42 protein-coding genes and 1 other RNA gene (2 of these 43 running past the window's edge) are annotated in these 57,671 nt (G+C 52.9%); 19 read left to right on the forward strand and 24 right to left on the reverse strand.

What is annotated here, in order from left to right; translation table 11 throughout:
• Positions 1–527 carry the 3' portion of a response regulator gene (locus ACTUJZ_RS11240; RefSeq protein WP_463636408.1) on the forward strand. It extends 856 nt beyond the left edge of the window, so 527 of the gene's 1,383 nt are visible here — the last part of the coding sequence; the start codon falls outside the window, past its left edge; it ends in the stop codon at positions 525–527.
• 55 nt (positions 528–582) lie between these two features.
• On the opposite strand, the gene ACTUJZ_RS11245 is transcribed toward ACTUJZ_RS11240, so the two are convergent.
• Complete coding sequence (locus tag ACTUJZ_RS11245; protein WP_463636409.1) at positions 583–2,637, reverse strand: hybrid sensor histidine kinase/response regulator; 2,055 nt, start codon at positions 2,635–2,637, stop codon at positions 583–585.
• A 254-nt stretch (positions 2,638–2,891) separates the two neighbouring features.
• Here ACTUJZ_RS11245 and ACTUJZ_RS11250 point away from each other — a divergent pair, with 254 nt between their 5' ends.
• The 7 genes from ACTUJZ_RS11250 to ACTUJZ_RS11280 all read left to right on the forward strand — a co-directional run bounded on the left by ACTUJZ_RS11250 (position 2,892) and on the right by ACTUJZ_RS11280 (position 12,694).
• On the forward strand, positions 2,892–3,506 hold the full coding sequence (locus tag ACTUJZ_RS11250; protein WP_463636410.1) for a Yip1 family protein: 615 nt from the start codon (positions 2,892–2,894) through the stop codon (positions 3,504–3,506).
• A gap of 150 nt (positions 3,507–3,656) precedes the next feature.
• Positions 3,657–4,208, forward strand: coding sequence for a redoxin domain-containing protein (locus tag ACTUJZ_RS11255; protein ID WP_463636411.1), 552 nt, complete (start codon positions 3,657–3,659; stop codon positions 4,206–4,208).
• A 112-nt stretch (positions 4,209–4,320) separates the two neighbouring features.
• Positions 4,321–7,101: a UvrD-helicase domain-containing protein gene (locus ACTUJZ_RS11260; protein WP_463636412.1), complete on the forward strand. Its 2,781-nt coding sequence runs from the start codon at positions 4,321–4,323 to the stop codon at positions 7,099–7,101.
• Positions 7,102–7,198: 97 nt separating this feature from the next.
• Complete coding sequence (locus ACTUJZ_RS11265; protein WP_463636413.1) at positions 7,199–7,858, forward strand: ABC transporter ATP-binding protein; 660 nt, start codon at positions 7,199–7,201, stop codon at positions 7,856–7,858.
• Positions 7,859–7,896: 38 nt separating this feature from the next.
• A complete protein-coding gene (locus ACTUJZ_RS11270; RefSeq protein WP_463636414.1) occupies positions 7,897–10,458 on the forward strand; it encodes an FtsX-like permease family protein in 2,562 nt (853 codons plus the stop codon).
• Positions 10,455–11,522, forward strand: coding sequence for a lipocalin-like domain-containing protein (locus ACTUJZ_RS11275; RefSeq protein WP_463636415.1), 1,068 nt, complete (start codon positions 10,455–10,457; stop codon positions 11,520–11,522). The genes ACTUJZ_RS11270 and ACTUJZ_RS11275 overlap by 4 nt, the downstream gene beginning before the upstream one ends.
• A gap of 200 nt (positions 11,523–11,722) precedes the next feature.
• Positions 11,723–12,694 carry a transposase gene (locus ACTUJZ_RS11280; RefSeq protein ID WP_463636416.1) on the forward strand — a complete coding sequence of 324 codons (972 nt, stop codon included), beginning with the start codon at positions 11,723–11,725 and terminating at the stop codon, positions 12,692–12,694.
• Here the strand turns inward: ACTUJZ_RS11280 and glsB are convergent.
• The 5 genes from glsB to ACTUJZ_RS11305 all read right to left on the reverse strand — a co-directional run bounded on the left by glsB (position 12,654) and on the right by ACTUJZ_RS11305 (position 18,528).
• On the reverse strand, positions 12,654–13,562 hold the full coding sequence (gene glsB / locus ACTUJZ_RS11285; protein WP_463636575.1) for a glutaminase B: 909 nt from the start codon (positions 13,560–13,562) through the stop codon (positions 12,654–12,656). The two genes, ACTUJZ_RS11280 and glsB, sit on opposite strands and share 41 nt — an antisense overlap.
• Before the next feature lie 276 nt (positions 13,563–13,838).
• Positions 13,839–15,146: a short-chain fatty acid transporter gene (locus ACTUJZ_RS11290; RefSeq protein WP_463636417.1), complete on the reverse strand. Its 1,308-nt coding sequence runs from the start codon at positions 15,144–15,146 to the stop codon at positions 13,839–13,841.
• 750 nt (positions 15,147–15,896) lie between these two features.
• Positions 15,897–16,298 (reverse strand): response regulator transcription factor, encoded by a 402-nt coding sequence (locus ACTUJZ_RS11295; protein ID WP_463636576.1) that lies wholly within the window; start codon positions 16,296–16,298, stop codon positions 15,897–15,899.
• Between the two features lie 154 nt (positions 16,299–16,452).
• On the reverse strand, positions 16,453–17,388 hold the full coding sequence (locus tag ACTUJZ_RS11300; RefSeq protein WP_463636418.1) for a universal stress protein: 936 nt from the start codon (positions 17,386–17,388) through the stop codon (positions 16,453–16,455).
• A 459-nt stretch (positions 17,389–17,847) separates the two neighbouring features.
• Positions 17,848–18,528 (reverse strand): NirD/YgiW/YdeI family stress tolerance protein, encoded by a 681-nt coding sequence (locus ACTUJZ_RS11305; protein ID WP_463636419.1) that lies wholly within the window; start codon positions 18,526–18,528, stop codon positions 17,848–17,850.
• Between the two features lie 439 nt (positions 18,529–18,967).
• On the opposite strand from ACTUJZ_RS11305, the gene ACTUJZ_RS11310 reads away from it, so the two are divergent.
• The 3 genes from ACTUJZ_RS11310 (at position 18,968) to ACTUJZ_RS11320 (ending at position 22,975) form a co-directional block, all read left to right on the forward strand.
• Positions 18,968–21,100 carry a methyl-accepting chemotaxis protein gene (locus ACTUJZ_RS11310; protein WP_463636420.1) on the forward strand — a complete coding sequence of 711 codons (2,133 nt, stop codon included), beginning with the start codon at positions 18,968–18,970 and terminating at the stop codon, positions 21,098–21,100.
• A gap of 103 nt (positions 21,101–21,203) precedes the next feature.
• Positions 21,204–21,557 carry a Fis family transcriptional regulator gene (locus ACTUJZ_RS11315; protein WP_463636421.1) on the forward strand — a complete coding sequence of 118 codons (354 nt, stop codon included), beginning with the start codon at positions 21,204–21,206 and terminating at the stop codon, positions 21,555–21,557.
• A gap of 98 nt (positions 21,558–21,655) precedes the next feature.
• A complete protein-coding gene (locus ACTUJZ_RS11320; protein ID WP_463636422.1) occupies positions 21,656–22,975 on the forward strand; it encodes a hypothetical protein in 1,320 nt (439 codons plus the stop codon).
• Positions 22,976–23,049: 74 nt separating this feature from the next.
• Here ACTUJZ_RS11320 and ACTUJZ_RS11325 read toward each other — a convergent pair whose 3' ends face one another.
• The 3 genes from ACTUJZ_RS11325 to ACTUJZ_RS11335 form a co-directional block, all read right to left on the reverse strand.
• The gene (locus tag ACTUJZ_RS11325; protein WP_463636423.1) at positions 23,050–25,650 is read right to left on the reverse strand and encodes an ExeM/NucH family extracellular endonuclease; all 2,601 of its coding nucleotides are present in this window, start codon (positions 25,648–25,650) and stop codon (positions 23,050–23,052) included.
• A gap of 225 nt (positions 25,651–25,875) precedes the next feature.
• A complete protein-coding gene (locus ACTUJZ_RS11330) occupies positions 25,876–27,486 on the reverse strand; it encodes a methyl-accepting chemotaxis protein (RefSeq protein ID WP_463636424.1) in 1,611 nt (536 codons plus the stop codon).
• Between the two features lie 931 nt (positions 27,487–28,417).
• Entirely contained in the window at positions 28,418–29,545 is a 1,128-nt protein-coding gene (locus tag ACTUJZ_RS11335; RefSeq protein ID WP_463636425.1) for a PQQ-dependent sugar dehydrogenase, read from the reverse strand.
• Between the two features lie 351 nt (positions 29,546–29,896).
• On the opposite strand from ACTUJZ_RS11335, the gene ACTUJZ_RS11340 reads away from it, so the two are divergent.
• Entirely contained in the window at positions 29,897–30,547 is a 651-nt protein-coding gene (locus tag ACTUJZ_RS11340) for a DUF1707 SHOCT-like domain-containing protein (RefSeq protein ID WP_463636426.1), read from the forward strand.
• A 263-nt stretch (positions 30,548–30,810) separates the two neighbouring features.
• On the opposite strand, the gene ACTUJZ_RS11345 is transcribed toward ACTUJZ_RS11340, so the two are convergent.
• From ACTUJZ_RS11345 to gcvT, 4 genes are all read right to left on the reverse strand, one after another.
• A complete protein-coding gene (locus ACTUJZ_RS11345; RefSeq protein ID WP_463636427.1) occupies positions 30,811–31,572 on the reverse strand; it encodes an RES family NAD+ phosphorylase in 762 nt (253 codons plus the stop codon).
• A gap of 481 nt (positions 31,573–32,053) precedes the next feature.
• Positions 32,054–34,951 carry an aminomethyl-transferring glycine dehydrogenase gene (gene gcvP, locus ACTUJZ_RS11350; RefSeq protein WP_463636428.1) on the reverse strand — a complete coding sequence of 966 codons (2,898 nt, stop codon included), beginning with the start codon at positions 34,949–34,951 and terminating at the stop codon, positions 32,054–32,056.
• A 91-nt stretch (positions 34,952–35,042) separates the two neighbouring features.
• Entirely contained in the window at positions 35,043–35,432 is a 390-nt protein-coding gene (gcvH, locus tag ACTUJZ_RS11355; protein WP_463636429.1) for a glycine cleavage system protein GcvH, read from the reverse strand.
• Positions 35,433–35,456: 24 nt separating this feature from the next.
• Positions 35,457–36,536: a glycine cleavage system aminomethyltransferase GcvT gene (gcvT, locus tag ACTUJZ_RS11360; RefSeq protein WP_463636430.1), complete on the reverse strand. Its 1,080-nt coding sequence runs from the start codon at positions 36,534–36,536 to the stop codon at positions 35,457–35,459.
• A gap of 139 nt (positions 36,537–36,675) precedes the next feature.
• On the opposite strand from gcvT, the gene ACTUJZ_RS11365 reads away from it, so the two are divergent.
• Positions 36,676–37,530 (forward strand): LysR family transcriptional regulator, encoded by an 855-nt coding sequence (locus tag ACTUJZ_RS11365; RefSeq protein WP_463636431.1) that lies wholly within the window; start codon positions 36,676–36,678, stop codon positions 37,528–37,530.
• On the opposite strand, the gene ACTUJZ_RS11370 is transcribed toward ACTUJZ_RS11365, so the two are convergent.
• The 5 genes from ACTUJZ_RS11370 to ACTUJZ_RS11390 all read right to left on the reverse strand — a co-directional run bounded on the left by ACTUJZ_RS11370 (position 37,531) and on the right by ACTUJZ_RS11390 (position 43,157).
• On the reverse strand, positions 37,531–38,832 hold the full coding sequence (locus tag ACTUJZ_RS11370; protein ID WP_463636432.1) for a M24 family metallopeptidase: 1,302 nt from the start codon (positions 38,830–38,832) through the stop codon (positions 37,531–37,533).
• A gap of 68 nt (positions 38,833–38,900) precedes the next feature.
• Complete coding sequence (locus tag ACTUJZ_RS11375; protein WP_463636433.1) at positions 38,901–40,073, reverse strand: FAD-dependent monooxygenase; 1,173 nt, start codon at positions 40,071–40,073, stop codon at positions 38,901–38,903.
• Between the two features lie 2 nt (positions 40,074–40,075).
• A complete protein-coding gene (gene ubiH, locus ACTUJZ_RS11380; protein WP_463636434.1) occupies positions 40,076–41,272 on the reverse strand; it encodes a 2-octaprenyl-6-methoxyphenyl hydroxylase in 1,197 nt (398 codons plus the stop codon).
• Between the two features lie 7 nt (positions 41,273–41,279).
• The gene (pepP, locus tag ACTUJZ_RS11385) at positions 41,280–42,587 is read right to left on the reverse strand and encodes a Xaa-Pro aminopeptidase (protein ID WP_463636435.1); all 1,308 of its coding nucleotides are present in this window, start codon (positions 42,585–42,587) and stop codon (positions 41,280–41,282) included.
• Positions 42,588–42,590: 3 nt separating this feature from the next.
• The gene (locus ACTUJZ_RS11390) at positions 42,591–43,157 is read right to left on the reverse strand and encodes a UPF0149 family protein (RefSeq protein ID WP_463636436.1); all 567 of its coding nucleotides are present in this window, start codon (positions 43,155–43,157) and stop codon (positions 42,591–42,593) included.
• A gap of 362 nt (positions 43,158–43,519) precedes the next feature.
• Here ACTUJZ_RS11390 and ssrS point away from each other — a divergent pair.
• The 6 genes from ssrS (at position 43,520) to serA (ending at position 50,208) form a co-directional block, all read left to right on the forward strand.
• A non-coding RNA gene (gene ssrS / locus ACTUJZ_RS11395) (6S RNA) lies at positions 43,520–43,703 on the forward strand.
• Between the two features lie 22 nt (positions 43,704–43,725).
• Positions 43,726–44,619 carry a ribokinase gene (locus ACTUJZ_RS11400; protein WP_463636437.1) on the forward strand — a complete coding sequence of 298 codons (894 nt, stop codon included), beginning with the start codon at positions 43,726–43,728 and terminating at the stop codon, positions 44,617–44,619.
• A 17-nt stretch (positions 44,620–44,636) separates the two neighbouring features.
• Positions 44,637–45,578: a nucleoside hydrolase gene (locus ACTUJZ_RS11405; RefSeq protein WP_463636438.1), complete on the forward strand. Its 942-nt coding sequence runs from the start codon at positions 44,637–44,639 to the stop codon at positions 45,576–45,578.
• 1,950 nt (positions 45,579–47,528) lie between these two features.
• Entirely contained in the window at positions 47,529–48,122 is a 594-nt protein-coding gene (locus ACTUJZ_RS11410; protein WP_463636439.1) for a 5-formyltetrahydrofolate cyclo-ligase, read from the forward strand.
• Between the two features lie 55 nt (positions 48,123–48,177).
• Positions 48,178–48,834 carry a ribose-5-phosphate isomerase RpiA gene (gene rpiA / locus ACTUJZ_RS11415; RefSeq protein ID WP_463636440.1) on the forward strand — a complete coding sequence of 219 codons (657 nt, stop codon included), beginning with the start codon at positions 48,178–48,180 and terminating at the stop codon, positions 48,832–48,834.
• A 144-nt stretch (positions 48,835–48,978) separates the two neighbouring features.
• Positions 48,979–50,208, forward strand: coding sequence for a phosphoglycerate dehydrogenase (serA, locus tag ACTUJZ_RS11420; protein ID WP_463636441.1), 1,230 nt, complete (start codon positions 48,979–48,981; stop codon positions 50,206–50,208).
• A gap of 68 nt (positions 50,209–50,276) precedes the next feature.
• Here serA and ACTUJZ_RS11425 read toward each other — a convergent pair whose 3' ends face one another.
• The 6 genes from ACTUJZ_RS11425 to ACTUJZ_RS11450 all read right to left on the reverse strand — a co-directional run.
• Positions 50,277–51,023, reverse strand: coding sequence for a DUF481 domain-containing protein (locus ACTUJZ_RS11425; protein WP_463636442.1), 747 nt, complete (start codon positions 51,021–51,023; stop codon positions 50,277–50,279).
• 76 nt (positions 51,024–51,099) lie between these two features.
• Positions 51,100–51,915, reverse strand: coding sequence for a DUF481 domain-containing protein (locus ACTUJZ_RS11430; RefSeq protein WP_463636443.1), 816 nt, complete (start codon positions 51,913–51,915; stop codon positions 51,100–51,102).
• A 54-nt stretch (positions 51,916–51,969) separates the two neighbouring features.
• Positions 51,970–52,794 carry an HDOD domain-containing protein gene (locus ACTUJZ_RS11435; protein ID WP_463636444.1) on the reverse strand — a complete coding sequence of 275 codons (825 nt, stop codon included), beginning with the start codon at positions 52,792–52,794 and terminating at the stop codon, positions 51,970–51,972.
• Positions 52,795–52,854: 60 nt separating this feature from the next.
• Entirely contained in the window at positions 52,855–53,136 is a 282-nt protein-coding gene (locus ACTUJZ_RS11440; RefSeq protein ID WP_463636445.1) for a DUF1289 domain-containing protein, read from the reverse strand.
• 1,350 nt (positions 53,137–54,486) lie between these two features.
• The gene (locus ACTUJZ_RS11445; RefSeq protein WP_463636446.1) at positions 54,487–57,627 is read right to left on the reverse strand and encodes an efflux RND transporter permease subunit; all 3,141 of its coding nucleotides are present in this window, start codon (positions 57,625–57,627) and stop codon (positions 54,487–54,489) included.
• Positions 57,627–57,671: the 3' portion of an efflux RND transporter periplasmic adaptor subunit gene (locus tag ACTUJZ_RS11450; protein WP_463636447.1), read on the reverse strand. Its footprint extends 1,212 nt past the window's final position; only the last 45 of its 1,257 coding nucleotides appear in the window; its start codon lies off the right edge, out of view — the gene reads right to left on this strand; it ends in the stop codon at positions 57,627–57,629. The genes ACTUJZ_RS11445 and ACTUJZ_RS11450 overlap by 1 nt, the downstream gene beginning before the upstream one ends.

The following is a 57,671-nucleotide window of genomic DNA, read 5'->3' on the forward strand; positions in this document are numbered from 1 at the left end:
TGCCCAACCGGCTGATCCTGTGCGAACATCTGCATAAACTAAGTTGCCAGGCCACCCCGGCACAACAGCTTGCCGGAATACTGACCATCAACATAGAGAAGTTTGCCTTTGTCATCGACATGCTTGGCCAGGCGCAGGCCACCGTGGTCATTTGTCAGCTGGCCAGGCGGCTTGAAGCACAGTGTCATCAGCATCTGCAGTTATATCAGGTGGGCAATGATGAGTTTGTGATGGTGTTTACGCAGATGACGAACCAGCAGGCCTTGAACGCGTTAGCCCGGCTGCTTAACCAATTGATGCAACACCCGGTAATGGTCGGTGATGAAATCTACTCATTAAGCTGCAGCATCGGTATCAGTGTGTTTGGCAACGACGCCCACAGTGTGCCCGAGCTGTTGCAGCACGCCCAAAGCGCTATGCATCAAGCTAAAGCACAGGGGCGACACAGACTGTGTGCGGTTGATAAGATGCAGGGCGATAGTCTGGCATCAGACCAGGCAAACACACAGCCCTCTGCCGATGCATAACCCATTGCCCGCTGGTGTAAGGCAAGTCAGCGCGTTTGCGTTATTGGTCATTGCACTACTGGCTGTTACGAAGTGGCGCTGCGCTGATTTTCGGATAAGCCACTTCCTGTAATACAGAACGCAGGCCATCCAGCTTGACCGGCTTGGTGATAAATGCATCCATTCCGGCTTTAAGGCAGGCCGCCCGGTTAGCTTCAGAGGTATCGGCGGTCATGGCCACCACAAACACTTTACCGTTGCCTTTATCGGATTCACGGATCACCTCGGTGGCCTGAATGCCGCCCATGACCGGCATCTCGCAATCCATAAAGATAAGCGTATAGGGTTCGTTGGCTGCCCGCTCCACACATGCAATGGCTTCGACTCCATTGACAGCATAATCCGCCGATATTTGCAGTTGGGAGAGCAAGGATTCCATCACCAACCGGTTGATTTCATTATCGTCTACCACCAGCAGTTTCAGATGCTCAAAGCTGGCGTTTTTTGGCCCGACATACTGCTCGGTAGATTCTACCTGCTCATCTTCATTGACGATAAGTGGCATCTCTACATAGATCCGCGTGCCCTTACCTTCTTCACTACTAACCTTAATGCTGCCGTTTAGGGCATCACACAACTCTTTGACGATGGCAAAGCCCAGCCCAGAGCCGCCATAGCGGGCCGCCACCCCGGCTCCGCCTTGTTTGAAAGGCTGGTACAGGCTCTCCAGGGTTGAGGTATTCATGCCGATACCGGTATCGGTGATGGTGACCCCTAAGCGCTGACCGTCGGGTTTATTTTTAAGCCGCGCGGTCAGTGTGACCTCGCCATGCTCGGTAAATTTAATCGCATTGTTAAGCAGATTTGAGTAAATCTGGGTTAGCCGGCCGGCGTCGCCGATGGCGCGTACCTGCTGAGCGACAGCCACATCGAATTCCAGATGCACCCCTTTATTGTTGGCCAGGGGAGAGTACAAATGATATAGGTCATTAAATACATGGTAGGGAGTGAAGGCTACTGCCTCAAATTCCAGCTGGCCGGATTCCACCTTAGAATAATCCAGCACATCATTGACCAGTCGCACCAGCAAGTCGGCGCTACGCAGTGCAATGTCCACGCGGCTTTCAATAATATCCGGGTTAGATTCGCCGACCAAAGTTTGCAACATGCCGGCGATACCATTGATGGGAGTGCGCAGTTCATGACTTATTTTACCGATCATGGCACTGCGGGCCTGCAATAATCGCTCGGCCTCCTGGCGCTTACTAATCAGCGCCTGGCGCATTTTCATTTGCGCATCAATATCCTGAAATGCACCAAACATTCGTACACAACGGCCATTTTTCAATTCTGCGCGGCCCTGGGTAGCTACCCATTTGATGTTGCCGGTGTAGGTGCGCAAACGCACTTCTTCACTCCAACAGGCACCGGCCGCCATAGCCTGGGCTACCGCATTAGCAATGCGGTCACGGTCCTCACCTTCGGCATAAAATTCAATGGCAGTGGCTAAATCCGGTTCATAATCATCTGGTACTTCATGAATCTTGCGCACCTGATCACTCCAGTAGATAGTGTTTTCCACCACATCCACTTCCCAGCAGCCAATCTGGGCCAACTGCTCCATCTCTTGTTGCAATTCGATGCGCTGATTTAGATGTTGGCGGTCCAGCCGGCGGGACATTTCCACCCCGATCCACTGGGCAAACAGGGTGATAAAGTCAATTTCTTCACCCGTAAATGGCACCGCTTTGGGCAACGCTGAGGTGAAATTCAGGGTGCCATACAGTTTGCCCTGCACCACAATGCGCGCGCCAATGTAGCTTTCCAGCTTGAAATTCTGATAACAAGGATGACCAGCAATGCGGCTTTGACCGGCATGGGAAAAAGCCAGCGCGTCACCGGCCTGCAGAGTATGCCAGCAATAGGTGTTGCCCAGCTCGAACTGTAGCCCAGGCACCAGATCCGGATTGTCTGATACCACATACTCGACGGTGTACTGATCACCCTGGATATGGCTAATGATGGCGTGGTCCTGCTCAAAGTGGGTCAACCCCAGCTCAAGCAGAGCATGAATTTTTTGCTCAAAACTTAGCGCTTCATTCGATGTCAGCTCATGCAACTTTTTCAGCATCGGTACAACCACGGGTAAGGATTTGATAACTAACTGCTAGTGTAGAGTAACTTTGCCGGGTTTGCACCGGCTAATCCACGACGGTGATCCGGCGCGGTCGTACGATCTTCTCAGATGCCCAGATTACCCCGTTATGTTTAAAGATTCTTAAATGTTCATTTTTTATGCACAGATTATCCTACACATTCGTGTAATGTTTCGTATAGTGTTAATGAGATGTAAATATAAGCATCCTAACTATAAAGGAGAAGCCAATGATCAATCACTTGTGGGGATTGTTGCATCACCCAGATCGTGAATGGCGCAGCATTAATGAAGAACATGAAACTGTCTCGCACCTGTATTGCCACCATGTGTTGTGGCTGGCTGCAGTCCCGGTGGTCAGTTCTTTTATCGGTACCACGCAATTTGGCTGGTCATTGGGCGGCGGCGCCGACGATGTCCAGGTGTCTATCACCACAGGGTTAGCCATTGGCGCCTGTTTTTATTTGCTGATTTTACTTGCGGTTGCCGCTGTAGGCAGCCTGATCCATTTTATGGCGCGCAAATTTCCGCAGCGCCCCAGCCGTCAGGAGTGCATTATTTTTGCCGGCTATATCGCAACCCCCTTATTTTTGAGCGGCATTGTGGCTGTGTATCCCATCATTTGGGTGTGTGTACTGGCCGGGATCATCGGGGTGTGTTACACCGGTTACCTGCTCTACCAGGGCACACCGACTTTTTTGGGTATTAGCCATCGTGAAGGGTTTATTTTATCCGGTACGGTGCTGGCAGTTGGCGTGTTGGTGCTCGAAGCGCTAATGGTGACCGTGGTACTGCTGTGGAGCATGGGCTCGGAACACAGTATCGTGTGGAAATTTTTGCAGTAATTGACCAAGCCGCCGCCCTGGCGGCTTTTTTAAGCAATTCTTCATCTAAATTAGATGGGCTGAATCCAATCTCCCTGCGTAACCCTTGATAACGCCTGAGCAAATTGCTTCAGGCAGTGTTTATTTACCGACACGCAATCGAGGAGAGTTATGTCTCAACAACCAGGTTATCAACAAAAACTTCAGGCGGGCAGTCAGTTTCCATCAATCAGCGTTACCGACCTGCACGGGCAAAAGCACGAATTGGGCACGCCTGCAGAGGGTATGGACTGGCAATTGATCGTGGTGTATCGCGGAAAACATTGCCCCATTTGTACGGCGTTTTTAAATGAGTTGGATGATTATAAAGAGCGTCTGCTGGATATAGGTGTGGATCTGATTGCGGTATCTGCCGACAGCAAGGCCCAGCTTGAGGCACATCTGGAAGATCTGGACTTAGATTTCACCCTTGGCTACGGGCTAACCGAAGATGACATGTACGCCATGGGGGCGTATGTTTCAAACCCACGTTCGCCAGAAGAAACTGATCATCCCTTTGCCGAACCGACCACCTTTGTGATCAATGGCGAACGCCAGGTGCATATTGCAGATTATTCCAATGCGCCATTTTCACGCCCGGATATCAAGCGTCTGGTAGAAGGCCTGCAATTTATCCGTGATCCGGACAACAACTACCCCATTCGCGGAACCCACACAAAATAACGACTTTTCGGCATGCCTGCAGACGAGGCATGCCGGCTCTTGATTGTTGGCGCTGCAGTCACAGAAAAATTGCTTTACACTGCTTGTTTTAATATTTTCACTGCGCCTACCTATGCACGCCGAGCCTGCTTCTTCGCCTCTGTTTGATTTGACCTGTTGCCCTAGCTGGCCTGGCCGGTTATTTGGCACCGCGCCCCTGTACCTGCAAGACACCCACCTGGTTTTTCACCATCAAAGACAGCCACAACAGTTGGCGTTGAGCGCACTTACTGCGCTGCCACAGCTACGCAAGCGGCTTACCGGCCATTACTGGGTATTGCGGACAGCCACGCAAACATGGATGCTGGGGCCTTATCAGCCAGCGCAACTGACTCCCATCCACGAGGCGGTAACACAGTTTTTACTCAGCCAGGCTCAGCCGCGTATTACCGCGGCTTATCAGAAATTTGTGATACAGGCCCGGCATAATTATTTACAGGACACCCACCTCTCCTCACTGGCCGAAGAGCTTTCGCTGATCAGCAGTTTATATGCCCCCTTGTTAGACACCCATCTTTCGCTGCCACCTGTATGTGTTAAGCAATTGCACGCCCTGCGCGCGGTTTCCCCGCTCACGGAATTTGCCGACCGGTTACGTGCTCAGTTTGAACATGAAGAACTGCGCCGCTATGCCAGTCTGTTCGATCAGGTGGAAGCGCATCCGCTGACCCATGCCCAGCGCCTGGCTGTGGTGCGCAATGACACCCACAACCTGGTGCTGGCCGCAGCCGGCACGGGTAAGACATCCGTGATTGTAGCCAGGGTGTTGTATTTAGTGGTGAGCCAACGAGCACAAGGCAATGAAATAGTAGTGCTGGCCTACAATAATGCCGCGGCCAGCGAGTTGCGTCAGCGCCTGGAAGCCCGCGCCCGTGTGGCGCGTGTGGACATTGCGAGGTTGCCAAAAATTCTGACCTTTCATGCGTTGGCACGCCAGCTTCTTGCGCAAAATGGTGCGGTAAAAGAGATCTCGCCAATGGCAGTTAAACGTGAGCAGTTGGAACAATGGGCACACCAATGGTGGGGCGACTATGTTGGGGCCTCGGCCGCCCAGCTCAAACAGTTTGTCAATGCCATGAGCCTGCCTGCTGATCCGTTTTCCTTTGACTCTGCAGCCAGCCTGGAAGCGCATCACCGGGATGCGCAATACCGCACACTACAAGGCGAACGGGTCGCCAGTTATCCTCTATGGCAGCTGGCAAACCTATTGTTTCTTAACGGCATTGCCTATCGTTACCGGCCAAGGCTACCTGCACAACCTGGTGGTCTGGCCCATCCATACCGGCCAGATTTTGCGCTTACCGACAGTGGGGTGTTGCTGGATTATCTGCCCGTCAATAACCAGGGCGCAATGCCACCTGGCTATGACAGCAACGCTTTTGCGCACCATCAGCAGGCTCTGGCAAAGCATTTTATCACCCAGGACATCCACCTAAGGCAGGTACAGGGAGCCCACTCAGACTCCCATCCTGCTGCGCCCCAGCGGCTGCGCTGTTTTCACGCTGATTTTGCTCAGCCAGCGGCTGAACAGGCGCTATTGGCCGTACTGACCCGGTTGGGACAGCCACCCTGCCCGCCACCTTTGTCCCACCTGCATCACACTGTGTGTAGCAGCAGCGGCTTTGGGGAGAGCATCAAGCGCTATCTGGCCTGCCTGGCGGCGATACGCACCGAGCAACTGGACACCCACCAGTTAGAGGCGCGCATTTTCCAGCATTTTGGCGCTGTGTCAGCGGATTTTGTGCCGTTACTTGCTGCATTTTGCCAGGCGTATGCGCAGCGTCTGCAGGATGATGGTCAGCATGATTTTGACGACATGATCCGTCAGGCAACCTGCGAGCTATACCAGCCACAACCTTATCGCTATGTGTTAGTGGACGAGTTTCAGGATATTTCCTCAGCCCGCCTGGCGTTACTGCGCGCTCTGCGCCATCACAGCCCGGCGCCGGTGCTGACCGCGGTCGGGGACGATTGGCAGGCCATCTACCGGTTTTCAGGCGGAAACCTTCAGCTCACCACACAGTTTGCCCGGCATATTGGCCCGCACTCCACTACCTTGCTGGATAAAACATTTCGGTATAACAACAGTGTCGCGCACACTGCCGGCCAGTTCGTGATGCAAAACCCCGCGCAGTTTCAAAAAACCATAGACACCCATCAGCATCTGACACGCTCACAGGTTTTTTTATTAGACGATATGCCCGAACAGCGCCCGGACCCGGCCCATCGGGCCTGCCAGGTGATTATACAAATTCGCCGCCGCGATCCGGACGCTCACATCGCGGTGCTGGCCCGCTACCATTTTCATCTTAGCGCGGTGCGCCAGCTGCTGCGCCAAGATGGTGTTGAGGCAGTGAGTACCTGGACACTGCACAGCGCAAAAGGGTTAGAGGCTGATTACGTGGTGATCATCGGGCTGGATAACGGCCCACTGGGCTTCCCCAGTGCAGCGCGTCAGGACCGGTTGACTGAAGCATTGCTGCCGGCAGCTGAAAACTATCCGTTTGCTGAGGAACGGCGCTTGTTGTATGTGGCTATTACCCGCGCGCGGCAAAAATGCTATCTGATTGCCAATCCGTTAAAACCGTCGGTGTTTATCGATGAGTTGCTTAACCCGGCGTTTGCAGTTGAAATCGTATCGGAGCGCTTTCACAGCCAGTTTCGCAAGGCTTATAAATGCCCGCAGTGTGTGTATGGCTATTATCTGCCCGATTCCTACCGCCGGCCGGCTCATTATAGTTGTTCCAGTGCTCCGGCCTGCACGGAAAAAGTGGCTGCGTGCCCGCAATGCGCTGCGCCGGCAACCGGCACACACACTGCGGACTGCCAGTCAACGAAGGTGATTGCAACGTAAGCCAAACCTGTCAGCATTGTCATTTGCCGGGTGGGCTTTTGGCCTGCCCATACGTACCTGATGGTATTGTTATCTTTACTAAAATAATTTTCCAAACATGCTGCACATTGCTCATCTGACCAAACAATTCGACTCTGCGGCAGCACCAATTATCGACAACCTGGAGTGGTCATTACCTGACGGCGAGTCGCTGAGTATCCGTGGGGCATCCGGCTCGGGCAAATCCACACTGCTTGCGCTTATTGCCGGCTTTGAGCAACCTGACGCAGGCACCATCACCATAGGTCCGTCGCAGTTACCATTTGCCTCCGCCCGCCAGGGCGATGCATTTCGCCGTGAACATCTGGGCGTGGTCTTTCAAAGTTATAACCTGCTTGATTGCCTTTCGGTGTGGGACAACATTGCCTTCACCGCGCGTTTAAAAGGCAATGCCGATGAAGCTTTTCAGCGTGATCTGATGCAGCAACTGGGCATTGCTCAACTCGCCAAGCGCCCGGCTCATCAGCTGTCCGGTGGTGAACAACAGCGCGCTGCCATTGCCCGGGCGCTGGTGCATCGCCCGCAACTTGTGTTGGCCGATGAACCTACTGGCAACCTGGATGAGCAAACCAGTGAGCAAGTAACCGCTGCGCTGTATGCGACCTGCCAGGCTATGGGCACCACCCTGGTGGTAGTGACGCATAGCCAGGCGGTGGCCGAGCAGGCGCGGCAGCAGGCTTGGTTACGCCATGGCCAGCTACATTCTACTCCCGCCTGATGCGCGCTTTTATATTAGTGTTACGCACACTGCTGGCAATGTCCCGCCATAAGCCCTGGGAGCCGTTACTAATTGTGCTGGCCATTATGGTGGCCAGTGGTGGCCTCACGGCAGTTTTGCTAATTAACGAAGGTGCCCGTTTAGGCGATATCGCTAGCAAGGCGCCACCTTTTTTTGCTGGCGGCAGCATCAGCGCGCGCCTGCCCAATGCAGACACCCATCCGGAAACTAACCTTCAGGACACCCACGGTGCTTTGGCCAACTCTCAGGACACCCACCATGCTTCGGCCATTGATACGTTGCCCACTGATACCCACACAACCACGTCGGATAACGCTTCCACCAGTGCAGCACCACTTACCCGCGACGATTATGTGTTGCTGCGCACCCACGGATTTACCCAGTTTGTTGCGCTGGTCGAAGATACCCAGCCACTCACCTGCGCATCGACCGGCGCACCGCTAGATGAGGACATAACCGTCGTCGCTATCGACTTTATGGCTGCCAGTAATCAGCGCACGTTACCGCCATCGGTGAGCCTGGCACCGGCTCCCATAACAGAAGGCCTGCTTACACTAGCCGCACCGGGAACCGTCGCAGCGTTAGGCTGCCGGTCTCACCTGTTAAACAGCCAGGACCAGGCGCTGCGCCGCCCTATTTCGCTAGCAGGGCTGCCCGAGGATGTGATTGTAATGAACATCCGTGATTATTACACCGGTCAGCGGCACCCGGACACCCACCCGTTAAGCCGCCTGGTAGCCATCACGCCACTGCCTGATTCAACACAGACTGCGCTAAAAGCAGCGTTACCCCAGCACTTGGTGTATACACCGCCCAGCACATTGTTGGAAAAAGGCACGCTTACCGAAAGTTTTCGCTTAAATTTATGGGCGATGGGTGTCCTGATGGCCGTGGTGGCATTATTCATTATCCTCAACGCATTGTTGCTGATGTACCGCGCGCGCCTGCCGGCGATTATTCGCCTGCGCCAGTTAGGTGTAGCGAGCCGAACGCTGACGCTGGCCATGATTTGTGAGTTGGGTGTCTATGGCCTGTGTGCCACACCGATAGGCGTTGTTGTAGGCGTGACAGCCACCCGGGCCCTATCGCCATTGTTACAACAGACATTGGCCAATTTGTTTGACTCTGCGTTTGTACAGCCCTCAACGGCTCTGCTAGAAATTGTTGGCGGGGCATTTGCCACTACCTTTGTAGCCCTTACGGTATTTACACTGTATCCGGCGCTTCAGTTAAGCCAGGCACTAAGTCGCTTACAGTTTGTTGCAAAGCCACTTACCCACTGGCAGCGTGGCGCCTGGTCGATCATAATCACGGCGCTCATCATATTCGCGGTGACTGTCACCTCAAGCGCGTTAATGGCGCTGGTCAGTGTGGCCTTTTTATTATTAGGTGGCGCAGCGCTAATCGTACTCTGGCTACCAGTGCTGACCCGCGCGCTGACGTACCTGGTCCCGCCCCAGCGCCCGCTGATTAGTTATGTGGTGGCCAACACGCATGTGCTGTCAGGCAAAAGCCGCCTGGCAATTTGTGCATTTTTTATCGCGTTAAGTGCCAATATCGGCATGAATGTCATGACCGACAGCTTTCGCGATGCAACGCATGCGTGGCTTGAGCAGCGCTTATCTGCGCCGGCCTATTTATATACCAATACCTCACGACCACCACAGAACTTGCCCGACATTCTTAACTATCAGCATGTTTACCGTGGATTTACGCACGTCAATACGCACCCTGTTACCCTTCGCAGCTTTCCCTCTGACCAGGCTGGCCGCGACAGCTTATTGCTTAGCCGGGTTGCTGACGACACAGCGTCCGCATGGCAGGCTTTTGCCAGCAACCGGGCGGTATTTATCAATCAGCAACTGGCATTTCGCCAAGGGTTCGATGTGGGGGCGACACTGACCACCGAGGCGATCGTAGCCGGAAACGGAGCCAGCCAGCAGCAGTTGTGGCCGGCCGGGCAGCATTTTGTAGTGGCAGGCATTTACCCGGATTACGGCAACCCGGATTCACAAATATTGTTACCGGTCTCTTATTTTCATCCGCCGGCCGGTTACGCCGGGGTCACCGCGCTGTACAGCGGCTATCAGACAGCCACACCAAAACTTGCGGCACTCGGCGAGGTGTATGTCAGTGAGGAGTTGCTGGCACGGTCGATGCAAATTTTTGATCGCACCTTTGTGATTACCAATGCGCTCAATGTTGCCACCTTGCTGGTGGCAGGCCTGGCTTTTGCGGTGTCGGTGAGTGTGCTGACACTGGATATCAAACCTCAGTTAAGTATTTTACGCAGTTTCGGGGTTGCTCAATGGCGGATAAAAGCTGCCTTATGGGGGCAATACTGCTTACTGTGTTTGCTCACTGCCGCTATCGCCCTGCCATTTGGCATAGGATTGGCCTGGCTCTTTATCAACCAGGTCAATCGCTACGCGTTTTTTTGGTTATACCCGTTGCACATAGACACCCACACTTTGCTTAGCAGTGTGGGTGTCAGCCTACTGGTGGTGCTGGTCATTTTGTTGCTACCCGTGGGCAGAATAAAAGCCAAGGTTGATTTACGCCAGGAGGAAGCCCTATGAGTCGGATTGTTGCAGCTATTGTTGTGGCGTTGGTCGGGCTTGTCGCGTGTGAAGACACCACTCCCCGACGAAGCATTTTTGGCCAGTCAACCTTAAGTGACAAGCGCGCCAAGGTCACACCGGAGCGCCCTGTTCGGTTGCCGGCTGACCATGCCAGCCACCCGGCGTATCAGCTGGAGTGGTGGTACCTGACAGCCATCTTAGAAGATGAGCAACAAACTGCCTATGGTCTGCAATTCACGCTTTTTCGTTTTAGCACGTCATCAGCCTCACCGAGCAACTGGTCAAATGCGCAACAATGGATGGCTCATGCATCGTTACACACCCCGGACAGCCACCTTTTCGAGTCGCGGTTTGCCTCCGGCGAAGTGGGTAATGCCGGGGTCACAGCGCAACCGTTCACCGCGTTTTTAGACGACTGGCAATGGCAAAGTACCGGCGAGGCCCCTGTCCCTGCGAAGGTGACGTTTTCCATCGAAAATCAGGCTGACATCGCATTATCGCTGACCCAAACCGGGCCATTTATACTGCAAGGTGATCAGGGTTTCAGCCAAAAATCGGCCGATGGCAACTATCGCTCGTATTATTACAGCCTGCCCTTTATAGACATCCAGGGGAGTCTGCAATTTAACAACCGCACGCATACCCTTAAGGGAATAGGCTGGTACGATCATGAATGGACCAGTGAACTGGCCAGCAAAGATGCTCTGGGCTGGGACTGGTTTTCACTGCATTTAGACAATGGCGACAAGCTCATGGCATTTCGTATGCACGTCAACGAGGCCGCACCATATGTTACCGGCACCTACATCAGGCAAGGCGGACAAAAATACACTTTAACTGATACGGCAATTAGCATGACTCCGCAGCAATCGTTCCAGGTCGCCGGACGCACTGTACCGCTTAAGTGGCGAGTGCAAGTGCCTGACCATCAGATCGATGTGCAGATTTCCCCGTTTAAAATTGACCAATGGAATCCTGGCCGGTTTCCCTACTACGAAGGACGCGTCGAACTCTCTGGCAGCCATACCGGCACCGGGTTTATGGAATTGACCGGCTATTGATACAGAGCAGAAACGGTAAGGGGCCAGTAGGACACCCACCCAGGACCAGTCGAAATTAGCAGCTCTTGGTGCTTTGGACAGCCACCTTGCATTCCCACTATTCGTTTTCCATAAGCCTTTCAAAACTGGTCTGATTGCCAGTTATGACCTGGTATGCAATGCGGCATACTTTTTTCACGATTAAAAACGAGCCGTCTTTTATGCCTGTAGCCCGAAAATACCAGATCAATTTGCAAGAGACCCCGTATTATCACTGTGTATCGCGCTGTGTGCGCAAGGCATTTTTGTGTGGGGTCGATACTCAGACCGGTGTCAGCTACGAGCACCGCCGCGGCTGGGTGGAGCAGCGTATTGGGCTGTTGGCCGCTAACTTTGCTATCGGCGTGTGCGCTTATGCCGTGATGAGCAATCACACGCATCTGGTGCTGCATATCAATGCCCAGCAGGCTAATCAATGGTCGGATGAAGAGGTGCTGACCCGCTGGCACCAGGTGTTTGCCGGTACCGCGCTGACCCGGCAGTATATGGACCCGACCCAGCGCCAGCGGTTAAGCGCACCCCAGTGTGCCACAGTGCGCAGTATTGCCGCAGTGTATCGTACTCGATTAGCGTCTATCAGCTGGTTTATGCGCGCCTTGAATGAATATATCGCGCGCCAGGCCAATAAAGAAGATGACTGCACCGGCCGATTCTGGGAAGGCCGCTATAAATCGCAGGCGTTACTGGATGAAGCCGCGCTGTTAGCCTGCATGGCGTATGTGGATTTGAACCCGGTGCGCGCCGGCCTTGCCAGATCCTTAGGCGACTCTCACCACACCAGTATTCGGGCACGCCTGCAATCGCCGGCCACGACCCCGGCAACGTTGCAGCCATTCAGTGATGCCGGCGACGCTCATCGCTCGCCGCTGCCCGGCTCCTTTGCCAACTATGCCAGCCTGGTTGAGCACACCGGGCGCTGTCTTATCGACAAAAAAGCCAGCCTACCAGGTCGCCATGTCAGGGCGCTAGCGGTCAGTGCCGGGCAATGGCAACACATGGCTATCAACTTTGAACGCTGTTTTGGGCAGGCGGCCGGCACAGTTCATCGTCTGGCAGAATATCGGCGGAATCGTCAGCACCAAAAAGCATCAACTAATACACCGACCAATTTATTCGCCGGGTCAGCGAAGTAAGCGCAGCAACGCCCAGCGCTGAGTTGCCCATTTTATTGAGTGCTGGGGAAAATACACAAATAGAGAACCGCCCAGGCACCATCGCGATAATACCGCCACCGACGCCGCTTTTTCCCGGCAGCCCTACCTGAAAGGCAAAACTGCCCGCCTCATTGTACATGCCACTGGTGGCCAGCAAAGCATTGACCTGACTGGTTTGGGATGCAGTTAAAATCTGCTCTTCGGCGCAGGCTGAATATCCTCGGTTTGCCAAAAAGCTGACCCCACGGGCCAGATCCACACAGCTCATTTCCAGCGCACAATTATAAAAATAACTGTGCAACACTTCTTCCACTTCATTTTCAAAATTGTTGAAGGCTTTCATCAAATAGGCGGTCGCGGCATTGCGGGCGCGGTACTCAAATTCTGAGTCTGCCACCACGCGATCAGCATTGATGTCAGGATTTCCAGCCAGGCGGCGGACAAAATCTCTGACCGCCAGGTGAGGCGAGGCAAAGCGTGACTGGTTCATGTCACTGATCACCAGCGCTCCCGCATTGATAAAGGGATTGCGGGGAATACCATTTTCATATTCTAACTGCACCAGTGAATTAAACGGTAAGCCTGATGGCTCGCAGCTCACCCGTTGCCAAAGGCCTTCACCGTAGTGATTAATCGCCAAGACCAGGTTAAAAACTTTAGAAATGCTTTGAATAGAAAACGGAACTTCTGCATCGCCTACCGTAAAGACATTGCCTTCATTATCACAAATCGCAATACCAAATTGGCGCGGATCAACGCAGGCCAGTGCCGGGATATAATCGGCTACCTTGCCCTGCCCAAGTAGCGGGAACACTTCCTGATAAATGTCATCTAGCAAAGACTGCATCGCGATGGTCATCATAATGCCGGGTACACCCGCCCTCCTGTTTACGTCATTGTCTTAAAAATCAATCTGATGAGCGCTAGCTTATACGCTCGTAAGCACAAAAATGATTGAAAGTCAGCGCTGAGTGTCTGAGGAAGCCGGCTCACACAGGATGGCCGTGGATGTCTGGTTTACTTTGTTTGCCATTGAGGTGGGTGTCCATCAGAGTTCTGAGGTGGGTGTCTTTAATGATTACACCTAATATATGGTGAGATGGCTGTCACCCTGGTAAGGCGGTTAAACAAACCGCAGCACCACCATGATGATCGCACCGCAGATGATAAGCTGTACCAGGCAAAAACCCATAATGTCTTTGGCTTTTAGCCCGGCGATAGCCAGCACCGGCAACGCCCAGAACGGCTGGATCAAGTTGGTCCACGCATCACCCCAGGCAACCGCCATTGCCACTTTATTCATTTCAGCGCCCAGTTCCAGCGCTGCCGGAATGATGACCGGCGCCTGAACCGCCCACTGCCCGCCACCGGAGGGGACGAAAATATTGACCAGGCCCGCACTTAAAAAACTCCAGACAGCCAGTGTGTTGACACTGGCAAAACCCACCAGCCAGGCAGATAAACTTTGCGCCAGCCCCGACTGCACCATAATAGCCATGATGCCGGCATAAAAAGGAAACTGAATGACAATACCTGCTCCGCCCTGAATGGCCTGGTGCAGGCTGTATAACAGGCGCCGCGGTGTTTTATGCAGCACAATAGCCAAAAATAAAAACAAAAAGTTTACAATATTCAGGTTCAGGCCGCCGCCATCGATAAAATACATAACTAAAAAGGCCAGCCCGCTGATCCCAATCAATTGTGCTAGCAGTACGCTGTTTTCCAGATGATCCGCGGGGCGCTGATAACTGATTGCCGGCGGCTCGTCGTCGGCAAGTTTGGCCGGCTCGACCACCACAGCGTCTTTAGCTTCAGGCAACATCAAGCGATTAACCAGCGGTATTGCCACCACCAGGCAAGCCACAATCAGTAAGTTAAAGCCAGCGAATATCGTTTCTTGAGTACTGATAATACCGATTTGATCAGCTGTAAAATGCCCGGGTGTCGCGATGGTCAAAGGGATAGAACCGGCCAACCCTCCGTGCCAGACAACAAAGCCAGAATATGCGCTGGCGACCAGCAAGCGGTAATCTACCGCCACCTTTCTGGCCAGCGCTTTAGCAAAGAGCGCCCCGACCACAAGCCCAAAGCCCCAGTTCAGCCAACTGGCCATTAATGAGATGACGGTAACCAGAATAATAGCCTTGCCGGGTGTGTTGGCCAGCCCCGCTAATCGGTCCAACCCACGTTTGACCAGCGGTGTGCTGGCCAGCATATAACCGGTCACCAGCACCAGCAGCATTTGCATGGAAAAAGTCAGCAAATTCCAAAACCCACTGCCCCACTGTGTCACCACCGCCATCAGTGATTGTTGTTCGAATAAAACCGCAGACAGCGCGACCACAATCGTCAGCAGCAAGACAAATATGTAGGGATCTGGCAGATACCGGTCGACCAGCTTCACAAAGGGTTTGGCTACCGCGTGCAACATAACAAAGGCCATTTTGTAATGAAGTGAAGCTCTACCATAGTCTAAACAATGGCTTAGCAAAAGACTTCCATGGCAACAAATTACGCTACGAGGTCAGCGATGCTCATACGTCAGCCGACGATTCGAAGCATCTGATTGAGTCCGGCAGGCATATAGACACTCAATTGTCGCCAGCTTAGATTGATAACAGGGTGGCTGTCTGGACCCGGTGTAACTCGATGGGTGTCACTGTCAGTTACAGCTATCAAGAATTGAAATCGAGGGTTTAGCAACATGGGTGTCTGTTATATATCCTGTTACATATCTACCAAGAGCGTGAATAGTAGAATTGTTAGATGGTGGGTGTCTTCAAACTTAACGGTAGAATTGTTAGATGGTGGGTGTCTTCAAACTTAACGGTAGAATTGTTAGATGGTGGGTGTCTTCAAACTTAACGGTAGAATTGTTAGAAGGTGGGTGTCTTCAAACTTAACCTGGCAGATTTTGGTTATTACCAGCTATGCCTGGCGTCCAAAAACTATCCTTTTGGCTAGTCGTTTTCTTTGCCGGCACCTTCTACACTAAGAATCGTGAGGTGATGCCTTTAAGGGGGGCTTCTGGCATACCTGCAGCTGGTTAGCTCCCCGTTTTTAAGCGATAGCCATCGCCGCGTAAGGTTTCTATCAGCAAGGCACTGTCGCAAGGTAAGCGTTTACACAAAACGCTAATGTACACATCGGCGATATTGGTAAGCGGGTCGCTATGGCTTATTCAGACGCGGCGTAAAATACGCTCGCGGGACCACATTTTGTTGAGGTTTTGGGCCAGATACAGTAGCAAACCAAATTTAAGCTTTGTCAGGGTCAGCTCGCTGCCAGCACAATATGCCAGCCGGGACGCCAGGTCCAGAGTCACCGCGCCGACCTCAAGTTGATGAGAGGCATGTAATGACGCCGAATTATAGCGCCGGCCAAGCGCAATCACTCGCGCCCACAGTTCATCAAAACCAAACAGTTTAGATAAATAATCGTCGGCGCCGGCTTTGAGCCCATTGCCCCGCTTCTTTAACATCGTCACGGCTGTAAGCAGCAGAATCATAGGAGCTTCTGGTTGGGACTTCAGCGCTTCAATGATTTGCAAACTGTCTTCACGGCCAAACATGCGACCTAAAATGACAACGCCGAGCTGGCCAGCACCATCAACAACTTAAGGGTCGAACTCAGGCCAAAGATAAACAGTTTTTTCTTATACATATTGAGTAGTTATGGCATCCGGCGCCCGGCAGTATAGACTACCTCGCATTTATAAATGATTTGTGTTCACTGTGCTATTTGACCGGTGTTTCAAACCCATCCGGTTTTACCGTAATGGCGGACGAGTCAATTTGTTGCAATACAGTTTCAGAGGTATTGCCAATCAACAGGCCAGGCAGGCCGGTGCGCCCTACTGTGCCCATCACCACTGTATGAATATCGTGTTCGTGCATAAAAGCCGGCAGACATTCTATCGCCTGGCCCTTGATCAGATGCGACTCTGTGGGCTTGTCACTAAACTCTTCCAGCAACGTCTCCAGCGCCTCGCGGCGTGCCTGTTCGGTCTTGACCAGCAGTTTATCCAATTTTCCAGCAGTCATCCCCAGCGAGACGTTGTTGCGAAACATGGATTCGCCGTATAACGCCCAACATGTCACCACCTGCACATTTTTATTCACCAGAGCAGCCAGGCCAGTTGCCAGTGTTAAAATCAAACGATTGAGCTGACGGCCTTCTTCAGTACCTTCCTGCATTAGATCCACACAGGCTGCGATGTTATCACCAATCACCGGTTGAGAATCTTTGACCAGCCACACCGGCCGCGGGCATTTTCGAATGAGATGAAAGTCACTGCTATCAAAGCTGTGTGCGGCGCGATTGGCGCTTTTGACCACGATGTCATGCTCATCACGCAGTACTCGGCGAATGATTTCAATAAAGTCACGGCCTTCAAGTACTTCGGTGGTCACTGTCAAGCCATCATCCGTTAGGGCTTTGCTCAAAGATTGCAAATTCGCAGCCCGCTTTTCTTTAAGTAATTCTGTGATGTCTTCGGCGTTCAAAATACCGTGATACATTTTAACCGCAGCTGGCGGTGCGCTGACCACATCAATAAGGTCCAGGCTGGCCTGATTGGCAAGCGCCAGGGTTTTCGCGCAGATCAACGCTTTATTGTCGTGAGTGGCCGTTTCACCATCCAGGACCACAAGAATTTTTTTGACATTCTTCATGTGTCTGCTCCATCAACTTAACAGCAATTCGCTTACCAGCAACCTGACAAATAGCATCGACCACACCCCGGTAACCCACAACGAATACAGCGCCGGTACCTTGTTTACGCACCGAAGCGCATGCTGGCCTACTGTGTCCAGGTACACTATTAACAAAAACCTTTCAATGCAGATGTATGAAAAAGCTTTTTTGAGGAGTTATAAAGTCGCAGAATTTACTGGTTCAACCTAGAGGTTTTGGCACGGGATTGAGTGGTTGAATCGCAAATGTGGGTGTCTTTGCAATACGTGAGACCCGCAGGATGTGGTCGAAGCAGTGTTGTATGCGGTAAATGCTAACCCGCGTAACAATGTAGCGAAGTGTTTTGATCCCGACCTATTAGTGCGAACGAAAAAACCAGCACGTACAAAAAAGCCAGGCTTCAAGCCTGGCTTTCAAAAGTTATGTTTTAAGTGAGCTTATGAGTTTCCGTTTTCGCTAACATCATTCATACGTACAATCATGTCGGCTACCACTGCGGCTTCGTTAAAGAACGCGCTCTCCAAAGTCGCATCGACTTTTACCCGGTCGCCTTCTTGAATGTGCATAAAGCCCTCTTCATTTAGCGGCTGGCCTTCCAGTTCGCTAGTATCGACTTTGACTGTTTCAAAACCGGTGTTCAGCTCCACCACTTCGCCGTTCACACTGGCCACGGTACCTACCAATGTCATGGCATTCATGTCACTGGGCACAGTGGCAGTGGCGATATAGCGATCATATTCGATATTGTCATCCGGATTGGACACATAGGTCGTGTTCCAGTCATGCACAAATACGCTGGCTGCATCTAATGCTGTTTTGGTGATCAAATCTTTGTCCACCTCACCTGAGACAGTCACCATGCTGCCCTTTTCAAACAAACTGGCATCGGCGTCGCCATCATTGTCATCAAATTCTACGGTAATGCGATTATCCTGAGTTTGCAGCACAAAGGTATCGCCATCGACACTGGCAATTTCACCACTCAAGGTTAGCCAGGTATTTTCTTCCCAGGCTGATAAATCTGCGGTGGTTGAATATTGGTGATCGTCGGCGACTGCCTGAGCAGAAAAAAGTGCGCCAGCGATTGCAGTAGACAATAAGGTATTTACTGTTTTCATCTTGCTCTCCTTTTTCATCTTAATTCAAACTAACATTTTCATTTTGGCTCACTATAACCCAAGCAACCACAATGCCAGCCTTATTTTTCATATGGTTAGCTGATTTCTGCGGAAAAAACCCTCAATTGCGCTGTGCAAGCTTTATAGGTTTTTTTACAACAATTACACACGCTGCTGCCGGGCAGCTCAGGCATAAGAATGAGTTGATACATTGCCTGATACCTGTGAATGAGGCTGAACAATTTTGGTGAAAAATGTTAGCGCGAGGCTAACAGTTCTGCGCTATTCCTTTTTGTTATACATCAGCTATTCAGATCTTATCTTCAGGGCCGATACTGCGGGGGTGATGGCCAGCATGAGCGCTGGCTGGAAGTACGCCTGGCGGGATCCGAAGCTCTCATGGCCCCGCCAATAAATTTTCCTTTTGTTGTGATGTCCCATGAGAAAAAATTCCTCTCTCACCGTTAAGCTGATGTCTGTGGTGGGTGTCTTATTTGTGTTGTTGGCCGCTGTGTTTATTCTGGTCAGCTATGTATTGCTCGATGATGCCGAGCAAGATATTAACCAGCATGTCAGCGCTGAAGTACAAGCCCAGATCGAGTCCACCGTGTCCGCCAAAGCAGCGCACTATGCTGCTCAAACCCAGGCCATGATCGATGCTGCCCACCAGCTGCCCAATGCGCTGGCCGCTCAGCTGGAAGCCAGTATTGAAGCTGGCTATGAGCGCTCACTGACTCGTGATCAGACCCAGCGTGCTGTACAAAGCATTCTGGCCACCGGCGTAACCTCGAGTATGTATGCTCAGTTTGAAACCAATTTGTTTGACGGCCAGGCCGCCGCCTATCAGGCTGGCCAGAGTCATTCAGTGCCCGGTACCGGCAGTTTTGAGGTTTACTTTATCCGCAATGCTGATGGCAGCATTAGCCAAGTGCCTATCGAGGATGCCAGCATGAAGCATGATACCAGCCTGGATGAATTTGGCTTTCGTGCTGCCGAATGGTATCTGTGCAACAAAGAACAGATGAAGCCTTGTATCTCCAACCCGTATCAGTACGAGATCCGCGAAGGCTACATAGAGCTGATGACCAGCCTGACCGTGCCGGTGATTGCCCATGGCCGCTTTCGGGGTGTGGTCGGCACCGATTTAAATCTGCCAGTATTGCAGCAACGGGCCAAGGCGCTGAAAGCCTCGCTGTACAATGGCCAGGCTGAAGTGTATCTGGTCAGCCAGAACGGGCTGACCGTAGCGGCCACCGATGCCACTGACAAACTAGCCCGGCCCTTTACCGAAGTGTTCGAGCGCGACCAGAGCGAACAAATTCTGACGGTCTCCGGTCAGCAAGACTCGGTACTGCTTGACGGAATGTTGTATGTGACCCGCCCGGTCACGCTGACCCTGCCCGGCGTGCAGTGGCAGTTGGTGGTGGGCGTGGATGTCAGCGCAGCACTGGCGCCAGTCATGACTATCAATCAGCTGATTTCGTCAGCCATCGCATCGTTACTGACGACCCAGTTATTCGTAGCGCTGTTGGCCACCATCGCGGCGCTGGCGCTGATTTATGTGTTTACCCGCAGTATCATTCAGCCGGTCAGGCAGGTGGCAGAGCGCATGGAAGAACTGGCTGGCCAGGGCGGCGATCTGACTCAGGACATCCACATCGACTCGCATGCGGAGCTTATCCAGCTCAGCCAGGCCTTTAATCATTTTAAAGATAAAGTGCGTGATTTGTTGGAGCAAGCCAAAGGCTCGTGCGATGAGGTGTTAGGTCACAGCGAGCAAACCCAGCATCATGCCAAAAACACCAATGAGCAAATTCAGCTGCAGCAGTCAGAAATTGACAGTGTGGTCACCGCCATCACCGAGATGTCGCAAACCGCCCAGGAAGTGGCCCGTACCGCAGCCGATGCGGCTGACAATGCTGACAATGCCAACCAGTCGGTCAAACACACCGAAGAAGAAATCTCGCGTTCCACCGACACCGTCACCGCGTTATCCGAGGAGATGCGCACTGCCTCTACCGCAGTGCTGGCCGTATCTGAGCGCAGCGCGGACATTAAAAAGATCCTGGATGTAATTGATGCCATCGCCGAGCAAACCAACCTGCTGGCACTTAATGCGGCTATTGAGGCAGCCCGGGCGGGTGACAATGGCCGCGGCTTTAGTGTGGTGGCTGACGAAGTACGCTCGCTGGCTTCTAAAACGGCCGATTCGGTAGGCGAAATCGGCAAGGTGATCACTGCTTTGCAATCTGAAGTGGACAATACAGTGTCGATCATCAAGAGCGGCAATGATAAAGCCGAGGAAGCCTCGCAAAGCTCACAGTCTGCTCTGCAGAAGATGCATCACACAGTGGCCCAGATTGATGAAATCAGCCAACGCATGACCCAGATGGCTGCCGCCGCTGAAGAGCAAAGCCAGGTCAGCGAAGAGCTTAACCGCAATATGGTGGTGATTGGCAATGCCACCACCGAGGTGGCGGCGAACTCGCATGCCTCCGAGCAAAGTTCGGTAGCCATTTTCAGAGCGGTACGTACCCTCAATCAGTTGCTGGATAAACTGAAAACGCGGTGATCTTTGTAGTCTGCAGGCAGAAGAGGTGCGCAGATATGCTATCCTCACTGCCTGTCAGGCGTGCTTTGAAGGCAATAGAAGATAAGTAGAGGTAAGAGCAACGATGAACAAGACGGTTAAAAAGCTGGATAACAATGTGGTGCGTGCACTTACTATCGTCTGCGAGAACGCCAAAACGTGGCAGGCCGGTTTTATTTGGCTGACCCACACCGTGCGTTACGATGCCTTTCCGGGCACCCTGATGGTGACCTGTGTATTTGAGCTGGATATCGAAGTGCAACAGGCTAAAAATAATGAGCTGGACAAACGCCTGCGCACTTTGATTCAGCAGCAGCTGTTAAAAGTGGGTGTCAAAGTGAAGGATATTCGCCGCCATGTACGCTTAGACAGCGAAGAAAGCTGCCTGCGTGAAGATAATGGTGACTGGTCACGGCGGCTGGCCCGTTTTAGCAGCTAACGCCTTTTTCCTTCGGCGACTCCGCCGTACAATTATTGCTCGCCGAATCAGTTAGTTACCCGTATAGTTGATATTTTCATCGGATAATGGGACTCGCTATGCTGCGCACAATAGCCTTAGCCTGTTTTTTACTGGGTGCCAGCCACCCTGGCCAGGCGGCAGTGGATATCGCACTGACCAAAACTCAGGCCGGCCAGTGGCTGCTCACCTATACCCTCGACCAGCCAGCCCAACGCCTTGTGTTTAAACGCAACCCGGATCATTCCCGGCAGCAGCGCTGGCTCCCCCAGACCGCCGGGTTTGAAATTCAGGCCGACGCCGGACAAGAGTCTCTGGCCAGAACCGATCAGCAGGCATTTTCCACAGTCACAGTTGCACTCACCCCCACCTATATCCATCTGCCCAAAGATTATGCCCCGTTTTCGCCCTATTCTGATGGTGGCATGCTGGTGCACAGCGGGCGCTGGTTTGCCTGCGCTGAAGCGTGCACAGCGGCAGATAACCAATGGTCGGTTACTGTACAGGCTCCTGTCGGCGAACATATTCTGGTCGATGGTCAACAGTATGGTGGCGAGGCCAGCTGGCTGGACAGTCATGCCGGTACTAAGGTGTATATTGGCAAACAACAACCGGTCGAGACCGACCATGTGCTGGCTGTCATCGACCCTGGCCTGCCGGCAGCGATGCAAACTGCACTGGCCGCACACATTCCTACCCTGATGGCGCATTTTGCCCACCAGCTGGGCGGCAATGCCGGTACTAAGCCGATGTTATTTGCTTCTTATGCCAATGTGGCTGGCCATTCGACCCAGGGGGGTACGCTGGATAACCAGATCTTTATGCACTGGAATGTGAATAATTTGGATGAGCAGGTTAAGGATGACACCTTTACCGCGCAGACCATGTGGTTTTTTGCCCATGAAGTGGCGCATTTTTTTCAACAGGATGCGCATCACTCACTGTACGGGTCGTCGCACGAAGCCTGGATCCACGAGGGCCATGCCGAATGGCTGGCAGCCCGGGCCCTGCCCCGTTTATTCCCACACACCCAGACTTTTGTGGACAGTAAGATTTTAGCTCATCAGGACGATTGCCAAAATGGGCTTGCTGAGTTGCCGCTGGATGAGGCTGCGGCCAATGGCCGGTTTGATTTGTACTACAGTTGCGGGCTGGTGATCTACCAGGCGCTGGCAGCAGCCCAGCAAACCCCGTCAGAACAAGCATTGCGGTTTGCCCTGTGGCGCGACTACCGCACACAGATACAACAGGGGGCCGCGCCGGGCGCTGCGACTTTGCTGGCGCTAGCCCAAGACTATACCGACAGTGCAGTTATCGACACCATTCAGGCCATGCTGGCCGGTCCGCAGGCCCAACGGGCTGATACAGATGGCTCCCCAACCCCAGTCACCGCGCAATAAACGCTTCTCCCCAAAATAAAAACGCCGCCCAATTGGGCGGCGTGATTAAGCTTATAGACAGACTCCAGCTTGACTTAGCGGCCTGTTTTCACAAACCGGATACACTGGCCTTGGTTTTTAAAGCGGCTACCATCGTGGCGGCTAAGCTTGCGCCATATACCAAACTTACAGTGATACCATTTTTCAGGCACAACATTGAGCTTTAAGCCCACCAGCACCGGATCATGGTCCGAACTGCGATAGGCATCTGGCATGTACAACGCAGCCTGGGCATCCTTTTTATACGAGGTATCGTAATCCAGAATGTCCGGCTCATCTGCATTGATATGCCACACCTGCACATCGCGCACCTGCTGGCTAAGCACCGGCGAAGCAAGCGCATGGTCTAGGTACCCTACCTGGCCGCTAAAGCTGTAGGTATACGCCGGGGCCGGTACATTGGCCACCAGGTCCGAATAACCAGCCTGCTGCAGTGCCATGATGGGATCTTCCTGCGCGTAACTGTTCAGATCGCCGATGATCAGCACATCCGGGTCGCCGCTGTTGGTCGGATCGGTGGCCAGCCAGTCGGCCAGCGCGTTAGCTGCATCGGTACGCACACCATTACAGTTGCCCTGCCCATCCTGCATATCGACATCGCCGTAGTCGTTACAGTTACTGCCTTTGGATTTAAAGTGGTTAACAGCTACCGAGACCACACCACCGCGCCACCGTTCTTTAAAGGTTTGTACCAGTGCCGGGCGGTTTAGCTGGTCGATAAAGCGGCTATCAACGCTACTATCAAGCACCGCATGGTCGCCGCGTAGAGCCAGCTTCCAGGGCTTGTATAAAAGCCCCACCTTAATGGCGTCGGTACCGATGGTGCCGGTATCCACATATTTATAGACCTTGCGGCCAAGCGCCGCATTGATGCCGTCGGTCAGATCCTGCAGAGACACCTGCGGGTTATTTTCAATCTCAATCAGGCCTACCACATCAGCATTCATCTGCGCGATGGCAGTGATGATTTTGGCGCGCTGACGGGTAAACTCTTCGGCATTATCGGCCCCGCGGCAGCTCGACGCGTTGGGGCCACAACGGTTACCCTGTTCATCCAGTGTGGTGAAATAGTTAAGCACATTAAAGGAAGCCACCGTCAACCGGCCGCTCACATCCGGTGCTGGCAGGCGCGGATTGGTCACCTGATACTCTGCGCCCTGGGTGGGCTGAATGCGGTGTGCACCAAAGGCTTCGTTCACCACACCTACCACATTGGTCACCGTATCGCCTAAGCGGAAGCGGTTGTCCTGGGTAAACGGCTGGCCGTTAGGGTGTATCGCCGGATCAGGGTTCTGGCTGGTACGGCCATCATCAATCAAGATAGCGCGCAGGGCGTTGGCTGTAAGCCGCGCCTCAAAGTCATTTGAGCCAGGCGCTTCCACCGAGGTGGGTGTGATCAGGCGGCTTTCCTCATCCAGTGGTAGGGCCAGCTGCCACTCGCCATAGCGGTCAAAGTTGTAGGCTTCGCTGATGGACAGTGCCTGCGGCAGCGTGACGCGCATGCCTTCCACCGCTTCCAGTGCCTGGTTGCTATCCAGCGGCAGGGTGATCTCTGTGGCTTGCGGTAATGGCCAGTCGCTTGCCAGCGTGGCTATGCTCGTGGCACTGATTTGGGTCATGCCCCGAAACTCAGAAACTTTGCCTTCAATCACCACTTTATCGCCGATGGCCACATCATTTTCCGGCGAGTTGCCATCATAGACAAAAAGGCCTTCCGAGGTAGCCGGATCCGCATCTGCGACCAATGACTGGACAAAAAAGCCGCCCAGGTCGCCATTATCTTCACTGGCATTATTTTGAAAATCACCCACTACCACGCCTTCAATGCGCACCATTTCACCGGCCAGCGGTGATACCTCGGCGTTACCCTGAATGGTATGAATAGCCACCTCTTGCGGGCCTACTGGCGCACTGTCAGCAAACCCGGTCACCACCTGCATGTTCTGCAGAGCAAGCGCTTCTGAGCCGCCATCTACCTGGGCGGTTAAGGTAATGGTCAGTCTACTGCCGGTACCGGCAATAGCCATACGCTGCTGGGTAAAGGTGTTGGTCAGCACCTGACCGTCGACGGTCATCGGGTCGTCCAGATTCACGGTGGTGCCACCGGCCAGCACATACAGCTGACTGCCTGCTTCATCAGCTTCACTGCGCAGCAATACCTGCTCGGCGCCATCGTCCACACGGGCAGTCAGCTCGATAAAATCTGCACTTTCAAAATCGCCCATGGCAGCGATATCCACCAGCAGTCCAAGCTGCGATTCGCCACCAATGGCAAATTCCCAGCTTGCACTGACCGGCCCGCTGGCCTGGCTGTTGACTGTGTCAGTCAGGGCAAAAAATTCGTCGAGGTTGTCATCATCCACCAGGCCAAATTTATCTGCCGGGTAGGAGCGCAGGCTGTCATCCAGTACCGAGTAAGGAATAGAGCCAGATACATTGCGCTGGTATTTTTGAAAGCCATCGCCGGGCGAGGCAAACGCATTGGTGTAGGGGTTAGAAAAGGCAATCAGGTTGCTGCTGGTTGAGCCGACCATGTCACTGGCAATCACAGTTTCCTGTGCCTGCAGCGGCTGACTCACCACACCCAGTAACGCCAGGCTGATGGCGGCGGGCAATCCTTGTTTTTTTATTATCATGTGTAGTTCCATTTTGGGTAAAAAACTAGTCTTTTAGACAGGTTATAAATTACGCAAAACAGACTATGAAAGCTATGCTACATAAGTGTGACAATGACAACATTTTTGCACTTTTTTGTAACAAGTCGCAAAAAATCGCCGATGATGGACAAATAAGTGATAAATGAGAGCATATAAACCAGGCTGATTCACATGCTCAGGAGGAATATGTGGAAAGAAGCGCGCTTAGTTTAAAAAGGTCGCCAAATCTTCCACATGCTTTTTGGTCTCGCCAATCAGCTCGCCAATCTCATCGGCAGCTTCATTGGAGTTATGCGCCAGTTTGCGCACTTCATCGGCTACTACCGCAAAGCCCCGCCCGGCTTCACCGGCACGAGCGGCTTCAATGGCGGCGTTGAGCGCCAACAGGTTGGTCTGCTCAGACACCCCGTTGATAGAGGTGACAATGCCTTCGATGCGATCCAGGATCTGCGACATCGCACTGTGGGTATTTTCAATCAGGGTATTACGGGCCGACACATTGTTGCCGTGCACCACCAGCTTTTCGATATTGCCGTTAAAATCTTTAAGCGGCGATACAATACAATCCAGCACCACGACCTGGTCGCCATCCGGGATCTTCAAAATGATTTGTTCTGACTGTCCGGCTTTGATTTTGGCGCACACACCGGCATCCAGCAGGTTAAACAAATTGTTTACCGCCCGGGCAAAACTTTGGGTGTCGGCAAACGAGGTTTGCTCCAGGCAATGGGAGTTACATCGGATCAGCGAGCCGTCTGCGGCAAATTCAATCACTGCAGAATGCCCATCAATGGCTTCCATCTGATTGAGCTGCTGCAGGCTCTGCGCTTTGATTTCACGAATATCCGAGCTGACCCCGACAAACCCGGTGTGCACACCCTTGTCATCATAGGTGGGATTTACCGCCAGGATGATCCAGTACGGCTGACCGCTGGCATCGTAGTTGAGCAGCTCTTCATAAAAGGGTTGCTGGCTGCGTAACTTTTCAGAAATACGCTTGGTCGTGCTTTTGTCCGTGGCACTGCCTTGCAAAAATGAACCAGGCTTTTTACCGCGTACTTCGTCCAGCGAATACCCGGTGAGTGCCTCAAAGCCCGGGTTTACATATTGAATGCCGCCTTGGGTATCGGTGATCAGGACCGATGTGCTGGTATTGCTGACCACCGTGGAAAGCTGGGTAAGCTGTTCACTGCGGGTAGCCTCATCCGTGACATCTCGAATCACCAACATGGTGCACGCCACATCATCCAGGTTCAGTGGCGATACCTGGGTGGAAAAGCGACGCTGAGTGTTGTTAACCACCAGCGACAACTGGGTATTCGGGGCCTCGGTGCACTGCGCAAACATACGTTGTGGCGACTCATGCTGGCAATGAGCCAGTAAATCATGGGCACTTCGATTGGTTAATACCGGCTGCTGATGCTGGTTAAACACCATCACCGCATCGTGCATGTTTTCAATCACCGCATGATGAATGCTGTGTACCTGGCGGGTTTCGGTTACATCACGGAAAAAATACAGCGCGTGGGTACTGCTACCCTCAGCATATTCGGTCTTTGAAATTTGGTAATACCGGGCTGGCTCGCCGAATTTTATCTCATCCCGGGCCGCAAGAAACTCCTCAAGTGATTCCCCAGCAATAAAGCGCGCCGTGCTATTGCGCCCTTCATTGGCGCGCAGGCTGAACAAAGAAACGGCGAGTTGATTCGCAGCCAGAATATTGCTGCTGCCATCGACAATTATCGCAGCATCCACTGCATTGTTGACCAGTGCATTTTGTAGCATGTGACGCCGGCGGGTGGGAGTGGTAAACATCAAAAACGTCCTGCATATTAATTTTAAAGTTTGCAGTTCGCTGCCGCTACAGACCAACTGCCATAAAGGCTTGCGCAATATTTTTCGAACTTGCATCGTGCAGTCGCACAGAAATTTTTTGCAGCACAACAGCTCGTTGATATTTAGCCATGGACGCGAAGTTGGAAAGATATGCTGGTCAGCTTCTTGAATGGGCTGACTCAAGCGCACTAATTACGACATATATTGTATAAGGTTCAAAACCAATACTTTTTAATTATTTTTAATGTTCGTTAACGTCATCCCGCCGCCAAGCCGGGATCTCCCTGGCCTACCGCCTAATCCAACCAAAGCGAGTGCCCCAAGGAGATTGCAGCTTTCGCTGCAATGACTACTTCCGTCATCCCGGCACCAAGCCGGGATCTCCTCGGACAACCGCCTAATCCAATCAAAGTCAGTACCCTTCAGTCACCCCGACGCCAAGTCGGGATCTCCATGGGCTACTACCATGGGCAACCATGAAAATTTCGTGTTCGAGACATCGTAAGTACTGTGGGAGATCGCGGTTTTCACCGTGATGACGGGGGGGGGGTTGTCATTCCGACTATAAATAATAGTCACCCCGACGCTAAGTCGGGATCTCCATGGGCTACTACCATGGGCAATTATGAAAATTTCGTATTCGAGACATCATAAGTACTGTGGGAGATCGCGGTTTTCACCGCGATGACGGGGGGGTAGTCATTCCGACTATAAATAATAGTCATCCCGACGCTAAGTCAGGATGTCCCTGACCTACCGCCTTATCCAACCAAAGTTAGTAGTCCAAGGAGATTGCAGCTTTCGCTGCAATGACTATTTTCGTCATCCCGACGCCAAGTCGGGATCTCCTTGGGCTACTTCATAACCTGGCAAAGTCATTGCCTAGAGAAGATAGTAAAGAGCAACCCACCTACTCACCAGGCTGGAGCTTGATCAGGCGTCCGCCCTCTTTGTCTTCCAGCACGTAAATATGCCCCGCGTCATCCTGCGCCACTTCGCGTACGCGTTTACCCCACTCGTAACGCTCAGCTTCCTGCACGTCCCAGTTGCCCTCGTCATCCTGGTTGAATGTCACGCGTACCAACGCTTTTGATGACAGCCCGCCGATAAAGCCGTTGCCATTCCAATCTCTGTAAACATCGCCCTTATAAATAATAAACCCGGCAGGGCTGATGGCTGGCACCCAGGCAAGTTCCGGTGCTTTAAATACCGGATAGTCTTCATGATTGGGGATCTTCACGCCAGAATAATGGTCGCCCTGCGACACCATGGGGTAGCCATAGTTACGAGCTTTTTCAATCAGATTGAGTTCATCACCATGCTTGGGGCCCATTTCGTGAGACCACAGGTTGCCCTGTTCATCAAAATCAATACCCAGCGGATTGCGATGCCCCAGTGTCCATATTTGTTCGGTCACCTTGCCGTTGCCGTAAAATGGATTGTCTTCAGGCACGCTGCCATCTTCGTTCAAGCGCAAAATTTTTCCCAGATTCATCGCCATGTTTTGAGCCGGGGTAAATTTTTGTCGCTCGCCGGAGGTGATAAATAAATAGCCATCCGGCGAAAACACCATGCGATGGGAATAATGGCCGTTACCGGTCACTTTGGGTGATTGTGTCCATACCCGCTCCCGCTCTGACAAGCTGGCCTCGCTATCGGAAATAGTTAACTTGGCCCGCTCAATCACCGCGCCACTGTAGGCATCATTTTTTGGGTCGCGCTCGATGTAGGAGATATAAATCATGTTGTTGCTGGCAAAGTCAGGATGCAGGATCACATCCCCTAGTCCGCCCTGCCCCTGAGCGTCCACCTGAGGCACATTAGACACAGCAAAACGTTTTTGCTGGTCCGCATCCAGCAACCAGAGCTTACCGGGCTTTTCAGTGACCAAGCTGTGTCCATCGGGCAAAAATGTCATCGCCCAGGGCTGATCGAAGGTAGACTTCACCTCGCCAGTCAGCGTAGTGCCCTGACTGCCTGTCATCTCGATCTGTGTCGATGAGCCGGACTGCGCAAGTGTGGTAAATGACAATGCCATTAATGTCGTAAAACAAGCTAGTTTCTGCCGCATAGTGGTTCCCAACCTTTTTCAATGTTCGCCAAGCACGTCTCACGCGGGTGTGTGACATACAATCGGAGTGATTAGAGTAGTTACGAATTTGTTAACGATAGGCTCAAATCAGGCCGATGGCTGTTGCTTCATGTGAGTATTAGTTAGCTTGGCAGCCAAACCAGATTGCGGTTAAATTGGCTAACATTTAGCCATTGTTATTAATCACCTATTAGCTGTAAAATGTAAGATACTGAAAAATATCATTTTATGTTGTGGCGCGTCACTTGCTTCGTCTATTCTTTTAAACGGCATTTCACAACTCACGGAGCCACCGTCATGGTCAAACTTGAAGACCGTCCTATCGAACAGGTCAGAGAAGAAGTTATCGATAAGCTGATATACCACTATAGCCATGGCGTCATCTCGGCCGAGGCCTTCGAGCGTCGTCTGGATAAAGCGATGGCCAGCCAGGACCATCATGAGATTGCTGACCTGGCTGCCGACCTCACCCTGCAAGTTGACGACGATTATGCCCGTCAAAAAGAGAAAAAATTGAATGTCAATTACACCGGCGGCGACGTGCCGGACAACGAAACCATCATCAATATCATGGGTGGGTCAGACCGATCCGGACGCTGGCAGGTACCGGCAGAAATTCGCGTGTTTAATTTTATGGGCGGGTCCGATATCGACTTTACCGACGCCGTCTTCACAACCCCTAATGTCACCATCAAAACCCTGTGTGTGATGGGTGGTGCAGACATAAAAGTGCCGGAAAATGTCAATGTGGTCACCAAGGCATTTTGCCTGATGGGCGGCATCGACAACAATGCCCCGTCCATCGCCGACCGCCAGGCCCCGACCATCACGGTAGAGGGGTTTGTGATCATGGGCGGCGTGGATATCGGCCTGAAACGCACCATCAAAGAAAAATTTATCGAGCTGGCCAATCAGATGAGAACATTGTTGGGTAGTACCCGACGGTAGGTAACCGACTCAATAGTTTTGATTTTCGTCTACAAAAAAGCGAGCTGTTTCAGGCTCGCTTTTTTTGCGGATCAAGATTGTGCGATCAATTTGCAATGTTAAAGTGACCGCTTGCCATCTGTTCTTATCAAATGATGCCAATCGTAACGGGCAGCTTTAGACAAGAAGCGGACGTTTAACGCCAGCATTTGCGGCTGGTTTGTAGCGCAGGGAAAAACCAGTCCGGTAAAATGCTCTTGTTATGCATTTCTGAAAATATCATCTTAATGCTCTTCTATCCTTTTAAAATCGAAGATTATTTTTGTTGGTTTATAAATAGCGCAATTTACGACCTCCGCTGCTTCCAAGTCAAAAAGACATATATTGTGACCGCCGGCCAAAGCGCTTTTATAGGCAATACCATCGTATCCCTTGGACTTTATAAACTCGGAGATTATTTGAGTCGGAGCATATTCTGACTTTAGATCGGAAGCTTTAGTTGGTTTTGAGAAGGCGTTGTCAATATCTGACCAAACTGCGCGGACAATTTCTTCAGGAGCAGGCTCTTGAAAATATAAATGGAGGTTGTCTTTTCCCTGCTCTACTGAAAAATCAAGAACTCTTAGATCTCTGGTCAACCTGAGTTGGCCTACTGACAGAATTGCTCCAAGCCAGGGGCGTACCTCAGACATAGCAGTCTCTTTATCTGAGGCAACATACAGGCATGGAATTCCTTTTGAATTAGCTCTACCTTCGGCTGCACTATCTACCAAAGGTTTCATTCGAGCCTTCGGAAACGGTGCTGGAAAATCATCAATATGTATATCTTCTTCAGTTTCAGGGTCATGTTGGTAATAAGGCCTCCAAGAATGACCATTCTGGGCACGCCAAACAACTGACCCTGCTTTTAAAGGCCGTTCACGATCGCCACAGGTTTCAATAATGGAGTTAAGAAACTCTTTAGATTCTTCATCTAATATATAGCGATGCTTTGTATCTACCGAATTTTTGAAAATTAAATAGCTACGCCACGACTTAAAGCTCATCCCGAATCCTTCCTAGAAACATAACATCTAAATGATGCGGACCCTAAGAACCGCATAACAATTTTTATCATACCGAGCCAAATCCCGCGATCCCTTGCTGTGACTGCACGGCATCACTTTTAATGTTTTGCGAACTTATTTATAGGCGAACCGCGGTTCGCATATAAATGAATCAAGATTGGCATAGTACAGCTTTACGTTGCCAAGTCATACACTTAGGCGTTCGCAAGCCTGGTGAGTGAAAAATAAAGCGAATCGATGGTTATGCCGGCGCCTTAAACGACCGCTATACGTACACAGCAGACCCCAGCCAAGAACAAACAAGCGTCAGTGGTTGGCTCGCAAATTCCCTCTGAGTTCCCTCACTTTCCCGAAAGAAGGCGATGCTTGGATCCTATTTTCGAGAAATAGACACAAAAAAGCCCACTCTACAGTGGGCTTTTGCTTTTAAACGACTTATTTCATGGAAACAAACACTTCCTTACTCGTCCCGATAAGCCTCAATGGGCGCACAGGAGCATTGTAAATTGCGGTCGCCATAAACATCGTCGATGCGGTTAACACTGGGCCAGAACTTGTTACGGCCAACAGTGGGCACCGGGTAGGCGGCCAGGTTGCGGTCGTAGCTGCGGTTCCAGTCGCTGTCGCAGATGTCGGCCAGGGTGTGCGGGGCATTGTGCAGCGGGTTGTCGGTGGCATCCCACTCGCCGCTTTCGACCTTGGCAATCTCCTCGCGGATGCTGATCATGGCTTCAACAAACCGATCCAGCTCAAACTTGGCTTCAGACTCAGTAGGTTCGATCATCAGCGTACCGGCCACCGGGAAGCTCATGGTCGGGGCGTGGAAGCCGTAATCGTTCAGACGCTTGGCGATGTCCATTTCGCTGACACCTGAGGCTTCTTTGAGCGGGCGCAAATCGATAATACATTCGTGCGCCACACGGCCGTTACGGCCTTTGTACAGCACATCAAAATGCCCTTCTAAGCGCTTGGCCACATAGTTGGCATTTAGGATAGCCACCTGGGTGGCTTTGCGCAGACCTTCAGCGCCCATCATCTTGATGTACATGTAGCTGATGGGCAAGATTGAGGCGCTGCCCCAGGGGGCAGCAGACACTGCACCGCAATCTTTGCCAGCACCATCAATATCAATCACGCTGTGGTTCGGCAGGAATGGCGCCAGATGCGATTTCACACCAATCGGGCCCATGCCCGGGCCACCACCGCCGTGCGGGATACAAAAGGTTTTGTGCAGGTTTAAGTGCGATACATCTGAGCCGATAAAGCCTGGCGCAGTGATCCCTACCTGGGCATTCATATTGGCGCCGTCCATATAAACCTGGCCGCCGTGCTGATGCACAATATCGCAGATCTCACGGATGGTTTCTTCATACACGCCGTGGGTAGACGGATAAGTGATCATGGCACATGACAGTTTGTCGCCCACTTCTTCGGCTTTGGCGCGCAGGTCATCCAGATCCACGTTTCCGTTTTTATCGCATTCCACCACTACCACTTTCAGGCTCACCATCTGGGCTGAGGCTGGGTTGGTGCCGTGGGCAGAGCCTGGTATCAGGCACACATTACGGTGCCCTTCGCCGCGGCTCTCATGGTAACGCTGAATGGCCAGCAGGCCGGCGTATTCGCCCTGGGCACCAGAGTTTGGTTGCATCGACATGGCATCGTAGCCGGTGATGCTGATCAGCCATTCGGCCAGCTCGTTGATCATCTCATGATAGCCGCTGGCCTGATCCAGCGGGGCAAACGGGTGCAGCTGACCAAATTCAGGCCAGGTCACCGGGATCATTTCGGCTGTGGCGTTCAGTTTCATGGTGCATGAACCCAGTGAAATCATCGAGTGGTTCAACGCCAGATCTTTGTTTTCCAGTGACTTGATATAGCGCAGCATCTCCGTTTCTGAATGATACTGGTTAAATACATCATTGGTCAGGATGTCACTGCTACGTACCAGCTCTGCTGGAATCGATTGGCTGCCCTGAGTGGTCACCTCGGCATCCAAATCTTCCACGGTCAGGCCATGATCATTACCCAGCAATACCTCAAACAAGCCCAGAATATCGCCCCGGGTGGTGGTTTCATCCAGCGCGATGCCAACAGCGCCATCAATATCGGTGCGCAGGTTCAAGCCTTTGGCATAGGCACGCTCAAGCACCGCGGCTTTGTCGTCCACTTTTACCGTGATGGTATCAAACCAGGTGCTGTGCAGCAGGCCTAAGCCTTTTTGAGTCAGGCCGGTCGCCAGAATATCGGTAAAGCGATGGATGCGGCGGGCGATGGTTTTTAAGCCTTCCGGGCCGTGATAGACCGCGTAGAACGAGGCCATATTGGCCAGCAGCACCTGCGCGGTACAGATGTTGGAGTTGGCTTTTTCGCGGCGGATATGTTGCTCACGGGTTTGCAGTGCCATACGCAGCGCCGGGCGGCCACGGGTGTCTTTACTAACCCCAATGATGCGCCCTGGCAGCGAGCGTTTGAATTTATCACGAGTGGCAAAAAAGGCAGCATGCGGGCCGCCGTAGCCCATGGGTACGCCAAAGCGCTGGGCACTGCCCAAGGCCACATCGGCGCCCAGCTCACCAGGTGACTTTAACATCACCAGGCTCATCAGATCGGCTGCTACCGCTACAATGCCTTTTTTGGCTTGTACTGCGCTGATTACGCCACTCAAATCTTTAACTTCACCGGTCGTGGACGGATATTGCAGCAAGGCACCAAACACATCATGTTCAGCAGCTTCGTCAGCCGGGCCGGTGACAATGCCAAAGCCAAACATCTCAGCGCGGGTTTCAACCACGTCGCGGGTTTGCGGATGCACATCGTCAGCAATAAAAAACAGATTCGCAGATTTGTTTTTCGATACCCGCTTGGCCAGTGCCATGGCTTCAGCCGCCGCAGTGCCTTCATCCAGCAGTGAGGCCGAGGCCAGCTCCAGACCGGTCAAATCGATGGTAACCTGCTGGAAGTTCAGGATAGCCTCCAGGCGGCCCTGAGCAATCTCTGGCTGATATGGGGTGTAGGCGGTGTACCAGCCCGGGTTTTCCAGCACGTTACGCAGGATCACATTGGGCACGTGGGTGTCATAGTAGCCCATGCCTATGAATGAACGGTTGATTTTGTTTTTTGCCGCCACGGCTTTAAGCGCCGCCAGTGCGTCCACTTCGGTGGCCCCTTCACCCGTGTCGATGGGCTTGTCCAGCATGATCCCGGCCGGCACAGTTTGTTCGGTCAGATGATCTAGCGATTCAGCATTAATGGTTTGCAGCATGCTGGCAATTTCATCATCGCCAGGGCCAATATGGCGGCGGGTAAACGCCTGTTTTTGCTCAAGCTGAGCAAGTGTCAAAGAAGTATCAGTCATAGCAAAGTAAGCACGAGTAAAGAGAAATGAAACATAAAAGGGGCGATATACAGCCCCTTTTATCCTTAATATTTAAAGCGGCATCGCCCGATTATTCTTCGTCGATGGCTGCCTGGTAGCCTTCGGCATCCAGCAGGCTTTCCACTTCAGCCGGGTCATCGGCTTTAATTTTGAACATCCAGCCATCGCCGTAAGAATCAGAGTTCACCAGCTCTGGTGAATCTTCTAAATCTTCGTTGACTGCGATAATTTCGCCGCTGATTGGCGTGTAGACGTCCGATGCCGCTTTTACCGACTCGGCTACTGCCACATCATCGCCGGTGCTGACCTTGTCACCCACATCGGGTAATTCTACAAACACCATATCGCCCAGCAGATCCTGAGCATGTTCAGAAATACCTACGGTAAACACGCCGTCTCCTTCCGGGCGTACCCATTCGTGAGTGGCCGCATAGCGTAAATCTTTAGGGATATTGCTCATAGTTTTTCCTGACTAATTGTAAAGTTATAAAACACTCTTACCGTTGCGAACAAAGCTAGGTTTGACCACGTCAACTGTAACCCACTTCTTACGCATTTCCACTTCCACCTGGTTTTGTGTACCCGCAGGTACCCGGGCCATTGCGATGGCATGACCAAGGGTGGGCGAAAAGGTGCCAGAGGTAATCACCCCTTCACCGTTTTCGGATTTAACTTTTTGCCCGGCGCGCAGTACGCCTTTTTCTTTCATGACCAGACCCACCAGCTTATCGGTGCCTTGCTCACGCAAAGTTTCCAGCGCTGAGCGACCAACAAAGTCACGATCTGCCGGTTCCCAGGTGATGGTCCAGCCCATGTTGGCTGCCAGTGGCGAGATGGTCTCGTCCATGTCCTGACCGTACAGATTCATACCGGCTTCCAAACGCAGGGTATCACGCGCACCCAGGCCGCATGGCTTCACGCCGGCATCCAGCAGGCCTTGCCAAAATTGCTCGGCACGGGCCACCGGCACCATGATTTCATAGCCGGCTTCACCGGTATAACCCGTGGTGGCGATAAACAAGTCTTCGGCCTGCACACCAAAAAAGGGCTTCATGCCTTCGACGGCTTCTTTTTGCGCAGCGCTGAACAAGGTTGCGGCCTTGGCTTTAGCATTGGGGCCCTGCACCGCAATCATGGCAAATTCCGAGCGCTCCTGAATGCTAACATCAAAGCCCTCGGCTTTGGCTAACAACCAGTTCATGTCTTTTTCGCGGGTGGCCGAGTTCACCACTAACCGATAATTGGTCTCGTCAAAGTGGTAAACAATCAAATCGTCTACCACCCCACCGGTTTCATTGAGCATGCCGCTGTACAGCGCTTTGCCTTTATCTTTTAGCTTGGCCACATCGTTGGCCAGCAGATAACGCAGGTAATCTTTGGCCTGGCTGCCAGTGGCATCCACAATGGTCATGTGAGATACATCAAACATGCCGGCATCCTGGCGCACCGCGTTATGCTCTTCGATTTGCGAGCCGTAACTGATGGGCATATCCCAGCCAAAAAAATCAACCATCTTGGCACCGGCTTCCAGGTGCTTGGCGTGAAGCGCTGTTTTGCTGCTCATAGGGTAAACCTGTGTGAGAGAGTAAAAATGATGGGCCGAGTATAGGGTGACAACACTTTTGTAACAAATTGGAATTTCTTATAATTACATTTAAAAGTATAATGTTTTAGCGGCAAAACATCAGAAATTTAAATCTTATATGAAGCAATTGTCCCTGGATAACCTGCGCACCTTTGTCAGCGTGATTGAGCAAGGCGGCTATGCCAAAGCCGGTGAATGGCTGGGCCGTTCGCAGCCGGCCATCAGTTTGCAGATTAAAAAACTCGAAGCCCAGCTGGACCGGCGTCTGTTTACCAAACTGGGCCAGCGCCATGTGCCCAGCTCCGATGGTAACTGGCTCTACCCCAGAGCTAAAGAATTACTGGAGATGAACGACGGCATTTTTCGGGCGCTGTCCCCTGCCCCGCTATCCGGCCGCTTGCGCCTGGGCATTCCCAGTGAATTTGCCTCCACCCTGCTGCCAGGCTTAATCGGTGAGTTTTCCAAGCGCTATCCGGATGTGTCGTTAGAGGTGACCTCAGCATTAAGCCGCGACTTGTTGCATCAGAGCAAGCGCGACAATTTTGATTTGATTCTGGCCCTGGTCAGCCCGGATGAGCCGGCCGATGGTGAGCTGGTGTTACAGGATGATGTGGTGTGGGCCGGCGAAACCGGCCGGCCATTGCCTACCGATTTGATCTCGCTAGTGCTGGCCCCGGATGGCTGCGTGTATCGCAGCCGCGTGATCAGTGAGCTCAAACAGCAGACCCGGGCCTGGAAGATTACTTACACCAATGCCGACCTGGCCGGTCTTACCGCTGCCATTCAGCAGGGCCTGGGGATCACCGCCCTGGCCCGGGCCAGTATGCCGGCCAACCTGGCGGTGCTTAAACACCGCTTTTTACCGGATTTGGGTAAGGTGAATATCTGCCTGTTCAACCAGGACACCCAACACCCACGGGTGAGTAAGACCCTGGCCGAGTTTATCAAATCACGGTTGATTGGCAGTGCCTGATCACACTGCCAGCGGCACCAGCTCACCCACCGGCTTATCCAGGCTTTGCGGCGGTTTGGTAAACCACTGCGGGCCGTTTTGGGTGATGTAGATACAATCTTCCAGACGCACGCCAAATTCGCCAGGTAAGTAAATCCCCGGTTCGTTAGAAAAACACATGCCCGGCTGCAGCGTCTGCTGTTCGCCTTTTACAAAATTGACCCGTTCATGGCCCTGCATGCCAATGCCATGGCCGGTACGGTGGGATAAGCCGGGTAGCTGATAGCCCGGGCCGTAGCCTTGTTTTTCGTAAAATTGGCGCACCACCTCATCCACACTGCCAGCGGTATTGCCCGGCTGGGCCTGGGCAAAGGCTTTATCCTGACCCTGGCGCACATGCTGCCACACCTTCAGTTGTTTTTGACTGGGTTCGCCAAACACAAAAGTACGGCTGATATCCGACTGATAGCCATGCACCGCACAGCCACAATCCATCAGCACCACCGAACCTTTTTTCAGCACCTGTTCTTTGCGGGTACCATGAGGATAGGCGCTGGCTTCATTAAACAGCGCCATGGTCCAGATGCCGCTGCCGCCCAGCTTGGCCTGGGCGGTTTGCATTAACGCTTTGGCATCGGCCTGGGTCATGCCGGCCTCTAAGTTTTGATACACATGGCCATAGGCGCGCAGGGTAATTTCATTGGCTTTGTGCATCAGCGCCAGTTCATGGTCGGATTTGACCATGCGGCAGCCTAAAGTAACCGGTTCGGCTGATACATTGGTCATCTCTGGTAGCAATGGCATCACGCCGTTTAGCACAAAATAGCGCACACTTTGCTCAAACCCGAGCCGGCCTTTGGTTAGCTTGCGATCTTTTAATATGTCGCGCACCAGCGCAAACGGGCTTTCATGTTCCTGCCATACCCGGATATCGGTGCCTACCTGCAGGGTTTCGCGCACGCTAGGCTCTTCAAAAAAGGGCGTGACCACCGCAATCTCACCTTCGCGGGGCAATACCACCGCGGTGAGCCGCTCGCTGCGCCACCACTGGATCCCGGTAAAATATTGCATGGCTGCGCCGGGCTCGATGAGGATGGCGGCCATATCATGTTCGGCCATCAATGATTGTGCTTTGGCGATGCGCTGGCGGCGCTCTTTGGCGCTGATGGGGGTGGCAGAGCCGGTGATATCGGTAAGTTGGCTATCGGTGTAAAACGGCTGTTCGTCTTTGGCACCGGCCGGATCGGCCTGACTGGCCAGGCCGGTGAGCGGCAGTGCGGCCAGGCCGGCACCGGATAACTTTAAAAAAGAGCGCTTGTCCATGGATCATCCTGTGATTGCATTTAGTCGCTATCATGCAAAGGCTTTCACAGTAATGCAAATATTGCGGCTTAAAAGCCCATGGCGCGCTGGATCAGTTCGCGTTTGATGTTGGGAAGCTGGTCGGTGGTGACCAGGCCCAGCCCGCGGATAAGCTTTTTCACCGGATTGCTGCCACCAAACAACGTTTTAAAGCCATCCATTGCGCCAATCATCTGCACCGCTTCGGTTTTGCGCGCCCGCTCAAAACGCCGCAGGTAACGCTGCCGGCCCAGTGGCTTGTCGGCATCATGCAATTCGCGCAGCGTATCGGCTAAGACCAGCGCATCCTGGATCCCCAGGTTGGCCCCCTGCCCGGCCAGCGGATGCAGGGTGTGCGCGGCATCACCAATGATAGCGACCCCATCGCCCACCCACTGGCGGGCATAGCGCATGGTCAGGACGAAGTCTTTGCGCTCGCTGACCACCTCGGCCACGCCCAGCACACTGCTGCAGGCTTTGGTCAGCGCGTGGGCAAAATCAGTATCCGATAAACTGTGCAGGTACTCGGCCTGGGCGGTTTCCTGTGACCACACGATAGAGCACAGATGGGGATCATGCAGGGGCAGCAAGGCCAGCGGCCCATGTGGGGTGAATACCTGGCGGGCGGTTTGCTGATGTGGCTGAGCTGTTTTGATTGTGGCTACCATGGCGGTCTGGCCATAATCTCTGAAGGTGAGAGGAAAGCCAGCCTGTTTGCGCACAAACGACCCCGCGCCGTCGGCCCCCACCACCAGCCGGCACGACAATACCTCGTCATTATCCAGCATCAGCATGGTTTCCTGCTCACCGCACAGCATTTTATCAATGCCGGCTTCAATCAGCAGACAGTTGGACTGCTGGCTAACCTGCGCAGCCAGCGCGTTGGTCAGCACCTGATTTTCGATGATGTGGCCTAACTGAGAGGTGCCTAGATCCTGGCTGTCAAAATGAATCTGACCAAAGCTGTCCTGATCCCACACATGCATATGGGTATAGGCAGAAAGTCGGTCTTGCGGCAGTTGCGCCCATACATTAAGCCGTTCCAGAGCCTCGCGGTTGGCTTCATTAATGGCGCTAACCCGCAGCAGCGGCGCCTCAGGCTCCTTGGCAGTCAGCGGCTCTTTGCTGATCAGCGCCACTTGCATGTTACTGTCCTGCAACGCAGCAGCCAGCGTCAGGCCTACCATCCCGCCGCCTACAATCACCACATCCACTTTAATCATGCTTAGTCCTTGGTCGTCGCCGGCCCGTAACCGGTGGTTCGTCTTACAAAGATACGCCGCGCCGCCGCATTATGATTAAGCCCAATCAGGCCTAAGTTGCGTGCAGCCTTAAGGCCGGTCAGGCGGTTGGAAAACCCGCGCACCAGCGAGTCGGTGAGCCAGATGGTGCTTTGCACATCCGCCTGGCGGGCCTGCGCATACTGGCGAAGCAGGCCGAATGCGCCGGGGTCGTCAGCCTCATTTAAGCATTGCAGCAGTGCCATCACATCGCGCAGCCCCAGGTTAAAACCCTGCCCGGCAATGGGGTGCAGGGTTTGCGCCGCATTACCCAGAACCGCCGCACGATGGTTGACTAATTGGGTGGTTTGGCGCAACGCCAGCGGATAGCTGTGGCGCGGGCCGGTGGAGCAAAAGGTACCCTGGCGGTAGCCAAATTCTTGCTGCAAGCGGGCCAAAAAGGCCTCATCGGGCAGGCTAAGCAGCGCATCGGCATGGGCCGCATCCACCGTCCACACCACCGAAAACGCATGTTTGGGGGAGACTGCATGGCCACCGAAGGGCAATAACGCCAGTGGGCCGTCGGCGGTAAAGCGCTCATAAGCACGCTGATGATGCGGCTGGCTGGTAGTGACATTACACACCAGCGCAATTTGGTCGTAGTGTTGCTCGGTGCGGGTAAAACCCAGCTGCGGGGCTAACTCGGAGCGCCCGCCATCGGCCATGATCACCAGCCGGGCCTTGACAGCAGGGGCCTGGCCTAGGGTCAGGGTAACCCCGTCAGTGTCGCGCTCGGCGGCGGTGACCGTGTTTTCATGCAGTCGCTGTACCGGCAACTCGTCCAGATGGGCATTTAACAACCGGCCCAGCTGAGTCAGGCTGACCACCTCACCAAAAGCCGATAACCGATAATCCCTGGCGTGCAGCTCACACATGCCGGCGCCGCCTTTCTCGCTCACCTGAATATGCTCGATGGGCGTGCTGCCGGCACTGCGCACCTGTACGCCCAGCCCGGCCAGTTCATTGACCGTTCGCCGCGCCAGGGCGATGACCCGGGCGTCAAAACCCACATGATCATGTGCTGGCCCAAGCGGATTGGCATCAATCACGGTGACCGAGTACGGGGTCTGCCGGGCAATGCCCATGGCCAGCACCGAGCCTACGGTGCCGCCGCCCACAATGGCAATATCGGTTGTATTCACAGGCGTGTTATCTCTTAAGCGCTTCAATCTCGTCAATGGTTTTGGGCACCCCGTCGGTCAGTACTTCGATGCCGGTGGCGGTGATCACCACATCATCTTCGATGCGGATCCCGATGCCCTGGTACTGCTCATCCACCGGGGCATCCGGGGCAATATATAAACCCGGTTCCACAGTGATGACCATACCCGGCTGTAGTGGCCGGTCTTCGCCATCCTTGCGGTAATTACCCACATCATGCACATCCAGGCCAATAAAATGCCCCAGGCCATGCATAAAATACTGGCGCCAGGTTTCCTGCTCCAGGTTTTCAGCCAGACTACCGGTTAAAATACCCAGCTCCAGCAATCCAGCGGTCAGCACCTCGGTGACCCGCACCGTGGCTTGTTTTAATGTGACACCCGGCCCCAGCATGTCCAGTGCTTTTTGCTGGGCTTCCAATACCAGATTGTACAGGGCTTTTTGCGGCACGCTGAAGGTATCAGATACCGGAAAAGTACGAGTAATATCAGAAGCATACCCTAAATACTCACAGCCGGCATCCACCAGCACCAATTCACCGGCTTTCAGCGCCTTGCTGTTTTCGGTGTAATGCAGCACACAGGCATTCTCGCCGCTACCGACAATGGTGCTGTAGGCTGGCGCGCGGGCGCCACACATGGCAAACTCATGATGTAGCTCGGCTTCTAACTGATATTCATACACCCCGGGCGCAGCATATTGAATGGCGCGGGTGTGGGCCTGGGCAGAAATTTTGCCTGCCGCCTTTAACACTGCCACTTCACAGGCTGATTTGAATAAACGCATTTCGTGCAGCAGCGGGCGCACATCGTACAGCGCCGGGGGGGCCAGATTTTCTTTTGGCGCTTCACGCAGTGCGCTAAACGCCTCCTGCACCAAGGCATCTGCTGCAGTGTTATGACCTTGGGCAAAATACACCGCCTCATGGCCGTATAACCACTCCATCAACACTTCAGGCAATTCATCCAGCGTGTAGGCTTCATCCAGATCAAACTGCGCCAGCGCCGCATCGGCGCCCAGCCGTCGCCCCTGCCAGATTTCCTGCGCAGGATCTTTGGGCTGGCACACCATCGCACGAAAACTGTTGCCATGGCGTTCGTGGTTGGATAACAGCAACCAGGTCTGCGGCTCGTTAAAGCCGGTCAGATACCAAAAATCGCTATCCTGACGAAACGGATACTCTGTATCGCGGCTGCGCGTAACCAACTGTGCTGCCGGAATAAGGCACACACTGTTGGGCTGGCACTGGGCCAGCAGGCGTTGTTGGCGAGCGATAAATTCCTGTTGATTGATCATAACTTAATGCACCGAAGGCGGGTCTTTTTGGTCATCCAGTAAGGAGCGGCCCAGTTCGCTGTAACACAGCAGCGCGGACACTTTGACGTATTCCACCACTTCATACAGGGCCTTTTCTGACTCATCGTCAGCTTCCATCGCCTCTTCCATACGCGCAATATCGGCAAAATCGTTCAGTGCTTCTTTCACATCGGCTGAACATTCGGCCAGATTTTGCTGATGCAGGCCAAAGCCCAGCATAAAGCCCTGAACCCAGTTAATCAGCGCTGCACCGCGATCATTAATGGGAGCCTGGTCATCGGGCAGCATCATTTGCAGGCTGAATTCGCCTTCCAGCAACTGCTCACAGGTTTGCGTGTACAGCTGCTCCAGCTTAAAGGTAACCGGCTGGGCAAAGGGTTCGCCCTGGTTGGTGGTATCGGCCAGCACCGACGGCCATTTTTGGTCGGTGAGCGACATACCACCACATAACATGCCGCACATAATGCCATGCATTTCGGCTGCATCGGCATTCACCGAATGCTGGAACAGCACATTGGTGATGTTGTCGTAATCAAGTTGTTTTTCCACGCGTTCTACCTTTAGCCAAATGCTTATTGAGTCTGGGTTTATGCTAGCAAAAAGCCGCTATAAAGCCCAGTCCGGCCAGGTTGTTGAATCCCTGAGCATCTGCGCTGGACAGACCGGCTTTACCTTTCAATTGGCGCCGGGATCGATTAGGATCCTAAGTGTGCTATTTCTTTGACCGATTGGTTAAGTTTGGGTTGAATTTTTTGCCCTTTGCAACATAATCAAGGCAATTGTGACGCCGGAAGCCTCATGGTTTTCAAAATGTCCATAACGGTCAATTCAACCGGGTAGCCTCAACGCAAAATGATCTCTTCACGAGGTGGCGCGTTTGATATACCCTGTTGCGCTTTTATTTTAGTCAATGTCTCCTGGAATGTTTGCCAGTTCATTTCATGTCCCTGGCCGATGCTTTTTAAAAAGGAAGTTGAACTGATGGCTATTGAGCAAGCTCGGCGCGTACCGAGAAGCCTACGGTCATCATGATTCTTCCGCCGTGAACCTTTCGGCTCACGGGCGAAAAATGAACAGCGGCATTCTGGGAGACGCCCTCTTTCGACGAGAAGAAGAAATGGCAGTAATCAATTTTGGGTCTATCAACATCGATCATGTGTACTCGGTGGACCACTTTGTTAAGCCGGGTGAAACCCTGGCCTCCTCTAATTACCAGCAACTGCTGGGCGGTAAAGGCGCTAACCAGTCTATTGCTCTGGCTCAGGCCGGTGCTGATGTGCAGCATGTGGGCAGCATTCACGAATCCGATGCCGCGTTTAAACAAACGCTGATTAAACATGGTGTAGACTGTCGCTTTGTAAAATGCCATGACGAGCCGTCTGGCCATGCCATCATTCAGGTTACCCCCAGTGGCGAAAATGCTATCGTGCTGTTTGGCGGTGCCAACCTGACCATTGATGCCAACACGGTCCAAAAAGCCCTGCTGGATACCGGCTCTGCCGATTGGGTGCTGACCCAAAATGAAACCAGCTGCATTGATGAAGTGCTGCGCCAGGCTAAAGAAAAAGGCCTGAAGGTGGCATTTAATCCGGCGCCAATGAACCAGAATGTCAAAACTCTGCCGCTGGATTGCGTCGATTTGCTGATTGTGAATGAAACCGAAGCGGCGGCCATCACTGAAAAAGACAGCCTGGATGACATCGTGGCCGCCTTTCAGCAAGACTGGCAACATGCCGAGGTGCTGCTGACCATGGGCAAAGAAGGGGTCATGATGATCCGCAAAGACGACGTTTACAAGGTACCGGCCTTCACGGTTGAAGCGGTGGATACCACGGCTGCCGGTGACACCTTTATCGGCTACTTTTTATCAGCCTACAGCACCCACACCGATGCCGAACAAGCATTACGCCGGGCGTGCGCTGCCTCTGCATTGTGCGTGACCCGCAAAGGTGCTGCCCAGTCGATCCCCTCACAAAAAGAAGTCGATCGCTTTTTAGCCAAACAAGCCTGATTGTTGTTGGAAACACTATGACCCATAAAATTATTTTAGATACAGATCCGGGCATCGATGATGCGATGGCCATCTTTTTTGCCTTTCAGGCGCCCGAAATTGAGGTACTGGGCCTGACCACCGTGTTTGGCAACGTGCCGGTGGAGATGTCAGCAAAAAATGCGGTGACCCTGTGCAAACTGGCCGAGCAGGATATCCCGGTGACCAAAGGTGTAGGCATGCCCTGGGTAGGCCCGGAATCAGGCTACGCGCACTTTGTGCACGGCGATGACGGCTTTGGCAATATCGACTTCCCAGCCATCGAAGGCAAACTGGACCCGCGCAGCTCAGCACAATTTATTGTGGATATGGCGCGCCAGCATCCAGGGGAGATCACTCTGGTGGCGATTGGCCCATTAGGCAACCTGGCACTGGCCCTGCGCCTGGAACCAGAATTACCGAAGCTGGTCAAAGGAGTCAGCATCATGGGCGGCGCCGCATTTGTGCCGGGCAATGTCACACCAGTGGCCGAAGCCAATATCTGGAATGATGCCCACGCAGCCGACATCGTATTCAGTGCCGACTGGGATATCACCATGTTTGGTCTGGATGTAACCAACGCGGTACGGTTTAAAGCCGCCTTTGTAGACACGCTGGCCGAGAAAAACGAAAAACTGGGTGGCTTTGTGCAAAAAGCGGCACAGTTTTATATCGATTTTTACACCAAAGATGGCGACGAGCGCGTGTGCTGCTTCCACGACGCCTTCCCGCTGGCGCATTTGATTGCTCCGGACCTGTTTGAGCTGACCAAAGGCCATGTGCGGGTATCAACCGATGCCCTTAATTGCGGCCAGACAATTGTGGCCCCACCCGGCACCACCGCCAGCCCGCTATGGACAGAAGCGCAAACCATCAAGGTAGCCACCAAAGTGGACAAAGAGCGTTTAGAAGCCTTGTTCATCGAGACGTATGCGCGTTAATCGTTGATTTGATTAACCGATAATGTGATGAAACGCCGCTTTATGCGGCGTTTTTTTGTCGCGGTGGCGAGGGCACTTTTTATTGCCTGGCGGCAATTCGATAAAATCCTTGCCCAACAACCGTTGTAGGGTTTCTTGCTCTATTCAAAATGTGGGTATTTGCTCTCAGCCTAAGAGGCTTTGTCAACATTTCGTCGCGGTGGCGACGTCACCCAGAGGGTATGTGCGTTGCCGCCATGCTAGATGGCGGTCAAGTATGACTGCCCATTGTCATCTCTTATTCTCAGTTACTTAAGTTTAGCCTAGAAGGCTTTCTCAACATTTTGTCGCGGTGACGACATCACCCAGAGGGTATGTGCTATCTCGCTTCGCTCGATAATAGCCTGATATGGCCACCCATATTTCGCTAATTAATTTCAGTTTGAAAGGCTATCCCACCATTTCGTCGCGGTGGCGACATCACCCAGAGGGTATGCATTGCCGCCATGCTAGATGGCGGTCAAGTATGACTGTCCATTGTCATCTCTTATTCTCAGTTACTTAAGTTTAGCCTAGAAGGTTTTCTCAACATTTTATCGCGGTGACGACATCACCCAGAGTGTATGTGCTATCTCGCTTCGCTCGATAATAGCCTGATATGGCCACCCATATTTCGCTAATTAATTTCAGTTTGAAAGGCTATCCCACCATTTCGTCGCGGTGGCGACATCACCCAGAGGGTATGCATTGCCGCCATGCTAGATGGCGGTCAAGTATGACTGTCCATTGTCATCTCTTATTCTCAGTTACTTAAGTTTAGCCTAGAAGGTTTTCTCAACATTTTGTCGCGGTGACGACATCACCCAGAGGGTATGTGCTATCTCGCTTCGCTCGATAATAGCCTGATATGGCCACCCATATTTCGCTAATTAATTTCAGTTTGAAAGGCTATCCCACCATTTCGTCGCGGTGGCGACATCACCCAGAGGGTATACGCGATACCCTCTGGACTCCCCGCTCTCCCCAAAGCGGAAACTGCCTAGCCAATTGGGCGGGCATAAAACCCACGCATCAACGGGTCTTCCTGACCCGGTGCTGCTGGCTCGGCGTCCTGCCTCGCCGACTTTTCTGCTTATCCGCCCAACTGGCTATTCCGCTCAGGGGGATAAAGAGCAGGCTGTTTTTACATTTCAATAAGCAATAGGCGTCCAGCTTTCTAATTGAGAAAGCTCTAAGAGACGACCCGCTCTTTAGGGCCCTTGCTGTGGTCAGCCGCTGGGCCGGTGAGAAAAACTAACCGGGCCGGCAGGGATGCCGGGCCAGGCCAAACAGGGTCAGGGATGACCCTTTTGGCTGTGGGCAGTTTTACCGGCACTGCGGTTGACGCTTTCACAGCGTAGGGTCGCGGGGAGATTCCAAAGAGGGGCGGTCGACACCGCCCCTCTTTGGTTGCCCGCCGGCAATCCGGCGAAATGCTTCATCAGCAATCAATGCTGCGCATTGTTGCGATAGCAAAATAGTGGGTGTTCGCCAATAGACAAACTGTGGATGTCCAGCATTCCAGTGGATGTCCAGCATTCCAATTGAGAAGGCTCGAAGAGATAAGCCGTTCTTTAGTCCCCCTTGCTGTGGTCAGCCGCTGGGCCGGTGAGAAAAACTGACCGGGCCGGCAGGGATGCCGGGCCAGGCCAAACAGGGTCAGGGATGACCCTTTTGGCTGTGGGCAGTTTTGCCGGCACTGTGGATGACGCCTTCACAGCGTGGTGCCCTCGAAAGAGGGGAATCCGGTCGACATCGCCCCTCTTTGGTTGCCCGCCGGCAATCCGACAAGATGCTGCATCAGCAATCAATGCTACGATTGTAGCGGAAACAAAAGGGTGGATGTCCATCACAGACAGCTTGGTGCTGTCCCCCCTTGCAATCCCTCCCCCAACCCGTATGCTGGCTGTTTTTGACACACAGAGAAATTGGATGACGCAGTCTTCTTCGCGGGCGCAGTTGCGCGCAGATTTGCGTAATGCACGGCGCGCTTTAAGTGCAGCAGAACAGAACCAGGCCAGCCGGCAGTTGCTGGCGCAATTACAAACCCTGCCTGCCTTCATCAACGCCAAACGAATTGCAGCCTATCTGGCCAACGATGGCGAGCCGGATGTAACGCCGGTAATCACTCACTGCTGGCAACACCAGCAACAGGTGTCATTGCCGGTGCTCCACCCATTTTCACGCCAGCATCTGCTGTTTCAGGATTATCATACCGGCACCGCCATGACCATGAACCGGTTTAAGATTGCCGAGCCGGCGCTGGATTGCGCGGCGATTGCCAGCCTGGCTGAGCATCAGGTTATTTTGATGCCGTTGGTGGGTTTTGATGCGCAGGGAAATCGCTTAGGTATGGGCGGTGGTTTTTATGACCGTTCTCTGGCCAGGCTGTCCGAATTACCGGCCCCGCCGGTGCTGCTGGGCATCGCCCATGACTGTCAGCAGGTCGGTGATCTGCCGGTGGCCAGCTGGGATATTCCCTGCGATGCCATCGTTACGCCTAGCCGAATCTGGAACACCAAATAAGTTAGTTGGCCGGTGTGTGAATAAGGTACACTCATACCGTCAACCAGGAGGATATATGGATCAAAATGCAAAAAAGCAGGCTGTGGCAAAAGCCGCCCTGGCCTATGTAAAGTCCGACACGATCGTAGGTGTAGGTACCGGCTCCACCGTAAACTATTTTATTGACGGGCTGGCCGAGATGAAGCACCAACTTGTAGGTGCAGTGTCCAGCTCCAATGCCTCGACGCAGCGTTTAAAAGAGCACGGGATCCAGGTGTTTGACCTTAATGAGGTAGACGATCTTGAGGTGTATGTGGATGGTGCCGATGAGGTGACCGAGCATAAGCATATGATCAAAGGCGGCGGTGCCGCATTGACCCAGGAAAAAATTGTCGCAGCGGTGGCCAAAAAATTTGTCTGTATTGTCGATGACAGCAAACAGGTACCGGTGCTGGGCGATTTCCCGTTGCCGGTGGAAGTGATTCCTATGGCTCGCTCCTATGTGGCCCGCGAGCTGGTGAAACTCGGTGGCGACCCGGTCTACCGCCAGGGTGTGGTGACTGACAATGGCAATGTCATTCTGGATGTGCATAACCTATCGATTGTCAATCCCCGCGAATTGGAAGCCGCGATTAATAATATTGTCGGTGTAGTGACAAACGGTTTGTTTGCCCATCGTGGTGCGGATGTGGTGCTAGTCGCTACCGATAAGGGCGTTAAGACTCACGATTAAGTACAGGTCAGGCCGAAAGAGCATGCGGCCTACCCTTGCATTGCAAAATAGCTGGCAGAAAAAGCTTTTCTGCCACTACAACATCTGATAGCTTACCATTTAGACGTCCAGACATCTTAATCACCCATTCTGAGATCCATACCAATGAGCAAAGTATCGCTACCAAAAGATAAAATTCGTATTTTATTGCTTGAGGGTGTGCACCCCAGCGCTGTTGAAACACTGGAAAGAAATGGCTACAGCAACATTGAATATGTAAAAACCTCACTGCCTGAACACGAACTGATTGAAAAAGTGCAGGATGTGCATTTTATCGGGCTCCGCTCACGTACTCAGCTAACTGAAGCAGTCATTGATGCGGCACAAAAACTGGTCGCGGTCGGGTGTTTTTGTATCGGCACTAATCAGGTCGATCTGGTGGCGACTGAAAAGCGTGGGATCCCGGTCTTTAACGCCCCCTTTTCCAATACTCGCTCGGTGGCCGAACTGGTGCTTGGCCAGATTATTTTGCTGCTGCGTCAGATCCCTTCCAAAAATGCCAAAGCGCACCGCGGCGAATGGGAAAAAAGTGCCAACGGGGCTTATGAGGCGCGTGGCAAAACCTTGGGGATTATCGGTTATGGACATATCGGCACCCAGTTGAGCATTTTGGCGGAGCACCTGGGCATGCGCGTTCAATTTTACGATATCGAAGACAAACTGGTGCTGGGCAACTCCACCCAGACCAAGAGCCTGGAAACCTTGCTGGCCACCTCTGATGTGGTGTCACTGCATGTGCCTGAAACGCCGCAAACCAAGGATATGATCGATGCCCAGGCCTTGGCGTCGATGCGCCAGGATGCCATCTTGATTAATGCGTCTCGCGGTACCGTGGTGGACATTGATGCTCTGGTCGCGGCGCTGGAAAGTGGCAAGTTAAGCGGTGCTGCCATTGATGTATTCCCAGTGGAGCCCAAGTCCAATGATGAAGAATTTGAGTCGCCGCTGCGCCGCTTTGATAATGTGATCCTCACCCCGCATGTGGGCGGCAGCACCCAGGAAGCTCAGGAAAACATTGGCATCGAAGTGGCCGGCAAGCTGGCCAAATACAGTGATAATGGCTCCACCTTGTCGGCGGTGAATTTCCCGGAAGTATCGCTACCGGATCATCCGGGCCGCTCGCGGTTGCTACACATCCACGAAAACCGCCCTGGCGTGATTATGCAAATTAACCGCACATTCGCCGAACAGGGTATCAACATCGAAGCACAATATCTGCAAACCACCCCAGATATTGGTTATGTGGTCATTGATATTGAAGCAGATAAAGCTTATGAAGGCTTTAATCAGCTGATGCAGATTGACGGCACCATCAAAACTCGCCTGCTGCATTAAGTACTCGCCAATACAAAAAAGCCCGCGCCGGAATTCTCCGGGCGGGCTTTTTTATTGCACTTTCCAGTTTATAGGAAGTTATACACCAGGGTGATCGCTGTTTCGGTGTCCAGCTTTTCTTTGCCGGGCTCAACATGGGTATTGTGGTCCAGAGATACCGACAGTTTCAACGACAGGCTGCCGTTGATAGAAGCGGTCAGTGCAGTCTCGGCAGCAGATTTGGTGTTCTCGCTACCCACCTCGGTACTGATGGTTTGGGTAAACTTGGCGGTATCAGAGATTAACCATTGAAACCCGCTTGATGCCCGCACAATCAGGCCATTTTGCTGTTCGCCATCCTGGGTTTCGTTAAATGCATAACCCGGACCCACTGAATATTCAAATGACGTGGTATCGTCCTGCCACAACTTGTGGTTCCAACCGGTAGCCAGCGTTGACTGGTAGTTGTACGAGCTGAAACGATCGTCTTCGTACGAAGCAAAGCCGAACAAGCGGTAGTCAGGGTTGTCCAACTTGTAGTTGGCCTGCGCCTGTGCATCAAAACGCTGGGCGGAGGTGCGATCTTCTTCCACGCCCTCGTCATTTTCCACAGTCTCTTTTTTGTACAGACCGCTCAGGCTGTAATCATTACTCCAGTCTTCCAGTTCCTGGTGCGACTCTAACGAACCGTTCACCGAGGTTGTATCGGTGTTACCGGTAGTAAAAATAAAGCCCAGACCGCCTTCCAGCGTAAATGGCTTTTGCTTAGTTTGTGCAGCTGCTGTGCCTGAACACAGCGCGCCGATAACGGCTGCGGTAAGTACCGTCTTTTTCATGTTGTTTCCCCGTTAAGTGTATAAAAAGCAACAGAGGCTAAACGCCTCTGTTGAGAATTCTGGGTGCCTGCCGAATTTAGAAAAACCGATAAACCACTGACACAGAGGTTTCGGTATTCACACCCTGCTGGCCTGGTAGCGGCTGGGTTTCATACGCCACAACAAATGACAGCTTCATGGCCAGCGAATCAAACAAATTGGCTGATAAGGCTGTCTCAGACCGCGTTTTAATATTATTTGGGCCAATCTCAGTGCTTAAAAACTGACGTAAGCGCGAGCCGGTATACCACAAACGCTGGTATTCGGTGGAAGCGCGCAGAATAAACCCATTATTAGCGTTGGTAACAGTATTATCTTCGGCTTTTACAAAACCATAGCCGGGTCCGACACTGTACCTGAACATACTGTTATCAGTATTCCAAACCCGATGCGACCAACCGCTGGCCAGCGTCGCCCGGTATTCATAACCGTTAAACCGGTCGTTTTCATAATCGGCGTATATAAACATCCGCCGACCTGGCGTAGTCAGCTTATAGTCAAATTGCGCCGTGCCATAAAAGCGCTGGGCACTGACCCGATCTTCAGTCTCACCGTCTTCTTCGACTTCGGTTTGCTTGTACAACAACTCGGCAAAGTAGTTGTTGTTCCAATACGGAGTTTCCTGCTCAGACACGATGCCGGCTTTGAGTGAGGTGGCATCGGTGTTGCCTGACGCGTTCAGGATCCCAAGCTCACCATCCAAGGTAAACAGCTCTTCAGATTCACCCTGTTGATAGGTGAAGTCGCTATGATATAGCGTCTGGATCAGATTTTTATCAGCCGCTGCGGCTGATCCACTGCCTAATAAACACACAGGCAGGATCCACAAACGGAAAGGAGAATGATTGTGCATAGATAATTTTGAATTTTTTAGCGCAAAGTATCCCGTCCGTGGCCGGTATTATTATTAACAAATCAGGGAGGCAATTTTATTGGTTTCGTGATTGGCAAATGAAACAGCATTGCCAATGGCCTCACCTTCCACCTTCAGACTATGGGCGATAGCGGCGGTGAAAAGTTCAATGTTCGGGTGCCTTTCCTGGCTGAGTTGCTGGATTGTAACCCGTTGCGCACACGCTAATAAAGCAATCTCCGACTCTTTGCTTTGTTTTTGCACGTTATGCAGCAGACGTACCGGGTAAAACAATTGTAGCGGTAGTTGCCAGCGCTCCATGATCATGCCGCTCAGGTGCGCAAAGTCATAGCCAAACACCAGTTGCTGTTTTTCCCAGGGCAATAAATCCGACTCGGTATTCAGGTACAGCTGATAATTTTCTGGATCGCATTTGGCGACCACCAGCTCGCTAAGGTTGCTGAGGATCCCCATAACAAAAAATCGTTCGCTACCGCGCATGCGCACATGCCGGGCCAGATATTTTGCCGCCATCCCGCAATACACCGAACGATGCCAGTGTTGCTCCCGGTTTATCAGGTGACTTTCAAAGTGAGAAAAGGCATTGTTGGCGGTTTCTGCCACAGCCAGATTATACAACGCCTCGCCGCCGATCACATTGACCGCGCGAGCAATCGAGTCGACCTGCGACGGAAAGCGGAACAGCGCGCTATTGGCCAGTTTTAGAATCTTGGCGGTTAATGACGGATCCACCGAAATCAAACGTGCGATATCTTCAGCATCAGAGCGCTTGTCGTCAAGCACCTCGCGCAACCGCAAGCACACGTCGGGCAGCGTAAAAGAATTGGCCGCATAAGAAACCAGTTTATCTAATGCCATATTCACACACCTTTGAAAGAGTGGCCAGAGTATATCAAAGCAAGCCGCTGCGGGGAGGATTTAATCCGATGTTTTATCGCCAAATAAGTCGAATTGTGTGGGCGGCGGTGCTTCGCTGACTCCGCTTTGCTGTTTACGCCGCAATGCAGCCTGCTTACGCCGATGGCAAGCGGCCACAATTTTGCGCCGGGTGAAATCATCCACTTTAAGCCAGTACAAGCGCTCTTCCCGGCTGCGGTAACAGCCTTTGCAATAGCCACGCGGTCCCGACTGGCACACGCCGATGCAGGGGCTGGGTACTGCAAAAAATTCAAGTTGTGCAGGGGGGGATGGAGAACTCATACCGCTGCCAATATCCTGCGTAACCAAACAGATGCCCGCAGTATAGCAATATTTGGGGGAATAGCAGAAGAAGTCTACAAGTGGGTGTCCACCACTTTGCTGCTTAGTTTCAGCCTAGAAGGCTTCTCAACATTTTGTCGCGGTGGCGACTTCACCCAGAAGGTGTGTGCGATTTCGCCTCGCTCGATGGCGGTTTGCTTTGGTTGTTCACTCCAGACTAATTGGTCTCAGCCTAAGAGGTATTCCTGCCACTTTGTCGCGGTGGCGACGTCACCCAGAGGGTATACGGCAATACCCTCTGGACTCCCTGCCTTCCCCAAAGCGGAAAACTGCCTAGCCAATCGGGCGGGCATAAAAGCCACGCATCAACGGGTCATCCTGACCCGGTGCTGCTGGCTCGGCATCCTGCCTCGCCGATTTTTCTGCTTTTCCACCCAACTGGCTATTCCGCTTAGGGGGAATAAGAGCAGGCTGTTCTTACATTTCAATAAGCAATAGGCGTCCGGCTTTCCAATTGAGTAGGCTCGAAGATATGAGCTGATCTATGGGGCCCCTTGCTGTGGTCAGCCTCAGGGCCGGTGAGAAAAACTGACCGGACCGGCAGGGATGCCGGGCCAGGCCAAAAGGGTCAGGGATGACCCTTTTGGCTGGGGGTTGTTTTGCCGGCACTGCGGCTGACGCTTTCACAGCGTGGGGTCGCGGGGAGATTCCAAAGAGGGGCGGTCGACACCGCCCCTCTTTGGTTGCTGTCGGCAATCCGACAAGATGCTTGTACAGCACTCGCTGCTTCGCAGCGTAGCGAAAGCAAAATAGTGGGTGTCCAACATTCCAACAGAGCAGCTCCGAAGAGACGAGCTGCTTTTTATAGCCCCTTGCTGTGGTCAGCCGCTGGGCCGGTGAGAAAAACTGACCGGACCGGCAGGGATGCCGGGCCAGGCCAAACAGGGTCACGGATGACCCTTTTGGCTGTGGGCAGTTTTGCCGGCACTGCGGCTGACGCAGTCACAGCATCGGGGTCGCGGGGAGATTCCAAAGAGGGGCGGTCGACACCGCCCCTCTTTGGTTGCTCGCCGGCAATCCGGCAAAATGCTTATAAATCACTCGCTGCTACGCATAGTAGCAAAACAAAAAAGGTGGATGTCCAATATCAGGCGGTCCATACCGCCGAGTTTGCTTCCCGCCGGCAATCCGGCGAAATGCCTAAACTTCATCAGAAGTAACACCTGCCTGCAAGGCCAAAAAAAGTGGGTGTCCAAGACTTTCGTCATTTCTAAAATGACAAAAAAAAGCCGCCCTTGGGGAAGGGCGGCAAAAAATGCCCCTTGTTAAAGGAGAGGGGCAACGCTTGGGTTAGGTTGCTGTGCGACTGACTTTGCGGCGCTGCAGCAGATAATAAAACACCGGAGTGAGGATAAGGCCAAAGAAGGTTACCCCAATCATGCCGGAGAACACTGCCACGCCCATGGCCTGGCGCATTTCTGCACCGGCGCCGGTAGACAGCACCATCGGCAATACGCCCATGATAAAGGCGATAGAGGTCATCAAAATGGGCCGTAGCCGTAGGCGGCTGGCTTCTTTGATGGCTGAGAAGGCATCATGGCCCTGCTCCTGCAGTTCTTTGGCAAACTCCACTATCAAAATGGCGTTCTTGGTGGCCAGGCCAACCAGTACAATCAGGCCGATTTGGGTAAAGATGTTGTTATCGCCACCGTAAATTTTCACACCGATCAGTGCGCTAAGTAGCGTCATCGGTACGATCAGGATGATAGCCAGTGGTAAGCGCAGGCTTTCATACTGAGCAGCAAGTACCAGGAACACCAACAGAACTACCAGCGGGAACACATACATCGCGGTGTCACCGGCCAGGATCTGCTGATAAGTCAGCTCGGTCCATTCGTAAGTCATGCCGATTGGCAAGGTGTCATCCAGAATTTTCTCAATAGCCGCTTTGGCCTGATCCGAGCTGTAGCCGGGTGCCGGTGCGCCATTGATTTCTGCGGTGACATAGCCGTTGTAATGCATCACCCGATCCGGCCCGGCGCTGTGTTCAATGGATAACATTGAGCCCAGCGGGATCATTTCGCCTTGGGCATTACGCACCTTCATCTGCTCGATTTGCTCAATGTTCTGCCGGTACGGCGCATCCGCCTGCACATTGACCTGATAGGTACGGCCAAACAGGTTGAAGTCATTTACATAGATAGCGCCCAGATAGCCCTGCATGGTGGCGAACAGGGTATCGATGGCCACGCCCTGGGTCATGGCTTTTTCCCGGTCTACATCCACATCCAGCTGAGGCACATTGACCGTGAAGCTGGTGAAGGCATCGGTCAGCGCCGGGTCCGCCCAGGCTTTTTGAATAACTTCGTTAGACACCCGCCCCAAGGTTTCAAACCCCATTGAGCCCCGGTCCTGCAACTGCAGCCTGAAACCACCGATAGTGCCTAATCCCTGTACCGGCGGTGGCGGGAAGATGGCCACATAGGCACCTTTGATAGAGCCGAATGCCTTATTCAGATCCGCGGCGATGGCTCCGGCCGACAAGCTGGGATCCTGACGCTCGTCAAACGGTTTTAACGGCGTAAACAAAATGCCCGAGCTGGGGCTATTGGTAAACCCGTTGATGTTCAGGCCCGGAAAGGCCACCGCATCTGATACCCCAGGATGCTCCATGGCAATCCGCGACATTTCCCGGATAACTTCTTCGGTGCGATCCAGCGACGCGGCATTTGGCAGCTGGGCAAAAGCTACCAGGTACATCTTATCCTGCGGCGGTACATAGCCGGTGGGCGTGCTGTCAAATTGCTGCCAGGTCAACCCCAGCAAGCCGGCATACAGCACCATGATGATGCCGCCTTTGCGCACCATCGAGCCCACCGCACCGGTGTAGCGACCAGAGGCTTTATCAAACATGCGGTTAAACGGTTTAAACAACCAGCCGCCGAATGCCTTTTCCATTCCCCGGGTCAGCCAGTCTTTAGCCTGACCATGGGGCTTGAGCAATAAGGCCGACAGTGCCGGGCTTAAGGTCAGCGAGTTAATGGCCGAGATCACTGTTGAAATAGTGATAGTCAGTGCAAACTGACGATAAAACTGGCCGGTCAGCCCGCTCATAAAGGCAGTAGGAATAAATACCGCTGCCAACACCAGAGTGGTAGCAATGATGGGCCCGGTGACTTCTTTCATCGCCTGCTTGGTAGCCTCCACCGGGCTCAGCCCATCGGCGATATTTCGCTCAACATTTTCCACCACCACAATAGCATCATCCACCACAATCCCGATGGCCAGCACCAACCCAAACAACGACAAGGCATTGAGCGAAAAGCCCATCAGATGCATAAAGGCAAAGGTACCGACCAGGGAGATAGGTACAGCCACCAGCGGAATGATGGAAGCGCGCCAGGTTTGTAAAAACAGCACCACCACCAGGACTACCAGCAATACCGCTTCGAACAGAGTGCTGACAACCGCATCAATTGAGCCGCGCACAAACACAGTCGGGTCATAGACAATTTCGTATTCCAGCCCATCAGGGAAGGTTTTAGACAGCTCGCGCATCCGCGCCCGTACATCTTCAGAGATCTGAATAGCATTGGAGCCGGGGGCCTGGAAAATCGGCACAGCGGCGGCTGGGCGATTATTCAGCAGTGAGCGCAGAGCATAGTTATCGGCGCCCAGTTCAATACGGGCAACATCTTTGAGGCGGGTGATCTCACCGCGGTCGCCGGTTTTGACGATGATGTTTTCAAACTCGTCCTGCTCAATCAGCCGGCCACGCACATTAATAAGCCACTGAAAATCGCTGCTACCGGTGGGCTGTGCACCCAGACTGCCAGCTGCAGCCTGCTGGTTTTGCGCACGAATAGCCCCGACCACATCACCCGGGTTCATATTCAGCGCTGCCAGTTTATTGGGGTTCAACCACACCCGCATACTGTATTCACCGGCGCCAAACAGGCGGACCTGCCCCACCCCGTCAATCCGGTTTAGCTCGTCTTTGACATTCTGGTCGGCATAGTTCGACAAATACAGCATGTCATAGCGATCATCCGGCGAGGTCAGATGCACCACCATGGTCAGGTTAGGTGAGGATTTTTCGGTAATGACGCCTAACCGCTGCACTTCCTGCGGTAGCCGCGGCAAGGCCCGGTTAACCCGATTTTGCACCAGGGTGGTGGCTTCATCCGGGTCGGTACCGATGGCAAAGGTCACCGTTAAGGTCATTCGGCCATCAGAAGTGGCCTGTGATGACTGGTACAGCATGTTTTCCACGCCGTTGATTTCCTGCTCCAGTGGCGTGGCCACGGTTTCGGCAATCACTTTGGGGTTGGCCCCCGGGTAGTTAGCAGTTACCACCACGGTGGGCGGCACCACATCCGGGTATTCAGTGATGGGCAGCTTCCACACCGCGATGGCCCCGCCGATAAAAATCAGCAGCGACAATACCGCGGCAAAGATAGGCCGTTGAATAAAAAACTGCGAGAACTTCATTACCGGCCCCCTGCTTCGCCGGTCTGGTTGCCGGGAGCGGCGGC

Source organism: Alteromonas sp. WD8-37 (assembly GCF_055326825.1).

Bases quoted from the DNA above. Each gene is read 5' to 3' on its own strand.
- ACTUJZ_RS11255 (WP_463636411.1), top strand. From the start codon at position 3,657: ATGTCTCAACAACCAGGTTATCAACAAAAACTTCAGGCGGGCAGTCAG.
- ACTUJZ_RS11330 (WP_463636424.1), bottom strand. From the start codon at position 27,486: ATGTTTACCACTCCCACCCGCCGGCGTCACATGCTACAAAATGCACTG.
- ACTUJZ_RS11270 (WP_463636414.1), top strand. From the start codon at position 7,897: ATGTCCCGCCATAAGCCCTGGGAGCCGTTACTAATTGTGCTGGCCATT.
- ACTUJZ_RS11440 (WP_463636445.1), bottom strand. From the start codon at position 53,136: ATGAGTTCTCCATCCCCCCCTGCACAACTTGAATTTTTTGCAGTACCC.
- ACTUJZ_RS11340 (WP_463636426.1), top strand. From the start codon at position 29,897: ATGGTCAAACTTGAAGACCGTCCTATCGAACAGGTCAGAGAAGAAGTT.
- ACTUJZ_RS11375 (WP_463636433.1), bottom strand. From the start codon at position 40,073: ATGATTAAAGTGGATGTGGTGATTGTAGGCGGCGGGATGGTAGGCCTG.
- ACTUJZ_RS11445 (WP_463636446.1), bottom strand. From the start codon at position 57,627: ATGAAGTTCTCGCAGTTTTTTATTCAACGGCCTATCTTTGCCGCGGTA.
- ACTUJZ_RS11290 (WP_463636417.1), bottom strand. From the start codon at position 15,146: ATGTTGCACGCGGTAGCCAAACCCTTTGTGAAGCTGGTCGACCGGTAT.
- gcvP (WP_463636428.1), bottom strand. From the start codon at position 34,951: ATGACTGATACTTCTTTGACACTTGCTCAGCTTGAGCAAAAACAGGCG.
- ACTUJZ_RS11345 (WP_463636427.1), bottom strand. From the start codon at position 31,572: ATGAGCTTTAAGTCGTGGCGTAGCTATTTAATTTTCAAAAATTCGGTA.
- ACTUJZ_RS11435 (WP_463636444.1), bottom strand. From the start codon at position 52,794: ATGGCATTAGATAAACTGGTTTCTTATGCGGCCAATTCTTTTACGCTG.
- ACTUJZ_RS11320 (WP_463636422.1), top strand. From the start codon at position 21,656: ATGCTGCGCACAATAGCCTTAGCCTGTTTTTTACTGGGTGCCAGCCAC.
- ACTUJZ_RS11305 (WP_463636419.1), bottom strand. From the start codon at position 18,528: ATGAAAACAGTAAATACCTTATTGTCTACTGCAATCGCTGGCGCACTT.
- ACTUJZ_RS11425 (WP_463636442.1), bottom strand. From the start codon at position 51,023: ATGAAAAAGACGGTACTTACCGCAGCCGTTATCGGCGCGCTGTGTTCA.
- ACTUJZ_RS11310 (WP_463636420.1), top strand. From the start codon at position 18,968: ATGAGAAAAAATTCCTCTCTCACCGTTAAGCTGATGTCTGTGGTGGGT.
- ACTUJZ_RS11300 (WP_463636418.1), bottom strand. From the start codon at position 17,388: ATGAAGAATGTCAAAAAAATTCTTGTGGTCCTGGATGGTGAAACGGCC.
- ACTUJZ_RS11325 (WP_463636423.1), bottom strand. From the start codon at position 25,650: ATGATAATAAAAAAACAAGGATTGCCCGCCGCCATCAGCCTGGCGTTA.
- ACTUJZ_RS11260 (WP_463636412.1), top strand. From the start codon at position 4,321: ATGCACGCCGAGCCTGCTTCTTCGCCTCTGTTTGATTTGACCTGTTGC.
- ACTUJZ_RS11280 (WP_463636416.1), top strand. From the start codon at position 11,723: ATGCCTGTAGCCCGAAAATACCAGATCAATTTGCAAGAGACCCCGTAT.
- gcvT (WP_463636430.1), bottom strand. From the start codon at position 36,536: ATGAGCAGCAAAACAGCGCTTCACGCCAAGCACCTGGAAGCCGGTGCC.
- gcvH (WP_463636429.1), bottom strand. From the start codon at position 35,432: ATGAGCAATATCCCTAAAGATTTACGCTATGCGGCCACTCACGAATGG.
- ACTUJZ_RS11265 (WP_463636413.1), top strand. From the start codon at position 7,199: ATGCTGCACATTGCTCATCTGACCAAACAATTCGACTCTGCGGCAGCA.
- ACTUJZ_RS11315 (WP_463636421.1), top strand. From the start codon at position 21,204: ATGAACAAGACGGTTAAAAAGCTGGATAACAATGTGGTGCGTGCACTT.
- serA (WP_463636441.1), top strand. From the start codon at position 48,979: ATGAGCAAAGTATCGCTACCAAAAGATAAAATTCGTATTTTATTGCTT.
- glsB (WP_463636575.1), bottom strand. From the start codon at position 13,562: ATGCAGTCTTTGCTAGATGACATTTATCAGGAAGTGTTCCCGCTACTT.
- ACTUJZ_RS11410 (WP_463636439.1), top strand. From the start codon at position 47,529: ATGACGCAGTCTTCTTCGCGGGCGCAGTTGCGCGCAGATTTGCGTAAT.
- ACTUJZ_RS11275 (WP_463636415.1), top strand. From the start codon at position 10,455: ATGAGTCGGATTGTTGCAGCTATTGTTGTGGCGTTGGTCGGGCTTGTC.
- rpiA (WP_463636440.1), top strand. From the start codon at position 48,178: ATGGATCAAAATGCAAAAAAGCAGGCTGTGGCAAAAGCCGCCCTGGCC.
- ACTUJZ_RS11335 (WP_463636425.1), bottom strand. From the start codon at position 29,545: ATGGCATTGTCATTTACCACACTTGCGCAGTCCGGCTCATCGACACAG.
- pepP (WP_463636435.1), bottom strand. From the start codon at position 42,587: ATGATCAATCAACAGGAATTTATCGCTCGCCAACAACGCCTGCTGGCC.
- ACTUJZ_RS11365 (WP_463636431.1), top strand. From the start codon at position 36,676: ATGAAGCAATTGTCCCTGGATAACCTGCGCACCTTTGTCAGCGTGATT.
- ACTUJZ_RS11250 (WP_463636410.1), top strand. From the start codon at position 2,892: ATGATCAATCACTTGTGGGGATTGTTGCATCACCCAGATCGTGAATGG.
- ACTUJZ_RS11400 (WP_463636437.1), top strand. From the start codon at position 43,726: ATGGCAGTAATCAATTTTGGGTCTATCAACATCGATCATGTGTACTCG.
- ACTUJZ_RS11405 (WP_463636438.1), top strand. From the start codon at position 44,637: ATGACCCATAAAATTATTTTAGATACAGATCCGGGCATCGATGATGCG.
- ACTUJZ_RS11370 (WP_463636432.1), bottom strand. From the start codon at position 38,832: ATGGACAAGCGCTCTTTTTTAAAGTTATCCGGTGCCGGCCTGGCCGCA.
- ACTUJZ_RS11245 (WP_463636409.1), bottom strand. From the start codon at position 2,637: ATGCTGAAAAAGTTGCATGAGCTGACATCGAATGAAGCGCTAAGTTTT.
- ACTUJZ_RS11430 (WP_463636443.1), bottom strand. From the start codon at position 51,915: ATGCACAATCATTCTCCTTTCCGTTTGTGGATCCTGCCTGTGTGTTTA.